This window comes from Schlesneria paludicola DSM 18645, from assembly GCF_000255655.1.
Classification (GTDB): Bacteria; Planctomycetota; Planctomycetia; order Planctomycetales; family Planctomycetaceae; genus Schlesneria; species Schlesneria paludicola.
This window is the reverse complement of record NZ_JH636435.1, coordinates 1,714,455-1,772,125: the sequence shown is the minus strand read 5'-3', so window position 1 is coordinate 1,772,125 and position 57,671 is coordinate 1,714,455. Positions and strand designations below refer to the sequence as shown.

Sequence of the window (57,671 nt, the reverse complement as noted above, 5' to 3'; positions counted from 1 at the left end):
CAATCCCTGTTTGAAGCCACCGAGGTAGTAACCACTGTACGTGCCGCGGACGACACGTTTGGCGAGCTCTTCCGTTTCACGATGCTCGGATTGTCGTTGTCGGGCATGAATGTCGGTGCTCAAGCTGCTGCGTGCGAATGCCTCGTTCAAGGCGCGCCGCCCCAGTGCATGGTATTGCTCGAATTGATCGCTCGACATGAACAGCGATGCGCCAACAGTATCGAAGCCGCCCACTCCGCGGTCGTCCGGCAAATCGCTCACGTCGAGTTCGATGCCCAGCAAATCGCGGATTGAGTTCTTGTACTCGCGGCGGTTGAGGCGGCGCATCGTGATGACGCCACCCACATCGCTTAACGACTTACGTGCCTTTGCCAGTGAATGTGCCAAATCATCAAGGAACTCAGTTTTTTCCCGGTTGTCAGGACGTTTGGCGTCTTTGGGCGGCATGCTGCCCGAATTCAGTTGGTTGAGAATCTTTTGCCAACGCTCGGCCTTCTCAACTGTGTCGAGTGAAAAGGCAATATCGTCCAATTGCAAATTGCCATCCTTCGTTTCCGAATTGTGACAATCGACACAATAGTTCTTGAAGAAGGCTCGATGCCGTTCGGGCATCGTCACGGTTGCCAATTCGGCCGCCTGAACGGCAGAGACAAGCGGAAGGAACAACGCGATCGATGTGAGCCAATGTGGACGATTCATGTTTGTTTGTGGCTGGCGCTGTGATTTCGATGCTGTCGCATGACTGCGGGCGGGATTGATGGTGGGCGTACTTCGCCCATGCTAGCCAATCAAACGGGGCGAGTGTCAATGCTTCGAGGCTGCGGAGGCGTCTGCTGGAGGGAAATTTGTTTCGGCGAACAGGTCGGCACGAACCCGTTCGCGTTGCCGATCGATTTGCTCTGGAAGTGCTCCCAGGTCCCGCAGGACCGATTCGGTGAGCGCGAGTGCGACCTCCCCTTCCCCTGAGAAGATGCCGTGAGCCCCGACTTTTCGCAGGGCCGCAATGTCTCGTAGGTAGGTGCAGCGCACCGAAATCCGAATCTTCGGATTCAGTTCACGGGCAAGGCGGATGATTTCTTCGGCGTTGCGCAGGCCTGATGCGCTCAGAAGAAGTCCCGCGGCGCGATCCACGCCCGCCGCTTTGAGTGTGTCGAGGTGGCCGGCGTCACCGTAGACCGCAGGGATCCCCTCTTGATTCAGGCGATGGACCGTTTGTTTGTTCATTTCGATGATCGTCGGTTCGACGTCGTTTTCTCGAAGGAGCCTCGAGAGGGTTTGACCGACCGGGCCATATCCCACGATGACGGCCCGGTGGCTGGCGGGACGCTCGGGATCGGCCGAAATTGGCGTCGAAGCCGCGTGTCGGCCCAGCCATCGCGACAACTTTGGTCGGCGTGCGATCCATGCTTCCACCGGATCAACAAGGCGGTAGAGCAACGGATTGATCGAGATCGACACGATCGCGGCAGCCACAAGCGCGTTCGTGGCTTCTTCAGGTAGCACATCCAGGCTCCTGCCGAGTGTCGCAAGCATGAACGAGAATTCACCGATCTGTGCCAAGGCCGTGGCGACTGCGAGGGCGATCCGGATTGGATATCGCAATACGAGAACGATCGCAAAAGCGGCCAAAGGCTTACCCAATATGACGATTCCCAAGGTTGCTGCGACGAGGCCGGGTCTCTCGAATAGAAAACGCGGATCGAAAAGCATTCCTGTCGCGACGAAGAATAAGACGGCAAACGCGTCACGCATCGGAAGGGCATCGGTCGCGGCACGTAAACTGAAGTCGGATCGCCCGACGAGCATACCAGCAAGGAATGCTCCCAGTGCCATCGAGACTCCGAAGAGTTTGGCAGAGACGACGGCGATGCCGAGCGCGACGACAAGTACGGTGAGAGTGAAAAGCTCGCGCGAACGTGTCTGAGCGACACGGCCAAGCAACCAGGGTATGACGCGCCCGCCAACGACAAACGTTGCAGCTACCAGCAGGCCGATCTTAAGAGCCGTTAGTAGGAGTGCCAGCGGCAGTCCGCCAGCGCCCGCACTTTCCCCGCCGAATAAGGCTGGTAATAAAACTAGAAGAACCACGGTGAATAAATCTTCAACGACAAGCCAGCCAACGGCAACGTGCCCACTCGGAGTATGCAGATCGTTGTGGTCGGCCAGCACTCGAATCAAGACGACCGTACTGGCAACGGAGATCGCCATTCCATAGACCAAGCCAGCGGACCAACCCCAGCCAAAGCCCCAACCCATGACCGCTCCGAGGATTGTCGCGGCAAAACTCTGAAAAATTGCACCAGGAATTGCAATCCGCCGGACAGCCAGCAGTTCCTTAATATGGAATTGCAGTCCGACTCCGAACATCAGCAGGATGACGCCGACCTCCCCAAGTTGCTCTGCCAGGTGACGGTCTGCTTCGTAGCCTCGCGTATTCGGCCCAACGACGACTCCCGCCAGAAGGTAGCCGACAATGGGTGAAAGCCCGAGGCGTTGTGTCACGTAGCCCAAGACGAGAGCTGCGGCCATGCAGCCTGTGAGTGTCATGATCAAATCGATATTCGTGTGCATTCCGCATTGTCCGCTTGCGTGAATTCAGGGTTGCCAAAAGGTCGTTCCATCGGAGTTTAGTCGATGGGCGGCTTCGGGTTCACCCCAGATCCGGTCACACATTCGTGTGCGTGGACGAAATTCAGGTCTCGATTCGCACGAAGACGGGACTGCAAGTTATGTACGTCAGTGCGCGTCAGGTTGTCGATTGTGCTGATAGCGCGTTTTGAATCTGATCAGAATCGATGCCGCACTTCGGCAATTGAAGAAAGCTCAGAGGGCATCACAGATTCTTCGATGTTCACGTGAACGTCGACTTGGGCTACCCGCTAACGGAAGGCGCACGGTACGATGCCGCGACATAGGATGAATTCGCAATTCGCAACACACGCTGATCATGAAAAGGATTTCGAATGGAATTTGGCGGACGAGTCGTGTTGGTCACGGGGGGCGCGAATGGCATTGGGCGTGCATTGTGTCAGCGAATTGCGCAAGAGCGGCCGCGAGGAATCATCATTGCGGATTGCGATTTGCCTGCGGCCATTTCCGTTGCCGAAGAGCTTGGCGCAAGGGCGATGCAGTGTGACGTTTCCTGTGAAGCAGATGTAAAGGCCGTTGTGGAGAAAGCACGACAGGAATTTGGACAGATCGAGATTGTTGTCTCGAATGCGGGCGTCACCGCCAAGGGGGGATTCGAAGCGCCGGACGAGGATTGGGATCGCCTGTGGCGAATCAATTCAATGGCTCACGTGTATCTGGCGCGAGCCACGGTCCCCGACATGGTCGAACGAGGGGGCGGTGCTTTCATCGTTACGGCCTCGGCGGCGGGATTGCTGACGGAAATTGGATCTGCGGCCTATTCGGTGACAAAGCATGGCGCCGTCGCGTTTGCCGAATGGCTGTCGGTCCACTACCGAAATCGCGGGTTGAAAGTGGCGTGCCTTTGCCCCGCTGGTGTTGCAACGGACTTTCTGGACATGAATGATCCGATTCATCAATTCCTTCATTACCGTTCCGTCACTCCTGCCCATGTGGCGGAATGTGTCATTGAGACCCTTCGCAGCGAACGATTTCTGGTGCTGCCTCATCCCGAGGTGGGCGAATTCTTCCAGTTCAAGACGCAGGACTACGATCGCTGGTTGCACAATTTCGCGCATATCAATTCACGGCTTCAAAAGCGGCTCGATCGCGTGACAAAGGCGACAAAGGATTCCTCGGAGATCTCCTGACACCCACCTCTCTGGCCGGTGAGTTGTTACCGAATCGCCTTGTCGCGGCCTGCGGAGAATCGGCTTCTCTTGCAGAACCAACCCATATTGAGTGCGATTTTGCAAATCGCGCCTGAGTTTCAATTGTCCACTATTAGCATATTTGGCAACATCTCTGTCAGTGGCTTCAGAGATGTAGTTGACATTTGTGGGGCTTGTTACGATGCTAGATTCTTCACGCATCAATTCTCGTTGATTACCAGTTGGTCTGTTTGGCCACACAATGGCAAATTGCAGGGTGCTGCGATGTCTGGATGCTTTCGCGTTCTGGAAGCGGACTGATCGACGCGAGAAACGAAAATCGGTGCGTGTACTTGGCTGATACGGGCATGCTTTAGGTTGGGTGCGGGCTCTATTTCTGACGGAAAGTCGATCTTTTCTGTTTCCTTTTTGATCCTGGAGGAGAGAATGATGAGACGAAGTCGCCGAGGTTTTACCCTGATTGAACTGTTGGTCGTGATTGCAATTATCGCGGTCCTGATCGCGCTCCTGTTGCCTGCCGTTCAGCAGGCTCGTGAAGCAGCCCGTCGTACCCAGTGCCGCAATAACTTGAAGCAGTTGGGCTTGGCACTTCACAATTATCATGATGCCTACAATCTGTTTCCGAACGGCATTGGTTACGCCCAAGGGCCAAACAATCCGTTCTTTGGAAATCCCCAGAACTCACCGATTGATGATCCCAATCTCCATGTCTGGACCGAAGGCCTGCTTCCTTATCTCGACCAGGGAAATGTCTACAACCAGATCAATTTCTCGCTGGCGATTATTGGCCCGATTAGCATTCCTGGTGTCCCTGCCCCTTACAACACCGTCGGGGGGACGAATCAGACTGCGACCAATGTCGCGATTCCGGCCTTTATCTGTCCCAGCACTCCTCGGGCGGCGTCGACCGTTGTCGTGGATTTTGGTGCCGCTCTGAACCCAGCGCTCGCGGGAGCAGGCGTGAATCTCAAAGGGGGCGCCAACGACTACTCCGCCAGTAGTTCAGTTTGGGACCCGATTGCGACATTGTGCGGAGAAACCGCCAATCGTGGTGTACTTTCTGATGAGCAAAGTGTCGGGCTGAAACACATCGTCGATGGCACTTCGAATACCTCGATGGTCATCGAACGGGCCGGAGCCCCGCAAGTCTGGCGAAAAGGGAAGTTGGTGAGTGGTCAACAGACAACTGGTGGCACTTGGAATGATCCCTACATCGGTGCCCACTACCTTCGTGGGTCTCTGTTTGATGGAACGGGATCGAATGGGCTCTGCGCGATCAACTGCACGAACGAGCAGACACGCGGATTCTATAGTTTCCACTCGGGCATGGTCACGGTCCTGATGGCGGATGGCTCGTGTCGCGGACTGAATGAAAACACCAGCAACGTGACAATCGGTCGTCTGATTTCCTTCGCTGGTGGTCTGGTCGTTGGAGAGCTGTAAAGCCTCGTGATGCTGCAGATCTGTATCGACATGTTGCTGAACTCGTTGCCAGCAGGTGAATGAGCCTGCTGGCGATGCGCACGAACCTATCACGACAGAGTGGTCATGCGACGAGCGTCTGGAATTCAATTGAGATCATCGCTGTCGAAGATGATCTGAGATTCCGCGAATTTCGAGAAATGACGAGGCCTCTGGTTGTCGCTTGGAGCGACAGTCAGCAGGCCTCTTTTTATCGAATGCTTGAATGGCTTCATTGCTGAAGATCGACATTGCGTCTGCGGCTTTGTGGTCCTTTGTTGTGTGCGATAAGGCCTGCCAGCAACGTCGCCTCGCTTGACAGCCAGCTGAAGTAAGGGGGGACAGGCACCTCGGCATTCACGATGTCATGCCGTTTTTTAATCTGGTCGGAACCAGTCCCCGTAACTTCAACAGTCTGTTAAGGCAGCGGCGTGAGGTCGCTCGAACGAGTTATGGAGTGGCAGAAATCACAGGAGAATGTCCGAAACTCGTTCAGGGTCTAGCGGGTAATTCTAAGTGCCTTCGCGAACTCCCAGACTGAAGAAATATGGAGGACTGGTACGTTGATGTTCACGATGTCGTGACGTTACTGTGCGGTGCAGGTCGATGATATTTCAACAGGTTTCTCACATCCGTTATCGCTTCCCAGTTGGACAATGAAATGCTTCATTCGAAAATCTCCCGGCTGTTGCTTTTGGTTCCGTTCCTGCTGGCTTCCTGTTCCGAGAAAGGCCCAAAAGCGCCGGTAACTCCTAAAACGACCAGCGTTGGAGGGACGGTCATGATCGATGGAGATCCCGCCCCTAAGGGACAAATCGAAATGAAGCTCTATGTGAAGGGAGCCGAGGTCAAGCCAGGGGAACTCGTTGCCAATTGCCTGATTGGTGAAGGTGGAAAATATCGATTCAGTTCCTACCGCGAAGGTGATGGGGCTGTGCCTGGAGACTATGTGATCTCAATGGAGTGGTTGCGGCCGGCGCCCGGGGTCATGTATGGCCCGGACAAATTCCTCAACAACTTTAACTCACCACTCAACACGGATTCCCGGTTTCAAGTCACGGTGGTCGATGGACAACCTGTAGAAGTTCCCACCATTGAAATCGATACGCGCGAACTTAAGCAGAAGCCAAGCCATCCCTACGCAACTCCGTCTGGAAAACAACAGAAGAAGAAGTAACAGGTCCGGTCGACGTCTCGAGTGGATGCTCGACCGCCCTCGTGCTTTGCCATGACGAAGATGTGGGTTGGGTGAAGGGGCTGGACGAGCGAAGTGATACCAAGCCCCATCCCGGAGAAGCGGCTAACAGCCTGTTGCGGTAACGGGGACTGGCTTGGGCTGGATTAAAAAATGCCATGACATCGTGAACGTCAAGGTGCCTGTCCCCCTTACTTCAACAGGCTGCTAAGCCTCCAATCCCGACCGCCCTCAGTTTTTGGGTATGAAAGTGCGCTCGAACGGGCTGAAATCAGCCGCCACCGAGCGAGGCAATGCTGACGGCAAAAGACTTGATCTCTGCTGCCAAAGCGTCGACGTCTCCGCGGGTCACCTTGGTATTGTGGGCCTTGACTAGTTTTAAGTTGGGTGTCGCTTTCAACTGCCGCAATTCTTCGGCGGAAATTGGGGTTGAATTAATCGACAGAGACACCAGCGAAGGCATGTCTTTGAGCTCGACGATGGCCTGTTCGGTAATCTTCGTATTGTCGAGGGACAACGTTTCCAAGCTGGCGATCGCGGCAATAGATGCAATACTGGCGTCTTCGACCGGGCAATTTTCCAGACTGAGCATCTTCAGGTTTTTCAGTGTTCCCACATCTTTAAACGTGGTTCCATCGCATTTGGAATTCGCAAGAGTGAGGTACTCAAGCGGAATCCCCTTCAATTCTTTCAGAAAACTTCCTGTAAGCGGAATTCCGTCGAGCGACAGGAACGTCAGCGATTGACAGTCCTTTAACGAGGCAAGTCCGACGTCGGTAAGGTTGCATCCGTCCAGAATAAGTGTGTTCAGATTGGGGATTTCAGAGATCACCTTGAGTGATGTATCTGTCACATTTGTTTTGGAGACATTCAGGACACGCAGATTCTTCAATCCTGCCAGCTTGGCGGTCCCTGCGTCGGTAACACTTGTCTCGGCGATAGTTAGCTCACACAGGTTCACGAGAGTTTGCAGATGTTCCAGGCCAGCATCTGAGATCTTTGTCCTGCTCAGGTCCAACTTTTGAAGACGAGGGACGCTGGACAAGTATTTGAGACCTGCGTCGGTGATCTTCGTGGCGCGAAGTGATAGTCCGACGAGCTGTGGGGTTTGTTTGAGCACAGCCAAATCGTCATCCCCAATTGGAGATTGATCGAGGGTGATCTGATCGACTTCGACCCCGCCATAGAATTGATCCCAACCGTCCCAATCTTTTCCGACAATCGATTGCAGAACTGCTGGTGCGGCCACGGCCATATGGGCTCGTCCTCCCAGTGAATTCACGCGGTCTTTCACCTCGATGACGGGGGAATAATCCGCGAGTCCCTTGAGTACCAGGGGAATCAATAGAATGACGAGTACCGTCGCCAAGGCGATTTTGAAAATCAAATTTCTTCGCCGCAGAGTCGGAGTTGCGGCGGTTGTGGAAGTGGAACTGGCGTTCATGAAATCACCATCTCTCTAAACAATGAAGGAGATCATTCTTGCACACCGCGATCGTCGAGAAAATGAGATAACAGTTGTAGTCCTCTCACTGGGCCAAATCCACCGATCAATCGGATCGAGGAACACAGCCAATCAGTCCTGACTGGTTGGTGACCAACACTTGGAGGCTGACTTGTCCCAAGTTCATCCAGATGTCATTCAGATTTGATGGCCACTACGACCGCGAAAGGCGCTCGATCGGCTTGCCGGAACAGAATTTCATGGGGCGGCCGATGGGAGTGACGATCTCTTTCGCATACTCGATGCCGAGCCGGTGGAGCACCGTTGCGTAAAGGTCGGCGACCTCGATGGGATCGTCCGGGCGCTGTGCGGTGCCTTCGGGATCGGTCGAACCGATGACCAATCCACTGACCAGTCCACCGCCGCCGAGCAAGCACGAAAATCCGTTTGGCCAATGGTCACGTCCTTCGAGTGGATTCATGTTTGGTGTGCGGCCGAATTCGCCCGTGACAAGGACCACGGTGGATTGCAGCAGATCTCGATCGGCAAGATCCTTGAGCAGTGTCGACAAGGCCGGGTCGAGGGTTCTCGCACGTGCGGCCTGTCCCTCGTGGTTTCTGGTATGCGTGTCGAACCCCTCGAGTGAGACTTCGATCGAACGAACGCCGGTTTCCAGCAGTCTTCGGGCCACAAGGCAACCTCTGCCAAACGCGTTGTCGCCGTAAGCATCGCGAAGGGGCTTTGGTTCGTGCTCGACGGAAAACGCCTTCAATTGGTCCGACGTCATCATGCGTCGCGCCGCATCGATTGTGTGTTGATGCAGTGTTTGCTCGGCTTTGATCTGTCTTCCGCGGGCAAACGTCCGAGAGAGGATGCTGAGGTTCTCCAGCCGACGCGTCTGTCGATCCTGGTCCACAAGCGACACAAGATTCTGGCCGCGTTCTCCGGGATTCAAGATTCGATAGGCGTCAAAGCGGTTTCCGAGGAAGCCGCCGCGAGGCGGGAATGTCGCATCGCCGAGCGACACAAATTGCGGAATTTCGACCGTCTCCTCAGGCCGCTCGTGCGTTGCGATCGCTCCAATGCTGGGATGGACCAGCGTTGGTTCCGGGCGATAACCGGTATGCAGCATGTACGAAGCCCGTTCGTGATCTCCTTCTTTCGAAACGAGCGACCGGATCACCGACAGATGGTGCAACTGTTCGGCAGTGTGCGGATAAAAATCTGAGATCTGACAGCCCGGGATCGTGGTGGAAATGGCTTTGACGTCGCCACCGATTCGTGTTCTGGGGTGCGGGTCCCAGGTTTCCAATTGGCTTGGACCGCCACCTAGCCAGATCGTGAGAAACGATTTTGCGCGTTCGTCCCCGCGGCGGTCGGCGGCACGCGGTTCGAGCCCTGGAATCGCGAACGAAAGTCCGACACCGGCGGCGGTGATCCGCAAAAAATCACGGCGTGATGAATGCATTCGAATCATAGGGCGCGACTCACGCGAATGGAGCTTCAATCCTGAACTGATACGGTGATGAACTTGCTTCGAGCAGACCCTAAAGTCCTCTGGCGATACTCGTGAACCGTTCTGTATGGCACGAATATGCCACTAATATTCCCAGCTGAATTCGGGGCTGTTGAAGAGCGACCAGAACAGATCTTCGACAATTTTCGTTCTTTGATCACCACGGGCACCTTCCAGTTGCTTCCGTAACAGTGAACGCTCTTCATCGGTTGGATGACGCGTCAGGCAAACAAGAAAGCAGAGATCCAGGCACGCGTCGTCATCAGTGGCTATTCCCGAGATCCGGCCAGCGGCACTGAACAGGGTCCCTTTCGTCCACTCGGACGAGAACTCACTGTTCATTCGCAGCAGCGCCTGCGCGATGGTTCCAGTGCGTTCGGTTAATTCGTCCTCGCCCAGATCACCGTACGCTTTCACAAAGTCGAGTTCCTTAAAGAATCGTACCGCGCGTTTGGTCCAGTGCGAGTTTTGGTCGAGCGTCTTAATCGACGACGCTTGCAACATCGATCCGATCACTTGCTCGGGACGCAGCCTGGTGACCGGAAATGCGGCCCATACGCGTTCGACATCGTCGACTCGGTGACCCTGTTCAAATGCGGGATGTTGTGACGACATACGGAACACGCGCATCGCCGCGATTTTCGTAATCAAACGCTTCAGACTGCGACCGTGCGTCTGAAAGTCGGTTGCCAAGACGTCGAGCAAATCATTGGTATCGACAGTCGATTCATGTGGGTTCGGGATGTCGTCAACCGGATCGATCCACGGCCGGCCAAACATCAGTCCCCAGACTCGATTGACGATCGCGCGGTCGAAGCGGCGATTGTCCGAATGCGTCACCCAGGCGGCAAGTCGCTGACGCGTGGTCCCCTGCTCTGGCATCCATTCAGGGTGATAGGGAACGGCTGGCGTTACAGTGACATCCCCCTGTGTCATACGATCCGCAGTCGTGTCGAGGTCTTTCTTGTTGTCTTCGATACCGACCAGAGAAATGCTGACACGGTCGAAGCAAGCCGCCAATCCTGAAAACTGAGTTTGCTTCCAATCAGCAAATGGGTGGTTGTGACACTGGGCACAATCGATTCGTTGACCGAGGAAGGCGCGGGCGGTCCGACCTGCCAACTTGTTATGATCAATCACATTGTCGGTCACGGCGGCGGCGACGAAATTGACCTGCGGCCTGTCCGTCCAAAGACCGCGTCCAGATATCATGTCTCGTACAAGGGTGTCGTATGGACGATCCGAATGAAGCTGGTCTCCAAGCCAGGTCCAGAAGCGATCTCGACGAAACACCACAAACTGCCCTTGGTCAGCGCCGACAAAGACTCGCGACAGACGGCGCGCGAAATAGTCGGCATATCGTCGGTCCGCCAGAATTCGCTCAGTCCACCGCTCGATACGGTCTGAATCTCGGTCCGATTCAAACAGACGAAGTTCTTCGAGCGACGGTGCAGTTCCATGCAAGACGAGCGTTAGCCGTCGCAGGATTGTCAGATCGTCGGCGCGTGAAGCAGGTTCAATTCCCGCTTCCCGCCACCGCGCTGCGATCAGACGGTCGACTCTGCAGACGATCGAATCGTCCGCGGCGTCGAATGCCGTCAAGCTTCTGGGGGACTTGTCCGCAATTGGGCTGCGAGCGGCCGACGCCACGAGAACCACGACGCCACCAACCACCAACAGTGGTGCGAGTGCGTTCAGCAGGTTTCGCAGGCGTGACATGAGAATCTTTCGCTTCGGGTGACACTGCCACTCTGTCCTGATCGGGGTGGAACGCATCGTCCGCAGGCTTGTTGGCTTGCTTGCGGTCACTTCAGGCATGCCTGAATTCAGGTTTGTCGTTCCACTCGCGGCAATCATCATTGCATCAGGATGTCAGATTACATTGAATATCCCGTGTAAACCAGCGCTGTTTTGGAATGGATGCGGTCACGAACCTCCGTCTTTCGGGGTAAACTTTGGCGATGGTCTGGTCCACAAAACAGCCAATCCTGGATAGATTTCAAGGTGTGTGCGACGACTTTCCTTGATCGCTGCTGACGGTGTCGTATTCACTGCGACTCGTTCGCTGGATCCATTTGAACCCAACGCCCGGTTTGGCCATGCCTTGGGTGGATGGAAGGCACAGAGATCGGGAATGGTCTTGAAGTGAGGTTAAGGGGCCTCGTGTTGATGTCGTTGATTGCTGCGAATCAAGTCGATAAGGGGCCCGTCCTGGCCAGTTCAACGGAACCGTCGTCGGTTCCGTTGGGTTTGGTGGCGTCGGAACGAGTTTCGGAGTTTTCGTTTCATCAGCTTCGGCCATTTCCACATCCGATCTGGCATCCCCTTCGCTCAGCATACTGGTTATTTGAGCTGGCCTTTGGTGTGTTGAGTCTGTTTGCGCTCCTGGCGTTTTTGGCCGCGATCCCACTGGTGAACTTCATCGCTCTGGGTTACCTGCTGGAGGCCCAGGGACAGGTCGCACGGACAGGCAAGTTCCGCTACGCGATGCCGCTGCTGGCGCTCGCTCCCAAGTTGGGAGGCATTGCGGCCGGGTGCTGGTTCTGGTGGTGGATGATCCGACAGGTGGCCGACGCGGCGAGTGACGCGCGTCTGATTGCACCGGATACCCACATGGCGGCAGCATGGCAGATTGGGCTTGGAGTCTTCTCGGCAGCGGTTGCCCTTCACCTATTGCTGGCGATTGCGCGAGGTGGCCGCCTGGGATTGTTTTTCTGGCCGCCTCCGTTGAATGCGTTGTGGCTGTGGAAACGATTGCAACAAGGCGGCTATGCCCGGCAGTCTGCTCAGGCCACGCGCGAATTCATTGCCGCGTTGAGAATTCGGCATCACTTCTCACTGGGACTGCGCGGCTTTTTCCTGGCGTTGGCATGGCTGTTTATTCCGACGGTGTTATTTGCGGCGCTTCGAGACACTTCCAAGCCAGGGCAGTTGTTGATGACATTGATTGGTGGGGGGATGCTGATCGTGGTGCTCGCATGGGTGCCCTTCCTGCAAGCACACTTCGCGGCACAAGGTCGCTGGCGGGCAATGTTCGAACTACGAACCGTCCGAGAGTGCTACCGTAAAGCACCTGTCGCAATGGTATTGGCGACGATCGTGCTCTATGCCCTGTCGTTGCCGTTGTACTTGTTCAAAGTGGCCGTGCTGCCTCGTGATGTTTACTGGTTGTTCACGCCGGTGTTTATTGCGTCGATCTATCCGGCGAAGATTTTGATCGGTTGGTGCTACGCCCAAGCCATGCGTGCCGAGAATCGTGCGTCGTGGTTGATCCGCGTGCCGATGTGGATGCTGCAAACTTCATTGCTTGGAGTCTATGTCCTTGCGTTGTTCTTGACACCAGCCATCGGTGCGGCAGGTCGAGCCGTTTTGTTTCAGCATCACGGAATCTTGTTACCGTGGCCGTTTTGAGTATTCTTGCGATTGGGATCGCATGTTGTTGATGGAGCGTTGCGATGCGGATGGAATTCATTATTCTCACTTCGTGAGGAACAATTGCCATCGGGGATCATGATGAATCTGACAGTCATGTTGTTAATCGCGGCGGTCACTGCGGGTGCGGACTCGACCGCGGATCGCGGTGTCGAAGCACGGCGATTTCAGGTTTTGCATGGGCATTGGCGGACACTGCATCAAGAGGCCGCGAGGGAGAATCGCAAGTCGAACGCCGTTCTCGTTGTTGATCCTCGTCAGGGACGACTATGGGTTCAGAATGATCCGAGTGGTCGCTCGGAAATGCTTCCCGCGGGGCTGAACTGGGTTGCCTATCACGTCACCGCGCGCGGCATCCGAGAGATTTCGTTCCCGGTTCGAATTCGTCATTTACGGTTGGAACTAAAAAACGCGGAAGACGATGAGCAGATTTTGATTTATGGTTCATCAAAGAAGGGCTCGTGGAACTGTTCCGTCAGTTCAGGAACGAAGGGCCATGCGTTTACCCAAGGTTCCAGTTCGGGAGCGATTTCTTCCGTCAATCTTTCGTTGCCGGCATTGAAGGCAGGCTCACCAGTTGGACTTCCAATGGATTCGTTTGCGATTTTCCAGGACGACGGTGAACGTCAGTGGGCCGAGACTTTGCGGAATAAGTGGTTCACTGTGACTGTGGCGCGAACGACACCGACGCCGTAGAGTCGAACAGCCTTGGCCAAACAGTTCCCTTGGGACAGTCGCTGCTTTCGTCCTGAGAACAATGCGAAATTCGGTCGAGTGATCGGAGTGATTGTGGTGGTAAAGGACTGTTTTTCGATCGAGAAATCGTGTCGCTGGTCGTTGGTCTTCGTATGGGGTTTGTTCGTTGCTCCCGGTGCGAGTTTGGCCCAACCTCAAGCTGCTTTCGATACCTTCATGGTGATTGATCGAGGGACGGCATTAATCGGGGCGGACGGTATTGAGATCGTGCGGCTTAGCAAGACAGCTCATGCGACAGGCGCGTTGTCTCCGGACGGCCAGTGGGTTGTCTTTGTTGATTCTTCAAGCATCGATACGGGAGAGACCCTCGCCAGTCGAGTGGTGATTCAGTCCCGACGCAATCCTGTTGATCAAATATCGGTTCCGATGATTTGGGGAAGGTCGGGATCAAGTTTTCAAGCGATGTGGGCGCCAAATAGTCAGCGCGTCCTGATCTGTGAACAAGGCCGGCGCAATCAAGGTCGTACGAGTGCTTTTCGTATCTATGATCTGACAACAAAAAGCCTGGTCGAGTTGGAGTGTTCATTGGACCAGATACCAACCGAGTGGTCTGCGGACGGTAAACGCTTGTTGACGTCTGTCGACGGGCGGATTGCGTGGGTTAACATGGACGGAACGGGCGAGCCAGAATTCATCACATCCCATTTTGAAGCGGCGTTTGGTGCCCAACTATCGCCTGATGGTAAGCGATTGCTTTGCATGGCCGGATTCAGACGCCCGAACGAAGATCGTCAACCGCTTCGATTGAGTGTTGTCGACATGGAAACGAAAAAACGAAGTTTTGTCGATGATCCGGGTGAAGTGCAGGGTTACTGCTGGTCACCAGACGGATCGCGGATCGCCTACACCTGGCAACCCACACCTGAGGACTCGGACGAAACGCCGTTTCGCGAGACATTCCTGATCACGTGCGATGTCGATGGGGGGCATCGAAAAACAGTAACGAGCCGGAAATATGACGTGTCGAAAGTTGGCTTGGGACGTGGTGAGACAACAATCTTTTTTCAGGTCATCGCATGGCGATAGCGTTCGATCAACTGAATCACGGGTGCCTGTCGCGCTCTCTTCTGGCTGTGATCGCTTACGGATCGCGGCGAGGCTTCCAATGATTGTTTGAGTGAATTGAAATGGCAATGTCGCGTTCGTGTCGGCTTTCAATTCGAATAGAGCAACTGCAAACGCGATTGTGCCGTGGCATTTTTCTGTCATTGTGCATTGCTGCCACGCTGTTGATACATGTGGGGGCATTGGCTGCGGCCGAAGACATCGCGAACTTGACCGAGAAGCTACTCGATGCTGATGAGAACGAGTTTCGTGATCTCTTTCCGAAGCTCAAAGAACGTCGCAATGCCGTGATCAACCGATTGCGTACTGAAGTGGATGTGACGTTCCCCAGTGTCGATTGGCCATCGAATCAAGTTCGAGAGCGGATCGTACAACGTCAGGCGAATGCCGCGGTGGCTCTTGTTAAGCTGGAGTCGCCGCTTCAGGTCTGGCCGCTGCTGAAGCACCGTTCTGACTCGAGCCTGCGGACGTTGCTCATTCATCGACTGGCGGTGCTGCAAGCAGACGTCGAGACGATCACCGTTCATCTGTATGAGGAAGACGATGTCTCGATCCAACAGGCTCTATTGCTGTGTCTGGGCGAGTTTGGTGAGGGACTGCCGCGACATGAACGGGCCAGCCTGATCCCAAAGCTCAAGCAGATGTATCGTGATGAGCTTGATGCGGGGCTTCATGCTGCCGTCGAATGGCTCCTTCGACGATGGAAAGAAGAAGAATGGCTGACGCGTACAAATGGCGAACTGGCGAGCGATCGAGTTGAGCGTCGGCGAAAAATCGGCGAGATCCAACAACGACTCGGGTTTCCGTCCGACAATGCTCCCGCTCAGTGGTACATCAATCTGCAGGGGCAGACGATGGTGGTGATTCCAGGACCGGTCGAGTTTCAGATGGGATCGCCCGAGAACGAAGACGGGCGTCAGCCCAACGAGATTCGGCATCGGGTGCGAATTGGGCACAGTTTCGCAATCGCTTCCACGGCAGTGACTGTGGAGCAGTTTCTACGGTTTCGCAGGGAGCATCACTATGACAAGAATCAAGCGGCCGTGCCGACCTGTCCAATCAATCTGGTGACCTGGTATCAGGCGGCGGAATTCTGCAATTGGCTCAGCAAGCGCGAGGGAATTTCGAAAGACCAGTGGTGTTACATCCCGGATGACTCGGACAACTACACCAAAGGAATGAAGGTCGCGGAAAATCTTGGCGATCGAACGGGCTACCGTCTTCCCACTGAAGCGGAACGCGAATACGCGTGTCGAGCGGGCACTGAGACGGCGTACTCCTTTGGACGCTGGGAAGGTCCCCTCGACCAATATGCCTGGAGCAAGAGAAATTCAGACAAGCGGTCGCACTCGGTTGGATTGCTCAAGCCGAATGATTGGGGCATTTTTGACATGCACGGCAATACGTACGATTGGTGTCAGGACCGATACTTGAATGATCCCACTGACTTCGATCATGCCACAAAAGATACCGCAGAATTGGTGGACGATGCCGACAATCGAGTCCTGCGCGGCGGCTCGTGGACCGATCCAGGGTGGAGTATTCGTTCCGCCTCCCGCTCCGATTTTGCGCCGAATGTTCCCTTGGGGAATGTCGGTTTTCGCGTGGCAAGGACGGTGAAAGTCGCGAAGTGAGCGTCCTGACGCGGCCTTTAGTTTTTCGGCCGCTTCGCAACCGAGAAGTTGTCGGAGTGAGCGAAATACTCCAAAATCGCAGCACTCAATTCAAAGAATACGCTAAGCCAATCTACCAGATGCGTGTTGGCGATTATTCATTATGAAAAATCGTCGGTATGATGCCGTGCCGTTTTTTGATGCCCGACCCTACCTGTTTGCGGACGACACTCTATGGCGCGTTTTTCCGGGAACGACGACGAGAATCCGTTTGCATCGCCAAAATTTGAGCCCGACGACGTTCGCTCCGATGTTGACGTTGGAACAGTGGAGAGCGTGCAGGGCAAAGTCATGGCGCCCGCGATTGCGATGATCATGGTGGCATCACTCGGATTGCTGATGTCATTCGTGAATATCGTGATCGCGGCGATTGGCCCGCAGGTGGTGATTGATCCCAACGCGCCAAAAATTCTGCAAGACTTTCAGCGAGGACAAGTCGGACCCGTGGCGATTGTGTTCCAGTCCGTGTTTGTTGTGGTGAATTCGGTGATTCTCTTCGGTGCGGTGCAGATGCTCCGGTTCCGCTCGCGCATCTTTGCGGTCGTGGTTTCGATTGTGTCGATCATAAATTTCGGGACATGCTGTTGTCTGCTGGGGGCACCGTTTGGGATCTGGAGTCTGGTGGTGCTCCTGAGCAGCGATGTGATTCAGGCATTTGAAACAGCAGAACGTTTGCGCCGGCACTAGCGCCGAAACCTGCTTTGGCGAGAGATCGGCGATGGTCTGGGCTGGATCAGATGTCGTACTTGCGCGTCGCGTGAGGATGACGGTTGCCATGCTGAAACGAGAACGGCCAGTTTTCTCATTAGGGAAAACTGGCCGCGCATGTGACCGCTGGAGCTTAAGGATTTGTCGCAGGTGCCGGTGCATTTGGCGACTTGCGATCACCTATGTTCGCACCTGTATTGCTCGTGTTGTTTGCGGGATTATTAATCGCGGCATCAATGTTTGAGTTTCCACTGGCAGCCGGTGCAGGAGCCGCCGGTGCGGGCGCGGGGGCCGCCGGCGCTGGTGCCGGCGCGACATCATTCTTGATGTTCGAATTAGGGCTATTGACCGGCGCGCTCTGATTCACATTGTCGTCGGTTGCTTGATTGACTCCGTTGGAGATCAAGTTACCGTTTGCGTCATAAGTCGCCGCCGGGCGATAGCCTGTGGCATAGGGTTGCGAGTTCATGACGCCAGTGGTGCTGGAATTGGGATACGTCGTTCCGTAGTCCACCATATTGTTGCCGCCGTAGTATCCGTTGGTCGCCACGCCATTGCAGCCGCAGCCATTTCCGTATCCATTTCCAGAAGCGTATCCGCCACCCCAGCCACCCGTGTTGGCGCGGCCGCTCCAACCGCGATTGCAGTTGTCATATCGCACGCCACAACGGCCGCGGCGAGCCCATGCACTGTCGGGAGTTCCGACAAGCATGACGGCTGCAGCCAAGAGACTAACGGTGCTGAGTACTACTTTTCGAATCATATTCATTCTCCTCTGTCACGTGATTTTGAACGCTGCGAAAGTCTCGCTGCGAACCTCTCGACTTCAACGAAGCCGACGAGCAGCAATTCGAACGGAAGGTCCGATGGGTGGCACGTCCGGCGCGACAGCGACCCGGGATGCCGACCGGAGATTCGATTTGAAACAAGCGGTCCGCAAAGGACGGACCAAACAGGCGAAGAATTCGAATTCACCGATTGATGCGCAGAATGGCGGCGAAAACCCCGTACTGTGAGCGGAGCGCGGGCCGCAGATTGCACGTCGCCGGCAGACACTTTGGATGGTGACCGCCCATGTCGGTCGGCAGGCATCCAAGACATGCGAAGGATTCGTCGGTGCGATTCATCCCGGCATGAGGATGTTGATCCAGCGACAGGTCGTACGCACAAGAGACTGAACAGGAGAGATGTCGGACGATTACGAGCGAGGCGTAAATGTCATGCATATTTCGCGTTCTGATGTTTGCGTGGCTAACGCATCGGGAACGCGGGAACATTCCTTTCGAGGGCCTGGGGGCTTTCGCGAAACAGGCTGGATTGGGGGCAGGTGGCGGTCAGGGCGCCTTCGTGTTCAAGAAGCCATTGCTTTCGTGCGAGGCCTCCTCCATAGCCCGTCAGTGATTTGTTGGCCCCGATGACTCGGTGGCAGGGGACGAAGATTCCGATCGGATTTGAACCATTAGCCAGTCCAACAGCGCGGCATGCGTTAGGGCGTCCAATTCGATTGGCGATCATGCCGTACGAGACGGTCGTCCCAGCCGGAATAGTTCGAAGGGCCGCCCAGACTTGTTGCTGAAACTCGGTTCCGTTCGTGGCCATCGCAAGCCGCTCACCCGCTTGAAGATCGCCATCGAAGTAATCTTTGAGCCTTGACATTGTGCCGATGGTGTCACGGGTGGAGTGAATGGTGTAACGGCCATAGTGGATGGCCAGCAGCCGGTGGAGCCGGGATTCGTGCCCTTCGAAATCGAGTGCGCGGAGCTTCGTCCCGTCGGAAACGATATAGATCATGCCGACGGGAGATTCGAATTCATCCTGATAGAGATTCATGGTTCGGGGTCGATTCTATGGGCTGGTGCGTTGAGTTTCGCCAAAATTTTCGAGTGATTGCCAGAGCAGCATTGCGGCGTAGGAACGCCATGGTCTCCAGCGTTCAGAACGGAGACGCAGTTCGGTTGGCGACAAGCCAGAGGCCTTGATCAGTCCCAGATCGCTGGCAGGAAAGGCGTCGGGCCAGCCCACGGCACGCATCAAGATGTACTCGATCGTCCAGTCTCCGATACCCGGAAGTGGCATTAACGCCGATCGGACTCGTTCGGGGTCGGCTCCAGGATCGAGCCGCACAGCGCCATCATCGACGGCCGTGGCAAAACATTGGATGGTTTCGGCGCGGCGAGTTGTCAGGCCCAACGCTTTCAGTTCCGCAATGTCCGCCGTGGCAAGTGCCGCTGGCGAAGGGAATGCCGCCGTTAGCGAGTCGTACGGAGTGACGAATGTTTGCCCGTAACGTCTGGCCAGTCGACCTGCGAGCGTTGTCGCCGCGCGAACACTGATCTGCTGGCCCAGGATGGCACGAATGCCACACTCGAAACCCTCGAAGGCACCAGGAACTCGCGGACCTGGCGACTGTTTGAGTTGCCGTGCCAGCATCGGATCTTCTGCAAGACGTTCGGCGACGCCGACAGGGTCCGCGCGGACATCGAGCATCGCCTTGAGTCGAGAGAGGACCAGCGTTAGAACGGGGCCGAGTTCGGTGGAAATGAAGACTTGCACGGTGTGCGGTTTTCGTCCGGGACCGATCGCGGCCCACCCTGCCCTTCCGCCAATGACGACCGTTCGCCGGTACCAACCCTCCGCGACATGTTCGACACCTGGTGTTGCGCGGGCCTGCCAGAAATCCAGCAATCGATCCCAATCGAAGGGTGGTCGGATTGCGAGGGCAAAGCCATAGGCATCGATCACGGTCGCTTTGTGGGATGTGATCGACCGGCGAAGGGATGTCGGCGTCAGACGGTAACGTTCTTTGAAGGCCGTGTTGAAGCGTCGCACGCTTTCAAAGCCCGCGGCAAATGCGGCGTCCGTGACGGACATCTTGGTATCGGTAAGAAGTTGCTTCGCAGCCAGCAACCGCTGCGTCTGCGCCAGCTCAATTGGGGACAATCCGGCTTCCAGTTGCACGGCCCTTCGCAAATGTCGCGCAGTAACGCCGAATTCGGCGGCCAGTTCGTCAAGGGTGAGTTGTGAGAGTGCGCCGTCTTCGATCCGACGGACGGCAAGTGCTGCGAGTCGGGATACGGCATCCACCGGTGCGGATGAACCGGGGGCCAGCTCGGGACGGCATCGCAGGCACGGGCGAAATCCTGCGGCTTCGGCGGTGGCAGCCGTGCGGTAGAACGAACAGTTTTCAAACTTCGGAGGCCGAACTGTACAAATCGGGCGACAATAGATACGCGTGGAACTGACGCCGATAAACATTCGGCCATCGAATCGCCTGTCGCGCGTCAGGATTGCCTCGTAAAGGTCCCGATCGCTCATGCCCAGAACGGTCCTGTCGATGTTTCTCACCTTGTTCGGCGGCAACGTCGCGGTCATCTCTTGTTCTCCGACTCAATCGCCTCACAAGCGTGTCTGACGGGTGGCATTTTTACCACTTGTCGACAGGATTGCTCGCCGTTTTCGGACGTCGAGATCGATGTTTCCTCGCAGATGTCGGAAAACAATGTCGGTCTGAACAACGGATGCCGCAGTCGATGGCTTAGAAGTTGTATTGGTCAATGTTATCCTTGGTGAAGACGAGAATGTCGCCGAGTAAGACGTGGCCATCGACGATCGGTTTCGAGCCGAGGCTACCGGCGTCACATTCGGAATCGCTTGGTTTGAGTTTCCCGGTCGCCAGTCCTTCGGCGACGCGGACGGTGAGATAGCCCAGGTCAAGCGTGTTCCAAAGCACGATCGACTTGACCGTTCCTGAATCGATAAATCGTTTCATCGGCGTGGGTGTTGACAGGCCGGTCACCATGATCTGCCCGCCCTTGCCGCTCTGTTCAACGGCTTCCGCCGCGCCGGGGAATGAGACAGAACTGATTCCAAAGATACCCTTCAGGTTGGGATACTTCTTGATGACATCCTGCGCGTCAGCGAGCGCATTGCTGGCATTCTCTCCAGGGTACTTGATGGTGACGAGTTTCAGTTTGGTGGCTTCCAGGGCTGGCTTCATGACATCGATCCAGGCGTTCTGATTGGCCGACGTGGGATCGGAGCTGACGATGACGACATCCCCTGTGACGTCGGGGCCTCCGACATTGTCGACCATGACGGCGACCATGCCCTTGCCGATGGAAGCGGGCGTAGCCTGGTTTATGAAAAGCTGGCGTGAGTCGACAGCGCCATCTGCATCCCAGGTAATGACATGAATGCCGGCGGCGCGGGCGTCTTTCATGGCGTTCGCGACAACATCGGGGGCACTAGGGGCGACGCAGATCACGTCCACTTTGTCGACGATCCAGCGTTCAATCATTTCCGCCTGTTTCTTTGGATCGCCATCAATCGGGCCATCATAAATGAGTTCGACGTTTGGAAGCTCGGCGGCCGCGCGTTTTGCTCCTTCGTAACACGACGAGAAATAGCTGATCCCTTTGATCTTTGGCAGCATGCAGATGCGAATCTTTTTTTCGCCGGTGGCAGTGGTCGGCGCGCTGGAGGATGAGGAATTGCCGCATCCGGCGGACCAGATCGAGCAAAGGCTTAAGAGGACGAAGCAAAATCGCGTGTGATGCATTGTGCGATCCAAATCTGAGTGTCTGTGATGAGGCGTCAGGGGTTGTTCGCTGCGTGCCGTTTCGGGGCTTCTGCTGACATGGTTCGCTTGGGTTATACCTTGCTCGCGAGTTTTTCCACGTCGGGCCATAGGCGAAGTATCGCAAGCCAAAATGCGTCGGCGTGCGGCTTCGTGTGAGCGAACTGATGTCGGTGGTATTTTGGGTTACGTTCGATCTTGGCGCGAAATGGTGCTCGACGCAAGGATCGACACGATGAGCAAAATCCCGATGACGATTGGCTTGAGCTCGTCCAGTCCCCAATAGCGGCCGACAAACATCCGTATCTCGTGGATCAGAAGCAGGCCCAGGACGGTTCCCAGCAGGTTGCCGCGTCCACCGAAGATACTCGTACCGCCCACTACCACGGCGGTAATCACATCCAGTTCGAATCCTTTGCCATCGTCGGCCTTCGCGGTATTAAACCGTGAGACATAGATCACGGTTGCCAATCCCGCCAGGAATCCCGAGAACATGTAGAGTCGACGGCGAATCCGATCGACGGAGATCCCAGAATACCTGGAGGCGCGTTCGTTGTAGCCGATCGCGTAGAGATACCGCCCCGTCGGCGTCAGGCTCAGCCAGACGCCGCAGAGAATCGTAAAGACGGCAAAGAGGTAGCCTGGCCAGGGAATGCCAAGGACGCTGCTACGGGCCAGCTGAGAAAAGGCGGAGCCAAACTGAGAATACGACTTCCCCTGGCTGAGCCCTTCGGCGATTCCGCGATAGGCGGCGAACGTGGCCAGTGTCACGATCAATGAATGCAATTGAAACCGGGCAATGAGAAAGCCATTCAGAGCGCCGGCCAATGTGCCGGTCAGTAGACATGCGAGTGCGGCCACGTCGGTTCGCTGACACCACTGGAACGTCATTCCGAAGATAACGGCACATAGGCCCATGATCGATCCGACCGACAGATCGATTCCACCGGTGAGAATGATCAGAGTCATTCCCAGCGTCAGAAGGGCCAATTCCCAAAGATGACGGGACAGGTAAAGCTGGTTGCTCCAGTTCGAGAACCCGGGCACCAGACGTTCGGCGACGGCAAGCAGAAGCGCCAACAGGATCAGCAAGACGACCTCATGCCACCAGCCAAACTCTCGAAATGTTCGTCCAGGGTGCATCAGGTGGGCTCCCGCCGTGAATGTGCGGCAAATGCGTGGTCGGCGACCACGGCGGCGAGGATCAACAGTCCCTGAATGGCTTTGGTCCATTTTTCACCCGATTCTCCGACTGCCATGAATGTCAGCATTGGACGAATCAGCGTCATCAGCACGATGGCGAGCACGACTCCTGTCAGCGAACCTCGTCCACCGGAAATCGAGACACCGCCGACGACGACGCAGGTGACAACAAGCAGTTCCAGTTCGTTGCCGATTCCCGCTTCGATCTGTGGCAGCCGTGGGACATCGACGATCGTCGCCAAGGCAGTTAAGAAACCGGTGTAGGCGAAGACGAAACGCTTGAGTCGTCCTTCCGACAGTCCCGCCATGGCGGCCGACTGTCGACTGCTGCCGACGGCGTAAATCCGCCGACCCAGCGCGGTGCGATGAATGATCCACGCGGTGACGGCCAGCACAACGCCGGCTGTCCAGATACTGAGCGGAAGTCCGAACAGCCCCTGCTTGGTCCAGCGTGTTAGTCCATCGGGAAGATTTTGAATATTCCCGCCGCGCATGATGATCGTGGTGAGGCCGCGGAGAGCCGTCAGCAGTCCGAGTGTCACCATGATGGAGGGCACTCGCCCCACGGTCACCAGCACACCGGTGGCCCATCCTGCCAGGGTTCCCAATCCCAGGATCAGAGGTAGTCCCAATCCGCTCGACCAAGCCGCATGATCGCGCGAGAGACTCAGTCCCATCACGGCGGCCAGCAGGGCCATGAGTGAACCGACCGAGATGTCGATTTCCCCCGAGACGACAACGAGCATCACTCCGCACGCCACGATCGCTATCGGGGCGCCGCGAACGAGAATGTCACGCAGGTTTGTTGTCGACAGGAATCCACGATCGATGCTCGTCACAAGAACGGCGGCAAGGATGATCAGGACAAAAAGGCTTCGTTCACGGCGGCCGAGCGTCTGCCACCAATTAAACATGGATCGTTCCTTTCGCAGGGGCTTCGGCATCGGGCAACGCCATTTCCAGCACGCGAGATTGAGTGGCCTCGGATCGTGAAAGTTCGCCGACGAGGTGACCTTGTCGCATCACCATCAGGCGATCGCTGAGTGATAGCAGCTCGGGAAGGTCGGACGAGATGACAAGTACGGACATGCCTCGGTCGGCAAAATCCCGAATCAACTGATGGAACTGGGCTTTGGCTCCGACATCGACCCCGCGAGTGGGTTCATCCAGAATCAAGACCCGTGGATTTGTCGCGAGCCATTTTCCTAGAACGAGCTTCTGTTGATTGCCACCTGACAGCGTCGCAGCCATCCGATGCATTCCATCGCATTTGACTTGCAGGTTGGTGAGAAGGTTGGCGACGACCTGCCATTCGCGGTGGAACGAAATTCCACCGAAGCGACACAGCATTGGCAAGACAGCCAACGAGACGTTGGAACGGATCGACATCGGCAGTACCAGACCTTCATGTTGCCGATCTTCGGGAACGAGCGCGAGTCCAGCGGCGAGGCTGCTTCGAACGGAGTGTCTGGCGAGGGGTGTTCCGTTCACGAGGATCTGTCCCCAGTCATACGTATCGATACCAAAGATGGCGCGGGCAACTTCTGAGCGGCCCGCGCCGATAAGTCCGCCCAGTCCGAGGATCTCGCCAGCATGAAGTCTCAGATTCACATCGTGGAAGACACCGCCTCGCGTGAGGTGTCGGACTTCAAGCAGCGGAGTTGCGGCGCGATTCGGTTTCGTCTCGACCGACGGTGCTGATACTTCAAGCAGCGGACGCCCGACCATTTGCTGAATGAGAGAATTACGCGTCATCTGGTGTGTGGGTTGCGTGTCGATCCAGCGTCCGTCCCGCAGGACGGTAATCGTGTCGGCAATCGAGAAAATTTCTTCGAGGCGATGACTGACATACAGCACGCTGATTCCTTCGCCTCGAAGGCGGCGAATCAGTTTGAGCAGAACGGTCGTTTCGCGAGCAGACAGCGACGCCGTCGGTTCGTCCATGATCAGCAGGCGACATTTTCCGACCAGGGCCCGCGCCATCGAAACCATTTGACGCTGAGCAAGGGGCAACTGCCCAACGGGGCAATTGAGATCGATCGACTCACCGAGATCATGAAGCAGCGTCGCCGCCTGATACCGCATCGCGCCGTAGTCCAGACGCCACCCTGCCCATCGGCTGATTTCGCGACCCACGAAAATATTGTCGATGGCATTCAGGTCGGGAAATGCGGTGGATTCCTGATGAATGACGGCAATACCCGCGCGCTCCGACGCTTGGACATCTCCGTGTTCCAGTGGATGTCCATTCAGAGTCACTGTTCCCGTATCGGGACGCACGACGCCCGACAGAATCTTGATGAGCGTCGATTTCCCTGCGCCGTTCTCGCCGCAGAGTGCGTGAACTTCTCCGACCTCAACCGAAAGCGAGACGTCACGGAGCGCGTGCACCCCTCCGTACGCCTTGGAAATGGCATCGAGTCGGAGCAGTGCGGAATTCTCCAAGGTCACCTCGTCTCACTTCTTTACCGGAACTCTGGAAACGTGTGAAAATCAGTGACTGCGATCCCGTGAATCATCTGTCAGGGTGAGTCGTGTGAATCTTGATCGGGATATGACAAGTCTCATTGGGAACAGTCCGCAAGGTGTTTTTCAATCTTCCGGCTGGGAAGCGGGTGTCGAGTTTGTCATATTAAGGCGAGTTATGGATTGAAGTGCAAAGGCAGATCGATCCGATCACTGTCAAGGCAGTTGTGAGCACCGAGGAGACAGACGAGTGGATTCGCTGACGAGCCGATCGCCCCTGCCCATTTCGCGACGAACATTCCTGGTGGCGTCGAGCTGTGGAGTGGCTTCGATGCCATTTGGCCGCTCGTTTGCATCGACGGTCCCTGGAAGTGAATCGGCTTCTCCAGGGCGAGCCAAGTCGACGATCTTGTTCTTCCTGAGTGGCGGCGCTTCGCACATTGACATGTGGGACATGAAGCCGAAGGCTGCTGCCGAGTATCGAGGGCCGTTTGAGCCGATTGCGACATCGGCTCCGGGGGTTACGTTGTGCGAGCATTTACCGATGCTCGCACAGCAGGCCCATCATCTGGCGCTGGTCAACAGTGTCGGTGCCACGGTCAACACCAATGATCACCATGCCGGATACTACTACAATCTGACCGGGCATGTTCCTGATCCGACATTTCTGTCGCTCGGCAACAACCGCACGCCGTATGCCGATGACTGGCCGTGCATGGGAGCCGTCGTGGCCGCCAAGCGGCCGGTTCATCCCCATTTGCCAAACTTCATTACACTTCCTCAGAAAGAGGGAGCGCCGGCGTACACGCGTCCTGGCCAGTTCGCCGCACGACTGGGGCTGAAATTCGATCCGTTGTATGTTGAAGGGAATTCGAACGACCCGCTGAAGTTTCAAGTTCCGTCGCTGATGCTTCAAGAGGGAACGACGACCGATCGCCTGACGCATCGGCATGCGCTGGTCCAGGAACTGGATGCGGTTCGTCGTGATTTCGATTCCTATTCCGCGTCGCGAACCTGGACTGATCAGCAGCAGCGTGCGTTGTCGCTTTTGATGTCGTCCAGTACCACCGAAGCGTTTGATGTCACGCAAGAATCGGCCGTGGTTCGAGCGCGTTATGGTGAAAATGTCAACGGAATGAGTTTGCTGGCCGCACGACGACTGGTCGAAGCCGGTGTCCCGTTTGTGACTGTGTTCTGGCGCGGCAATCCGGACCGTCTGGATAAGAAATGTGCCAGTGGAGGCGGATGGGATACCCATGGCAACAATTTCTCGTGCTTGAAAGACGACCTGCTGCCCGAATTTGATCGCGCGTTTTCGGCCCTTGTTGAAGATCTGGCGGTTCGGGGACGTCTCGACGAGACCTTGCTGCTGGTCACCAGTGAGATGGGCCGTCGGCCGAAGATTGGCGATCCACGTAGTGGCGGCGCGACTGGCGCAGGACGCGATCATTGGACCCACTGTCTGACCGATGTCCTGGCGGGTGGCGGTGTTCGCGGTGGTCAGACCTATGGATCAAGCGATCGATTTGCCGAATATCCCGCTCACAATCCCGTAACACCGGCCGATGTGACGAAGACGGTGTTTCATGCGATGGGCATTCACAATCTGGAATCGTTCGACAACCAAGGGCGCCCATTCGATCTGCTTGCCGAAGGTCGTGCCATCACCGAACTGTTCTGACGCGCGTCGATTCCCTGCACAGTCATGTTGCAGTATGGGATCAAAAGTCCTCGCGGCGCGGGACAATTGAAGAGCTGCGACACTCCTGAATGTATCTGGAACGCGTCAGTGACTTTTGAGTTTCGTCCGAAGTGACGCGCGACACGTTGCGATTCTTCCTGCGCGCCGCTGCAGTTCCGAGGCCGTTCAAGAGAAGGCTTCCTGGCGAACTGCGTTCCCCATATCGATCAAATCAAGTGTCTGGGCAACGCGATGAATCAAATCAATTCCCGGATGGGTTCGCGGCGGTCGACGAGGAACTGGGGGCGTCCACTGTTATCGGGGATTGTCGCCGTGTTCACATCGATACCGAGCTGCCGATAGAGGGTCGCGAAGACGTCCTGGTAGTGGACTGGGCGATCTTGCGGGACTTCACCCAGGCGATTCGTTGATCCGATAACCTGTCCCATGCGCATGCCTCCGCCAGCGAGCAACGCGCACGAGGCTTGCGGCCAGTGATCGCGACCACCACTTGCATTGATGCGCGGCGTGCGTCCAAACTCGCCCCATGCGACAACACTGACATCGTCATTGAGTCCGCGGGCGTGAAGGTCCTCAACCAGTGCGGTGATCCCTTGATCGAACTGAGCGAGCTGCGTTGGCAATCGTTCGAAATTCGCTCCGTGGCGGTCCCAACTGCCGAACGAGAGTGTGACGCACCGGACACCTGCTTCGACCAGTCGTCGTGCCATCAGGAACTGGTCCATCCAGTGTGGTCCCGCGTCTTCGCCGAATGCCGGCGCAGCGCTGCCCCGGCCGTAGCGATCACGCAGTGCAGAGTCCTCTTTGTCGAGATCGAGTGCCTCGACAAGTTTGCTGGACGTGAGCACGTCGAATGCCTTTTGGGTCAGGACGTCGACATTGCGGAATGGCTCAACGGTATCGACCTGGCGGCGGAACTGATCGAAACTCGTCAGCAGCGCTTGCCGATGTCGCAGTTGGTCGAGCGACACTCCGTTCAGCCGCATATTGGCCATTCCTTCCCCACTGGGCTGGAACGGGGCATGGGCCATTCCCAGAAAGCCTGGCAGACCAGGGTTCGAATAAGGCATGTGGCCTGTCTTGATCGTCAAACCAACGAACGGTGGCACGGCGGGATCGACTGGCCCCTGGATTCTGGAAAGAGCCGAACCCAAGGATGGGTGATCATCTTGTCGGCCCTTGGGACCGATCGGATAGCCACTCAGGCAAGTATCAGACGCATGCTGATCGGGCGAGCCATACAGCGATCGGATGATGGCGAACTTGTCCATCATCGTTGCCAGCCGGGGCATGTGTTCACAGATGTCGATTCCCGGCACGTTCGTGGAAATCGGTCTGAATGTTCCACGTATTTCGATCGGCGCGTCCATCTTCAGGTCGTACATGTCCTGATGCGACGGTCCACCTGACAAGTAGATCATGATGACCGCTTTGTGCGGCAGTTTCTTGCCGCGTGAGGTCAGCGTGTCCTGTTCCGCTTGAAGAATCTGAGGCAGCGAGAGCCCCCCCATTGCAAGGCCGCCGATCTTAAGGAATTGGCGCCGTGAATGACCATCGCAGAACTGCGCCGGTGGCTGTCCCAGAATATTCAGCATACAATTCAGCTTTCTTCAGTCGCGATGAGGTTGCGGTGGGATGAGTCGAGGTTTCGATCAACGTTCGGCCATGTGCCGGGGTCGTCGCGCGGGTTTGTGGCAGGGGGATTCGGAAAAAGGCCTGCAGGCCGTTTGAGACTTTTAGATCAGTTCCGCGATTGGCTCACCGGAATATATTTGATGCGGGCGATCCTGATCATCTTTCCATGAGGCAGTGGCCGGGATTCCAAGTGCATGATAAATCGTGGCGGCAAGGTCCTCTGGACGCTGGGGTGACTTCACTGGGTAGGCTCCGTCTTTATCCGAAGCTCCGACGACGATCCCACCGGGAGTACCTCCCCCGGCGATGAACACCGATTGCACCGCGCCCCAGTGGTCGCGACCTGGAATCTTGCTCTCACCACCGATCGGGTTGATCTTCGGGGTACGTCCCATTTCTCCGCACATCACGATCAAGGTGTCTTTGAGCAGTTCGCGTTCGTTGAGATCATCGAGCAATGCCGAAACACCGCGATCAGTTGGTGGCAGCAGGCAATCGCGAAGTAATGGAAAATGATTTTCGTGTGTGTCCCACGCCTCGTTGTTGCCCAGGTTGACCTGCACCAATCCGACGCCCTGCTCGACCAATTGTCGAGCCATTAACAGAGACCAGCCGAATGCGTTCCTGCCATACCGGTCGAGATCGCGAGGGTTGGCGTTGTGGACATCGAACGCCCGCTGCATCTGGGCGTCCGTCAGCAATGAAACGGCCGATTGTCGATGTCGATCGAAATTCGCCACCGAGGCGGTTTGTTCGAGGTCGGCCCGCTGTTGGTCGAGCATTGCGAGAAGTTCACTGCGCTGACCGAGCCGCGCAATGTCCAACCCGTGCGGCAGGCTGAGATTCGGCGCCTGAAATTTTAAATTCGGATTTCGCTCACGACCGCGGACAAAATGAAACTCGTAGTCCGGATAGGCACCATACGATTTGGGGTTGTACGGCGATGCTTCGACGAACCACGGATCGCGACGGCTTCCCATTTGCCCGCCAAATTGTCCCGGCAAAATACGGCCGGTGTTATGGATCAATCTCTCAGGTAGCACGATCGCGGGCGGAAGATTGTTGTTCCGGCGCGGCAACGTGTCTCCGACGACGGATGCAATAGAGGGCCAGTCGCCCGGCATCGGCTTTGTGGGATCGAACGTGGGTGGCATTGGCGTGCGGCCCGTCAGGATCGACATGTGACCCTGCGAATGCTCGTTGTGAGGCGTTGTGAGTGTCCGAATCACGCTCCAATTCTGACTGCGTGCCGCAAGCATTGGCAGATGTTCGCAGACTTCCAGACCCGGTGATCGCGTGGCGATCGGCGAAAACAGGCCGCGGATTCCCAACGGTGCTTCTGGTTTGGGATCAAAGCTGTCGTGCTGTGCCAATCCACCAGAGAGAAAGATGAAGATGACGGACTTCGCCTTCCCCTGCGTTGACTGATCGGAACTGGCATCGGCTTCTCGAAGCGCGGTGACATGATTCAGTCCTAGTCCCAGCAGACCGATCGAACCTGCTTGAAGCATTGTTCGTCGGGACAACTGTTCGTGGCGTGGAAAACCGGACGGCATTGGCGTTGGCTCCGTACTTGATCGCGTCCTGTGTTTCTGAAAAAGTCCGACGGAATTCTCTGATTGTCTGCCGCCGTCTCGAAGACGCTCGTATTTTGCCCTGTGTCGAAGGCCGTCTGGACGGAAAGCGACCGATCCCATAAAGCTTTTATTATACAACGGAATCCAGTCGTTGTCAGCGACAAGTGACCTGGTGATTCGGCTTTCGGAACCAGAGGAACTTTCTTCCGAATTCTGGAACTCTGGTCGTCTGAGCACTGGTTTGTCTGGTAACGTTCCCATCCTTGCCGCGATCATCGGTGATCCGCGAGACACGAATGAGAGAAGTCCTACCGGAATCATGATATGGCGCCGAATCTCGACGACAGACAACATCGTACGATCCTGCGGAGAATTGCTTACCGAATCATGGTGGAACGCGGGCTTGCACCGGATTTTCCGCCGGAAGTCATGGCGGAGTTGGATCAGATCCAGGGACCTGCAGAGCGAACGGACGGGACAACGCGCGATCTACGGAACCTTATCTGGTGTTCGATCGACAATGATGATTCGCGCGATCTTGACCAACTGAATGTGGCTGACGCATTGAGTGCGGGGGCGTTCAAGATTCTGGTGGCGATTGCGGATGTCGACGCAATCGTCAAGAAGCATTCGGCGATCGACGATCATGCGCAGTGGAACACGACCTCGGTGTATACCGCCGGTCAAATCTTTCCGATGCTGCCGGAAAAATTATCGACCGATTTGACATCGTTAAATTTTGAATCTGATCGACTGGCGATTGTCGTGGAAATGGTTTTCGACGCGGAAGGAACGCTTGAGCATTCCGATCTCTATCGAGCGCTTGTGCGAAATCACGCGAAGTTGGCATACAACAGCGTCGCCGCCTGGTTGGATGGTCAGGGGCCGATGCCACCTGTGATCGGGACGGTGAGCGGCCTTGAGGCGAACCTTCGATTGCAAGACCACGCGGCGCAAGTTCTGAAAGACGCCCGGCACGAATCGGGGGCTCTGGATCTTGAAACGATCCAAACACGTCCGGTTTTCGAGGGTGAGATCATTGCCGGACTCGTGACTGATGAGCAGAATCGGGCCAAAGAACTGATTGCCGAATTCATGATTGCGGCCAATGGAGTGTCTGCCCGATACCTTGAATTGCATCAGACCCCGTCTCTTCGGCGGGTTGTCCGCCGACCCAAACGCTGGGACCGAATCGTCGAGCTTGCAGGCGAACGCGGGTGCAAGCTACCCAAAGATCCTGACTCTAAGGCCCTGGAAGGATTTCTGGTGTCGTCAAAGACCACTGATCCAATCCGCTTTCCAGATCTGTCGCTCAGCATCATCAAACTTCTGGGACGCGGTGAGTACGTCGCGCAGCTTGCTGGTGACAATGCGAGTGGGCACTTCGGACTTGCCGTCGAGGACTATTCGCATTCCACGGCGCCGAATCGACGATTTCCTGACTTGATCACGCAGCGGCTGCTGAAAGCCGCGATGTCAGGCACGGTTCCTCCTTATGACGGTGACGAACTGGCTGCGTTGGCGACACAGTGTACAAAACAAGAAGATGCCGCGAAGAAGGTCGAACGGCACTTGCGCAAATCAGCGGCGGCCCTGCTCCTGCAGTCGAGAGTTGGCGATCAGTTCGACGCGTTTGTGACCGGTACCAATGCCGAAGGTGTCTGGGTGCGGATCTCAAATCCACCAATTGAAGGACGACTGCAGACCGGGTCGCTGGGGCTTGATGTCGGTCACAGACTTCGAGTGCAGTTGGTCCGGACTGATGTGGAACTTGGATTCATCGACTTCAAGCGGGTCAAGTAGACCGCGGCCGCAAGATGTTTGATTTCTTTAGCCGGTGTTCAGTTCTTCTCCAATTGCGGTTTCTGCTTTGGGGGAAGTTTCAATTCTTTGGGAAGGTCTGGCAGGACCTGTTTCAATGCCTCGTCTTCAATGTCACCGTTGACGAAAGTCCATGTTTTCGCCTGGTCACTCGATACGCCGATCACAAATGATTTCACGCGCATCGTCCCGTTCGGGACCGTCATTTTCAGTGTAAAGGGAACAACCGTGTACAGATCGTTCCCGCTTTTGAGCAGACCTGATGGCTCGTTGGTTACGACGCTGGAAATCGAAATCCCCATGGCATTCATGGATTTTGTTCCGCTTTCCATGCTCTCGATCAGGGACTTCGTGCCTCCCGCCATTTTGACGAGCTTTGGATACGTCAGGCTGACAGCTTTGGCGAAGTCTTCCTTGAGAAGTGCTGCGTTGAGCTCTTCGACGTTTGCTTTCACCAGTTTCTTGATCGACGCGTCATCGGCGGCCTGAACGATAGAGCAGGCGGACATTATCGCCAGAAAGCCAAGAATCGAAGTTCGCATGGTCATCTCCAGGATCAGATGCGTTGGCAATGAACCAACGCGAGCAGCATGTTGTTGCGGGGGCTCCGCATTCGGTCAAGCTGAGTTCGTTTCGATTTGTCCCCGCCTAAACTCTTGTTAATGTCCAGAGATTGTCCGCGATCAAACGATGCGTCATCGTTTGATGGATATCGCCAGGGATCTGATGTTGCAGGATTCACCATTGAGGTAGGTCGACGGCCTTGCATCAGGTGGATTACGGACAGCCGCTTGTGGTGGAAGGCGTTCACGTGTTTTCTAATACGTCGCGGCCTGTCGATCACGATCTGCAAGTGAAATCTTGTCCGCGGATTCAGGAAGACGGTAAGAGGGCTAGGATCGAGTAGACCGAGGAGCTATTTTAACGACGCTAGTTCTGGAGCATACCGTTCTGGTACTCCGAAAAATCCCATCCGAAGTCGTCCTTCGCTTGTTTTCGCTTCCGTAAAGAATACCGCTGCGTGGGGAGACTGTGACTGTGCCAGACGACTTGGCAATCGATCCTCTCGAGAACGAATCGCAGATGATGCGATTTTGTGTGGATCGCGCCAGTGATGCCATCTTCTGGATTGATCGCGATGGTCGCATTCAGTACGTCAATGAAATTGCTTGTTCTGAACGCGGTTATTCCCGTGATGAACTGCTGACGATGCGCGTGTTCGATCTGGACGTCGAGCCTGACTATCAACCGGGTGAATGGGAGAAGCACTTTTCCGACCTCAAATCTCGAGGTGCGATTACGCTTGAAACCCGGCATCGCACAAAGGACGGACACATATTTCCAGTTGAAGTCACCGCCAACTACGTTCACTTCGGCGATCGAGAATTCAATTTTGCACACGTTCGAAACATTACGGCTCGCAAGCGGACGGAACTGGAACTGGCAGCCAGTGAAGAGCGACTGCGCGCTTCGCACCGCCAACTGACGTCCATCTTTGAAACGGTCGGTGATGTCATTTTCATGGTCGACGTCATCAAGGATCGCGAGTTTCGTTTCGGCTCGGTCAATCCCGCGTTCACGACGTTGACCGGAATTCCGATGAATTCCGTCATCGGGAGACGCGTTGAGGAAATCCTGCCCGAACCCTCGGGAGCGACTTTCTTGAGGAATTGCCATCGTGCAATTGACGCGAAGCAGACCATCCGCTGGGAGGAAACCTCGAAATATCCAACGGGAATCAGGATCGGTGATGTCTCGATCGCTCCCCTGTTTTCCGATGACGGGATATGCACGCATCTGGTCGGCGCGATGCACGACGTCACCGAGAGAAAAGCAATTGAGAACGCATTGCGGGACAGTGAGGAACGCTATCGGCTTGCGATTCTCGCGACCAATGACGCGGTCTGGGATGCGGATCTCCACACGGGACGCGTGGTCTGGAATGACGTCTATTCCGCGGCGTTTGAACGGCCGATCGAGTCCGCAGATTCCTGGCAGTGGTGGGTGGAACGCGTTCATGTGGATGATCGGGAACGAACCCGCCAGTCACTTCGAGCGGCCATCGACGGAGGTGATCAATACTGGGCTTGCGATTACCGGTTCTTGCGGGCCGATGGAGCCTGGGCCGAGATTCAAGATCGCGCGTACATCTCGCGCGATGAAACGGGACGACCCCGTCGGGTTGCCGGTGCCATGCGCGATGTGACAGACCTCAAAGAGGCTGAACGCTGGCTTCGAGTCACGCAGTTCAGTATGGATCACGCGGTTGATTCCATGTTCTGGATCAACTCGTCAGGCGAAATTCTGTATGTCAACATCGCGGCGGCCAAAACGCTTGGTTACGCACGCGATGAGCTGATTGGCAAGCGGATGTTCGAGATTGATCCGAATGTCACCACGGAAACCTGGCATGAACACTGGGACGAGATCAAACGCCGCGGCTCGTTCACGTTTCAGTCGAGTCAAAAGACGCGTGACGGCCGGACTCTGGCAACAGAAGTTACCGTGAATTTCCTTTGCCACGATGGGCGGGAATTCAATTGTGCCGTCGTGCGCGATATCACGGAACGTCGAAGAACAGAGAATGAATTGCTCACCAATCGGCTACGGCTGGAAGCGGCGCTCGACATCGCCAATCTGGCGGATTGGGAATTTGATCTCATTAGCTTGAGCTTCACGCTCGATGACCGCTTCTATGCCCTCTGTGGCACGAACGCCACCCGCGAAGGCGGATATGAGATGTCGGCAGAGAAATATGTCCGTGATTTCTGCCATCCAGAGGACCGGCATCTGGTCGAAGGTGAGATCGCCAAGGCGCTCGCCACACCCATTTTTGAACGCGTTTTGAATTTGGAGTATCGCCTCATACGACGCAGCGACGGTGATGTACGCCACATCTTTGTGGCGTACCATCTTCGAGGTGACGAAACAGGCAAGGCCATTCGGGCCTTTGGGATTCACCAGGACATCACCGAAGTCCTTCGCACACAGGCAAAGCTGCATGAAAGTCACGAGCGTTTTCGAGTTGCCATCGAGTCTCTGCAAGAAGGATTTACGCTCCAGAATGCCGATTGCCAGATTGTCGTCTGTAATCCCAGTGCTGAGCGCATTCTCGGTTTGACCGCAGACGAAATCACCGGACGCACTTCGCTCGATCCTCGTTGGCGCTGTGTCCATGAAGATGGCTCTGATTTTCCCGGAGAGACGCACCCTTCACTTGTCTCATTGCGCGATGGAATTCCGCAAACGGGAGTCATCATGGGTGTCTATAGGCCATCAGGTGAACTCGTATGGATTTCCGTCAACTCAGTTCCAGTCGGGCCGAGATCGAAGCCGACGGCGGTATTGGTCACCTTTACGGATATCACCTACCGCAAAATGGCCGAAGCCGAACTGCTTGCCAGCCGACGGCGACTGGAACTTCTCTCGCGGCAATTGCTCAGGACACGGGAGGCGGAACTTCAACATATTTCGCGTGAACTGCATGATGAGTTTGGCCAGATGTTGACCGCGATGAAGATGAACCTGAGAAGCATGCAACGATCGGTCGACGCGATCATGTGCACTCGACTGGACGAAACGATTGGAATGGTGGATCAGGCGATCTCTCAGGTTCGAGATCTCGCCGTGAACTTGCGACCTCCTCAACTCAACGATCTCGGGCTCGTTGCGGCGCTGCATGGATATCTGCGTCAACAGGCACGAATCGCAGGCTTCCTTGGCAGTCTGGAGGTCGAACCTGTCGGGCTACAAGTTCCCATGGACTTGGGGATCGTCTGCTTCCGAATTACACAAGAGGCGATCACAAACGCGGTCCGCCATGCAGGAATGCAGCGGATCGAAATCTCGCTCAAGCATGACCATCTCGGACTGCACCTCAAGATATGTGACGATGGGCGCGGTTTTCTTGTCGACGACGTGCTTCGCCGATGTGCGTCTGGCGGCAGTTTGGGATTGATTGGCATGCAGGAACGAGCCAGCCTGGCGGGCGGCGAACTAAAAATTGAATCGAAGCCCAATCAGGGAACAACGATCTCTGGATTGTTTCCGATCTCCTGATTGATCGAGGAAGTGGACCGCTGTCGCTTGAAGTGGGCACTATGAACCAGGTTCCACGGGCGGGCGAACGGTGGAATTCGAATTCGCGGGCAATTGGCTCGCCAATTCGATCATCTCGTCCAGATGCCGTTGAATGCTCGGGCGATTTCCTTCGCTGGCACGAATCATGTCAACCGCTTCCCGGCAGACGCGACGTAATTCCGCGAAGATTTCTTTTCGCGGACCGACGGGGCGATCATTCCGTTCAAGCTCCTGCAGGACGGGGGCTAAATGAATCGCGGGATCGCCTTTGCGGGCGGCCTTGCAGTTGTTTTCCACAATGGCCCGCGCCGATTTTGCGTAAAGTTCGGGATCGCGAGAATGATCCGTAAATGGTAGCTCGTTCCGGCCGCAACCGACGGCCAATAAACAGAGCGTGAGGACGATGGCGGCAGAGCGATCGTGCATCGTAGAAGGTCCTTGTGTTAAAGAACGACGAGAGATGTTCAGTCGGCGACGCGACGTGGCGTTCGCGCCGCCGATCTGAACATCTCTTGGTCGCGGTGTTATATGCCGCTAATAATCACCAACCACGTTGCCATCACTGATGGCCAGGATATTGCCCCAGACAGTGGCATTGATTGAATCGCTAATGAATCGTCCGGAACCATCTCCCATGCAGACCAGAACGCCGCCAATATGCTTGCTGCGAGCGGTTTGCGATGCCTGATTTGGCCGATATGCGAGGCAGCGCAGGTCGCGATCCGAATTGCTGGCGCTGCAATAGGACGGCCGATCCTTTTTGGAATCGTCGAGCGCGTTGCCATTCGGGGTCAGCGGAAGGAATGGTTCGGGAGAAATATCGTCAGGGTAGTAGCTTTGTCCGCAGATGAACGACCCCGGTGCAAACGACCACGTCCCACGAACATCGCCTGCTTCTTTTCCCTGGATGATTTCGGCGACGAACAGCGTATTCGACAAACCGTCGGTGATCTCGCGGAAGCCGGCGCCGTAGTACATGTGGGCACGAAATGGTCCACGAACGGCCGAGTTGTTCCAGACGGTACCCGACCAGGGATTTCCCAGTCCAAAGTTGGCCGCATAGTTCCCCTTGGCCTTGGGCGGATAGTTACTGACCGGATGGACCCACGGTGCTCCGATCGTGTCGCTTGGGCACAGAAGTGCCGTCAGGGTTTTGGAACACAGTGCGGCATTGGGGGCGACGCGTCCTTCGACGTTCATGTCATATTGGTTATAAACATTGGCCTGGTCGACATACGGCAGGATTCGCGTGATCCAGTTCGTTCCCCAATTATTGTTCGATCCGTTCGTGATCGCAGCGCCGGTCGGACGCGTGCCCCCGGGTGGCAGGCGATCAAAGCCTTCCACATAGTTGTGAAGTGCCAGACCCAACTGCTTCAAATTGTTGTTGCATTGAGTGCGGCGCGCGGCTTCGCGGGCCTGCTGGACGGCAGGAAGAAGCAGCGATACCAAGACGCCAATGATCGCGATCACGACCAGCAGCTCGATGAGCGTAAAGCCCGACTTCCGATGAATACTGCGCATAACGCATCTCTCCTGAGGACGAGGACAGAAAACTGACGAGGACAGAAAATAAGACAAACGTGTCTTGCACCGAGCGGCTTACAAGTTCGTTGAAATCAGGGAAACAGGTGCCCTGGTCTGCACGGCGCCATCGCGCCTTTGAAGCAATGCGGAGCCCGTTCCCGTAACTTCAACAGGCGGTTCGGACGTTGATGATTACAAGCCCGCGGATTCCCACGGGCCGGTAATGGCCAGCGTGATTCCGGGTGTCTGAAGATTCGCGAACAACCAGCGTCCATCGGGGCTGAATGTCGCGCCGCACCATTCCATCTTGCGGAAGTCACCGTGAATGCGACGTCGCTCGCCCGGCTTTAAGACGACATTGTTGGCCGCCAATTCAAAGAGCGATCCGGTTGCCGTCAGCCCGTGTAACCGCTGTGGCTCGCGATCGCCGTCTTCGCATAACACAATTCCGCCACGGGGACTGACGGTCAAATTGTCAGGCGAATCGAGAATGTCCACCCCGGGCGATTCAAAAATGAGCGTGATCGTTTCCTGCCGTGGGTCGTAACGAAAGACCTGACCGCTTTTTGCATCGCCCCCGCTGGTCGATACGACGAAAATGGATTGGTTGCCGTACCAGCAACCTTCCAGTCTTGCGAAGGTTGTGCCTTGCTGAATTTTCCCCTGTTGGAAAACTCCGTGACCATCTTCGGTTCCCGGCGAATGGGCCCGCGTCGGATCATCAATGTCCACCCAGTTGACGTGAATGGGCTGGTTCAGGGGAACCTCGCGTCGCAGCTCGGGGAACTCGACCGCCTGCATCATTTGCAATTGGCCGCCTTCCGCAAGACGCCCAGGTTGATTCGGGATAAAGCGATAAAACCCTGCCGTTCCGTCGTCTTCCGTCTGATAGACATGTCCCGTGGCCGGATCGACAGCCACCGCTTCGTGGACAAACCGTCCCATCGCTTTAAGAGGGACCGGTTCCGCAACGCTTGTCGGCGGGACCTCGAAGACGAATCCATGATCCTGTTCGTACAGTTGCTTGCGGCCATCCTTGATGCTGCCCGGTCCCAACACGGTTTCTTCGCAACTTAACCAGGTCCCCCAAGGCGTTACGCCGCCGGCGCAATTGCGTGCCGTGCCCACCAGGCTGGTCCAATCTTTCAGCCACGTTCCGGTAGCGGTGTCAAACTGGAGATTCGTGCAGCCACCCCCTGCTTTGAGATCATAGGGCGTTCCCTGGTTGGAAAAGGGAGTCTGACGATCGTTGTTTTCGTGATTACGGACGAGAGTGACAATGTCTCCGTCCGCGTGGATGACTCCCATCCCGTCATGATTCGGCGGCGTCAATGTCCCATCGGACATCATGTCGCCCGTCCAGCCGAACGAAACGTAGCGAAATCCCTCGGGTAGCTTTAAAAGCTCCAGGCCCGTCGCTTCATCCCGCGTCGGATTCAAGGGGCCGAAACCCGCCCGAGGCGAAAATGCAAGTGCATTCCGAGTGAACGCGCTGAAGGTCATTGGTAGCGACCACGATCCCACTGCCGCCGCCGTCATCTCAAAAAAATCTCGGCGAGAATGCTTTTCGGAATGCGGCATAACAGACGCCTTTGCCTTGGTTGTGGTGTCGATCAAGGTCGATACCTCAGGCATTTTAAATACAAGAGTGAATGCGGTATTAAGAAAATGTAATGAAATGAGGAAATCAGAAATCGGTTGCGGAATTCCGTGATCCGCCTTCGATCTGCTGCCGTTTAGGTTTTTCAATCCAGGCGAATCGATCCCCAGCGAATCGATGGCGGGACAGGAAATCGTCATCCATGCGAAGCGGAAACTGCTGACGGAATTCTGATCGAAATCGGCAGACCCACAAACTCACAACATCTTATTCACGTTTACGCCAGCGAAGTTGCCTCCGCAGTTGAGGGCACCGCTGCGCGACTTTCTGCTTGACCGAGTGTGGCAAACGCTTGCGGAAGCACGCTGTCCCCGGTCAAAACATTACGAAGGATGTCGTATGTCGGTGTTCATGTCTTTGGGCGTCGGTGTTGGAGCTGCTGCGGTCGCTGCAATGTTCTTGCTCTGGCTCGTGGTTCGCTATATCCCCAACGACAAAGTGGGGATCGTGGAAAAACTCTGGTCAGCCAAAGGATCTTTGGGCGATGGGGACATCGTCGCACTCAGCGGAGAGGCCGGATTTCAGCCGAATGTCCTGCGTGGTGGCCTGCATTTCGGATATTGGCGATGGCAATTCGCCGTCCACAAACGGCCACTCATGACCGTGACACAGGGAAAACTGGCGTACGTGTTTGCCCGCGCGGGTGAAGCTCTCGGGCCGAGTCAGACACTGGGTCGCGTCGTTGCCTGCAATCACTATCAGGATGTGCGAACCTTCTTGCAGGGCGGACAGAAAGGTCGCCAGCGCGCCATTCTACGCGAGGGGGTGTACGCCATCAATCTGGCCGTGTTCAACATCATCCGAGAAGACGGCGTTTTCTCGATTGATAACGATCGAAATCTGTCGGAATGGCAGCAGCAGTTGTTGTCGGTCGACGGATTCAGTCCGGTTGTCATCGGCAGCTCCTCCGGTAGCAAGAGCGACGATATTGGAATTGTGACAACTCAAGATGGACCTTCGCTGCAGTCCGGAGAGATCATTGCGCCGCCGGTCGGAAATGAAGCGGGCGATGAGAACTACCATAATAATTACCAGGATATTGAAGCCTTCCTGAGGGCCGGAGGCCGACGTGGGAAGCAGTATGCCCCATTGCTGGACGGAACCTATTTCATCAATCGCTGGTTTGCGTCGATTGAGCATATTCCCAAGGAGGTCGTCAATATCGGCGAAGTGGGCGTTGTGGTCAGCTACTATGGAAAACAGGGAAGCGATACATCGGGTGTGCAGTTCCGGCATGGCGAGCGCGTTCACCAGGGTGAGCGTGGTGTGTGGGAAACGACTCTGGGACCGGGAAAATATCCATTCAATACATATGCCGGTCAGATTATCCGAGTTCCGACCACGAACTTTGTGTTGCACTGGATCACGGGCAAGAGTGAAGGGCACAAGTATGACGAGTCGTTGAAGTCGATCGATCTCATTACGAAAGACGCCTATGAACCGATCCTGCCGCTGTCTGTGGTGGTGCATATCGACTATCAGAAAGCCCCGAACGTCATTCAGCGGTTTGGCGATGTCAAGAAATTGATTACGCAGACGATCGATCCCATGCTGAGCGCCTATTTTCGGGACGTCGCTCATAAGAAGACCATGTTGGAACTGGTGCATAGCCGCGATGAGATCCAGCAGCAGGCACGAAGTGAATTGAAAGCGAAGTTCGAGCAGTTCGACATCGGGTGTGTCGACGTTCTGATCGGCAAGCCGGAATCAAAGCAAGACGATGGCAAGATCGAGAACCTGCTGGAGCAATTGCGACTACGTCAATTGTCGCTCGAACAGATCGAGACCTACGGTAAACAGGAGCAAGCCGCAGAAAAGAAGAAGAGCCTTAACGATGCCAACGCCAAGGCCGAAATGCAGGAGCAGTTGACTCAATCGTCGATCAAGATTGCGATCACGACCAACCAGGCCGAAGCGGATCTGGCGAAAGCGCGAAAGGACGCAGAACGACGTGTCGTCACGGCCAGGGCCGAAAGTGAAAGTATTTCACTCGAAGGTCAGGGCCAATCGCAAAAAGTAAACCTTGTCGGTTCCGCCGAAGCCGACGTGTTGCTCAAGAAAGTCGCGTCGTATGGAGACCCAAAACTATATGCCCTATCGGTGGTGGCGCAAGCGTTATCGAAAAGTGAGCAACCTCTGGTTCCCGCAACGATGCTGTCGTCCGGCGGAGACGGAACACAGATCGGCATGCTGGGGACTCTGATGTCGCTGCTGGTCGCGGAAAAGATCGGCGTCAACATCGGGCCTCAACCTCCATCCGCGGACTTCACGATTGTGGAAGAACGCAACGCGTGATTCCCCGTCAAATCGGTGTGAATTGATTTCAAATACAGGCCATGGGACTGAGTCTCGTGGCCTGTTTGCATGACGTTCTGCCGCACGGTGTGTAAGCATTTTGACAGGATTCGGGTTTTCATACCGGAAACACCTCTCAATATTTTCTGACGTTTCTTTTCCCCTCGGGGACCTCGCTTCCGCTTCTTCAATTGGAAGGATGTTTAACGACCTTTGAATGATGAAGGAATGAACGATGATTCAGGAACTGACCGTCGAATTGTTTGATGCCGAAGTTTTGCAGTCGGAAATCCCCGTCGTCGTGGACTTCTGGACGCCAGGCTGCGGTCCTTGCCGGCTTCAGGATTCTGTGTTGGACGAACTGGCTGTAGAGAATTCGGGACAATTTCACGTCAAGAAGATCAATGTTTGGGACGAACCAGATCTGGCGACTCGTTTCAATATTAGTGCTGTGCCGACCGTCTTGATTTTTGATCGCGGCGACGTTGTTCGTTCTCTGGTTGGATATCAGGACAAGCACAGGCTGCTGCGGGCTCTCGAATTGACTGCAAAAATCTGACGCAACCAACGACGTGGGGCAGCGAACGCCGTCAAATTCAGGGGGAACTGGCCGCGCGAAGATTCAAGAATGCCACGACTTGTGACAACCAAAGTGCGTGCCTCTCCCCACTGATTTCAACCGGCTGATAAGGCATGAACGCCATGGCGAGCACTTGGTTGCCATCGGCGTCGCGTTAGAATGTTTTGGAACGAATCCTGAGTTCCAGAGAGAAGCTCCCTTTGATGCATGACGCAGCGGACGAAAGCCATGCTCTTCAGGCTTGGCTTGAAAAACTTCAGGCAACCGATGGAGTGGCACTCGACGAGGTTCGTAGCGAGATCATTCGACACTCGTGCGATCGGTTGGAAAAGCTCACTCGAACGATGTTGCGAAACTATCCGCGATTGCGAAGGTGGGAGCAAACCGGGGACGTACTTCAGAACGCGCTGCTTCGTTTGCACCAGGCCTTGGTAACAATTCGCCCAAGTGGTGCTCAGCAGTTTTTTGGACTCGCCGCGATGCAGATCCGGCGTGAACTGATCGACATGACGCGGCATCATTTCGGTCCGGAAGGTGCGGCCGCGAAACATCAGACGGACTCAGTTCAGCTCATGAGTGGCGGCGATTCAATTTTGGACGGGCACCCGGACGTTCAAAGCGAACCGTCGTCACTGGAGGAATGGACGGCATTTCACGAAGCCGTTCAGCGTTTGCCGGATCCGGAACGAGAGGTCTTTGATCTTTATTGGTACGAAGGATTCGATCAAAAGACCATTGCCAGGCTTCTGAATGTCACCGATCGGACGGTCAAGAATCGTTGGCGTAGTGCGAAGCTTGCGATTCGAGATGGTCTGATGGAAATCGAGCGTTGAAAGAGATAGGGGCGTGTCCGTGCAAGATTCCGTGGCGTCACTCCTTGTGAAATGGGACGAACTGCGTGACGCAGGGAACGAGGTGTCGGCGGACGAATTGTGTCGTGAGTCACCGGATCTTTTGCTGGAACTCATGGCTCAGATTCGTCAGTTGAAAGCGATGGATTGGCTGGACTCGGTCCATATCGAGTCGACCTCGACTTCGTACAAGACCATGATCGAAAAACCGCTCGTGACGGGGCTGGAGCGAAGGAGCGTGCCAGTCACTCTCGGGGGACGCTATGAAATGGAAAGCCTGATGGCCGAGGGGGGCTTTGGGCAGGTGTGGCGTGCGCTGGATACCGCCCTACTGCGGCCTGTCGCCATCAAAGTCACAACAGTCAACTGCTTCGCGGAAGCACGCCGCGTTGCCCAGTTGAAGCACCAGGGAATTGTGACAGTCCATGACGTCGGGAATGCCGATGGCTTATGCTATATCGTGTTTGACCTGGTGGATGGCAGCACGCTGGCTCACAGACTCGCGCAAGGTTCACTGACCTGGCGCGAGTCAGCACGGATTGTGGCACAGGTCGCCGAGTGTGTGCAGTTTGCGCACGAAAAAGGGTTCATTCACCGGGATCTCAAACCGTCGAACATCTTGCTGGATGACAATGGAATGCCCGTCCTGGCCGACTTCGGCATTGCCGTCACCGAATGTGAACTTCGCCACGAAGCGATGACGTCGGTGGGCACGCTGGCGTACATGGCGCCAGAGCAATTACAGGTCGGGCGATCGATTGACGTTCGCACGGATGTGTATGGACTGGGAGTTGTCTTTTACGAACTACTGACGGGACGCCAGCCATTCTCAAGCCCAACCCTGAGCGGTCTGCGTGAGAAGATCTTGCAGGGCGGCCCCCCCGCACCGCGATCCTGTCATTTCGAACAGGGGCATCCCGAGATTCCCGAACCGTACGAACGAATCTGTCTCAAATGCCTGTCGACGGAGATGGACGACCGATTTGCCTCCGCAAAGTTGCTGGCGCACACTTTGAAGCAGCAGATCCTGTTGGATACGCAGCAATTCTGATGATTTCTGTCCCTTTCCGGGCGGCAATTGACAATCAACTCAAGCGTCGAAGACAATCCGTCCTGATCGAACGGCCGCGCGAATGATGGGGACCATATCTGGTCCGTCCCATCCGTTCAATTGTCAAGCCGCGGATCGGTCATCGCGACCGTTGGGCATGTCTCGTCGGAAAGAGATGGACTATGGTGACGTCTTACTTCAAATCGCCGATGCGATTGTGGTTTTGCCAGCTTGCGATGGCAGGCATGGTATTCGGAGCGGAGGTCCGCTCTGAACTCGAACCCCGATCTGTGCCGGGTTTCCAGCTGGTCGATGCCACGGGGCACGTGACGGAGATTGTGCCTGAGGCAAAACCGCGACTGACCGTGGTCTGTTTTCTTGGCACCGAGTGTCCGCTCGCCCGACAGTATGGTCCACGATTGAATCAGTTGGCGCGCGAATCGACATTGCAAGATGTTCGCTTCATTGGTGTGAACAGCAACTCGCAGGATTCGCCTGCGGAACTGGTGGCATACGCGAAGGAATACGGGATTTCGTTTCCTCTTTTTAAAGATCCCGCTAACAAGGTGGCAGATCTGTTTGGTGCGCGGCACATGGCAGAAGTCTTCGTGCTGGATCAGACGCTCGCGATTCGGTATCACGGTCGCGTCGACGATCAGTACCAGCCAGGCGTGATGCGTTCAATGCCGACACGCCACGATCTGCGGGTCGCTCTAGAGGAATTGCTGGCTGACAAGGCTGTGAGCGTGCCTCGAACGGAAACCACAGGTTGTACGATTGGCCGAGTCAAGCAGGCTGCGACCAATTCTGAGGTCACATTCTGTAAGCAGGTTTCGCGCGTATTGAATCAGCATTGCGTCGAATGCCATCGACCAGGAGAGATCGGTCCATTTTCATTGACCGACTACAATGAGGTTCTGGGCTGGGGCGACACAATCCTCGAGACCGTCGATTCCGGCAGGATGCCGCCTTGGAATGCCGATCCGAAGTTTGGTCACTTTCAGAATGCACGGACCATGCCGGATCAGGACAAGCAACTCCTGCGCGACTGGGTCAACGCCGGGATGCCTTATGGCGATGCAGTTGATTTGCCGCCGAAGGAAGAATCTCTGTCTGGCTGGCAGTTGAGTCGATCGCCCGATCTGGTGCTTAAGATGCGTGACCGACCGTTTCACGTTCCCGCCAGCGGAACGGTCGAATACCAGTACTTTGTCGTTGATCCTCAGTTTGAAGAAGATCGGTGGGTCTCGGCAGCGCAGGTGATTCCAGGCAATCGGTCGACGGTGCATCACTGCATCGTCTTCGTACGCCCGCCCGATGGATCAGACGTCCGCGGTGTTGGATATCTGACTGGGTATGTCCCTGGGCAACGCAGCTTTAACTTGCTGCCGGGGCATGCTCGACGCGTTCCCGCCGGATCGAAGTTTGTGTTTCAAATGCACTACACCCCGAACGGGATCGAGCAAGACGATTTGACACAAATCGGCATGACATTCATTCCCGAATCGCAGGTGACACACGAAGTTTTCACGCTTTTGGGGATCGATCAGGAGTTCGAGATTCCGCCCCACAATCCCGACTATCCTGTCCACGGACAGATTGGCTGGTTCCCGAAAAAGGCTGAACTACTGGCCATCATTCCGCACATGCATGTCCGTGGCAAAGCGTTTCAAGCGATCAGTCGTCAGGGTGAGACGACTGAGGTTCTGTTGGATGTGCCCCGGTATGATTTCAACTGGCAACATGTGTATGAGTTCGCGAAACCGCTTCCGCTTGCGTCGATTGATAAGCTGGAGTTCACCGCACGATTCGACAATTCAAAGACGAATCCCGCCAACCCCGACCCGTCGCAATCGGTGACCTGGGGCGACCAAACCTGGGAGGAAATGGCGGTTGCATTTTTTGAAGTTGCCGAACCGCGGACGGTGGACGCGGAACCAGAGCCGCAGCGCCACAAACAGAAATTGATCGTCAGAACAGGGGCCGAGAAAAGCGAATCCGAAACGGTCGAAAAGTTTGTCGTCGAGTTCTTCGAACGGTTTGATAAGAATCATGATGGCGTGGTCGAACGGCAGGAAACTCCGCTGGGTTTCCGCAATTTTGGATTTCATGATTTTGATTCCAACCGTGATGGAAAACTCAGTCGTGAGGAAATCGAAGCCGCGGCAAAGTGGCGTCGTAGGAAACCGTAAATAGGAGACGCGACGGGTGGATGAGGAGAGCAATCACCCCTAATGACCAATTCTCCGCGGTTGTGGATGGCTTGCCGATTGTCCCCGTGAATGGTGAGTGAGGGCCCGTTGTCGATTTCCCATAGATTTGGTCGTTCCACCGCCTGGATCGTCGATCGCCCCGGTTGGGCCTATCTTTTTCTGATCGTGATGAGTGCGATTGCCACCGTTGGCTATGTCGACCCAGAACGCGTCCGGAATCTGTTTCTACCTCACGCGAAAGATCCGCTCGAACCCGTGGCCTCAAGTGTCGCGAACACCGAAACGCCGAAAAAGCCGCGACCCAACGTGGAAGCGTTGGAAATGACTCGGTCGGATGCGATTTTGGTGATCGAGTCGGATGATGTTTTTACGCCGAGTGGTGCCAAAGCCTTGCGGGCGATGATCTCTTCTCTCGAAGCGATTCCCTATGTCCGCAATCTGCTTTGGATGGACCGCGTGCCGGTTCTGAATATCTTTGGGTTGCGCGAACCGCTCTTTCCAAAATCGGAAGCATCCCCTGCCCGATTCGTCGTGGCGCGTGAGCGTGCCCTAAAGCATCCGCTCGTGAAGGGACAACTGTTATCGCCCGATGGTCGTACTTTAATCGTGCTGGTGAACTTTGACTGGCTCTATGTGACGAGCGATGAAGATTGCAGCAGCAATCTAAGAAAGACGGCGGAGTCAGCGCTGGCGGAGTTCCCTGATGTGAAGTTCACCGTAGGTGTTACCGGACAGGTTCCGATCCGTCTAACGATGATGCAGACCCACGAACGAAATAATCTCAAATTTCGCGTCATTGGGTATGGCGTCGTGATCTTGATGGCGGCCGTGCTGTTCCGCGGTGTGGTCTCGGTTGTGATTCTGTCGTTGGGCCCGATTTTGGGAATCTTCTGGACGATCGGATTCCTGAATTTCTTTCACTTGCAGGACAACCCCTTCAATGACGTCGTGTTGCCGGTGATGCTGAGTTTGGTGGGTCTGGCCGATGGTGTGCATATGATGGTTCAGATCCGCCGATTTCATTCGGCCGGGATGGGCGAACGCGATGCGGCCCGGGCTGGTTTGCAGGAAGTTGGGCTTGCCTGTTTTCTGACGTCCATCACGACCAGTATCGGGTTTTGGTCGCTGACGCTCGCACAGCACGAAATTGTGAAGGAGTTTGGCTGGAGCTGCGTGTTGGGTGTGATCCTGACGGTGTTTGCCATCCTGATCGTGATCCCGCTGGCGTACCTTTCGCGTCCCGCCAAGTTTCTGAGAACGCTGCTCAGCCGCAAGATTCTGGGAATTCGGCTCGAGCCGATCGAGCAGCAAGAAGGGTTCATTGAACGACATCTGCATCGAGTCGTCGGCTTCGTCGATCTGATTCTGCGTTATCCTAAGCCTGTGGCGTGGGTCGGGATTGTGGTGACTGTTGTTTGCGCCATGATTGCGATGCAGCTGCGTCCAGACGAACGACGATCGAGTTTCCTGCCTGAGAGTGCCGAAGCCACGAAAGCCTTGCACCAGATGGACAAGGCACTCGGGGGATTGGAATTCTCAGAAGTGCGGATTCACTGGTCATCGAATGTGGCATCGGATTCGACCGAAGTTCTGAAGGTCGTCACTCAGGTGGACGAGTTACTGAAGTCTGAGCCGCTCATTGGAACTCCTCTTTCGATTCGCAGCCTATTAGATGCGCTTCCGGGTGATAGCCCGACGGAAGAACGCGCATCGATGATCGAATTGTTGCCACCACCACTGAAGCGGGCTTTCTATAAGCCCGAAGATCAGTATGCGACAGTCACGTTTCGAGTTCTGGATATTGGAATCGCAAAGTACAGCACCGTCTTTCAACGGATCGAAACAGGGTTGGCTCAAGTAGTCGGCGAACATCCAGAATTTCGTTTGGATCTTGCGGGCTCTGCCATTCATCGTTGGCGTAACCTGTATCGTATCGCGCTCGATATGGGATCGAGCCTGGGCAGCGAGACCATCATCATCATCTGTGTCTTGGGGATCGTGTTCCGCTCGGTGCGGATCGGATTGATCGCAATGGTCCCGAACATCTTTCCGCTCGTGATTTGTGCGACGTGGATGGTCTTCACCGGACAACCGCTCGAGATTGTAACCGTGTGCTGCTTCACAATTTGTCTGGGGATTGCCGTGGATGACACCATTCACTTCCTCACCCGATTCCAGGAGGAGTTGCCTCGGTCGACCAGCCGCAAGCAGGCCATTCGTCGTACGTTCGAAGCGGTGGGAACTTCGATGTTGATGACGACCATGGTCCTGGTCGCAGGCTTTTTTACGGTGACATTCAGCGATCTGCGCGATCAGCGAATCTTCGCATCGATGGGTGTGCTAACGATGATTACCGCCATGGTGGGTGATCTTGTCTTCTTACCCGCGATTCTTGCCGTGTACACAGTTCCGGCCCCCGGCGAGACTGCCGTCGAGAAAGACCGGCCTACTGCGTAGCCTGACGGAACGTGCGCCACCTCACCCGCCGGCGATGCGTTGGGTGAGTATTCGCCCGGTGATTGAATTGGGCGAGCCGATCACTCTCAAGTGGCATGCAAAACTGACTGACACTCACCGGTACCGAACAAATTGGCCGTTCAGGGTGTCGCATTCTTGGATGCGTCGGCGGGTTCGTCCATCGCCTTGTCGGTTGATTTGATGTCTTCGTCTTTTTCTTGATGCTCTGGCTTGGCGTCTTCCTTTGCCGCTGGTTTCGAACTTCCAAGGTACAACATGTTGAACACTCGGGCGGCTTCCGGATCGCAGCGCTTGGGGCCGACAACATAGGTACCGACGACGGATCCTCCCTTTGCGTAATGTCCAACGGCGACGCCACCCATCGCGAGGAGTCCGACGGCCACTCCACCAAGCACCATGCCGCCCAGTGCGACACCTCCGATCGAGATGGCGCCGAGCGAGACTCCGCCGACGGCAATTCCGCCGCCCGCGAGACCGCCAATCGCAATCAGCCCCGTTGCCATATCGCCGATGGCGATGATTCCGCGTGCCCATCCCTTTGCTTCACCCTTTGATGCATCGGGCCCACAGGCAATTGCGAGAAGTGGCAATCCCAGCAGTTTCATTGAGGTGGCATATCGGATTGTCTTTGGTTTGCGAGGCATCAGATGTTCCTTAAGAGGTGCGGCGATTCGGATCTGAACAGATTGCCGTGCTGGCAATCTGCCATTTCCACATGCATCCTGCGAGACGAGCTTCCACCTGCGGCGACGTGTTGAACTCGCGGAAAACCGGGTTCGGACGATGCGAGGCTTCGACGACGGAACGGTTGCCATGTTCGTGCAGTATCCCGGCAATCCGTCAGTGGGGCAACTCGGTTCACTCCGTTCGCATGCGTTCTGCGAAAGTTCACGATCCTCAAAAATCATGAGCCAACCGCATGCCAAACCCGTTGATCCAGCCTGAGCCCGCGATCCCGGCACCTGCAAATGCGGGGTTGGCATCGCGCCGATCCGTCAGCACATAGTTGGCCTGAATCTTCATATGGGGATTCAGAAACCAGTTGACGCCGAGGGTGTAGTCGCGGGTGTCTCCCCCCTGCAGCCCATCGTCATTCAGGTTCAGATCGGAGAAACGAGCGAGAACTTGCCAGGCACCCCAATAAGGTTCTGAGCAATCTTTCGGGTACAGTTTGGAGTTGTGATGCGGCACCACACGTCCGAATGCACCTGACTTCTTCTCGTACTCACGATGCTCGCCAGTCAGAAAATAGGACCCCATCACGTAGTAACCGTACGTGGTGTAGTTGCCGTAGTTTGTTCCACCCGACAGCGCGCTGCGAGCATCCTCGCACGCCGAAACAATGTATTCGGATTGAAGCTGGAACGATCCCTTGATCCACGAGAGTTCCGCTCCGGCCAGGTCTTGGGTGGCAGCAAAGAAATTGCCCGTGTCGGCGTAGATGGGATTCAATGATCCAGGCCCGTTTCGTAATGAGCCTCGCGTGCGAATGCGAATGGCATCATTCAGCGGATCGCGGCGGCTAAATGAACCGCCGACATGCAATAGATCGCGGCCGTCGTCCTCGTTCCACAACAAGTAGCTCAGGCGGGCATCGAAGTTGTAACCGGCATTCGTTGAACCGCCGTAGCTGAAGATCCCCGTCGGAATCGTATCCGTGTTTTTGAAGACCCCTGCGTGAAACAGGCCTTGCTGGTCGGAACCAAAATTCTTCAGGATCGCGACGCCTGGAGTGAACCCGTTATTGAACGGTCCCGTGTAGGCGTCTTGATTGTACGAGCGTTCCATGAAGTCGAGATAACGGCTGCTGGTCAGGTGCTCGAGTCCGATTGGCTCTTTCTGCAGACCGACCTTCACGTTTTCGACGATCGGTACTTCGCGAAATTGCCACCACAGGTCAGTCGGCGCGGGGACGTTAATGACGTTCAACGCCGTCGCGGGCTGACCCGCAAGCCCCGCGTTGTCATTGACCGAGTTTACGAAGTCATACTCCATCACGTAGTCGATTGTCTGGTAGATCGTCCCATCCATGCGTAGGCGCGCCCGTCGGAAGTTGGCGGCGTTCTGAACGCCATATCCATTTGTGGTGCCGATTGCTTCCGGCGTTGCATTCAGCCATACGGTATCGACCTGCGTGCGTCCGCCGAAGTGCGCGGTGAAGTTCTTATCGGGTGTCTCGAACAGGACACCGTTTTTCCAGAACACCTTGAATAGCTTCGGATCGGGTTTGCTTTCCTTTTTCGCGCTGAGCGAAGAAAGCTGGTCCGCGAACAAATCGTCCTGCATTTGCTGGCGATTGAGTTGTGCTTCCAGTTCGCGAATCCGTTCTTCCAAATCGTGTCGATCGTCGACGGGCGGCTCTGACGCGGGCGAGGGAAGCAACTCGGGAGTGTCTTCGAGAAACAGGTCCGATTCTCTCGACTCACCCGTGACGGACGCGTCGTCCTCAAGTTCTTCGTTAAAGACTTGCTGGACCGTCCGCAATCGAAGTCTCGTCGAAGTGCCGTCGCGAGTGGTGATCTCGCTTGCATGAACGCTGTAACCGAAAATCACGCAAAGAACGAGGACCTCGAATCGTGGCGGTCGAAGCCGTCTGATTTGTTGTCGCGAACGAATCGTCATCGAGGCGATTTGCAGACGGGGATCTGCCGGGTGAACTGCCTGTTCAAGGTTCGCATTTTGGCGGGCATGCGAATTCGCCAACGAGGGCGCATTCATCGAAACCATTCCTCCCTGAACGGTAGCTGAAGCAGAGATCGCGATGCTTCATCGCCCTTTCAGGTAAGGCATTTGAGCGTTGCGGGCGATCCCCCTTTCGAAATGGTAACTCTGTGTCGGGAATGCCGCCTGGGAAAGCTATGTGCGTGCGAACCGGGAATTTCACACGGCGCTCCGGCAGAATCGGCGTCCCGTCAGTGTGTGTTTTGGCCCATGTCAAGCCGTCTTCAAATCGGTCATTTCAAGAAAAGGGCTTGATCAGTCAGTTTGTTGTGTATACAAATAAGTCCGAGGGAAGGAGCTGAACGATGAACAAACCCGCCACGAATCTCGAATCGATCGCCACAATGTGCATTGCGGGGCGGTTGCGGCTACTTAATCGCGTCATCACCAAGCTTTATGATGATGCACTGCGACCACTCGGGGTGAAGCTAAGCCAGGGGAACATTCTGGCCGTCACGGCGAAGCTTGGTGTGGCTCGTCCGACAGAGGTTTGTGACATTCTGGAACTCGACGCATCGACGCTTAGCCGGACTGTGGAGCGGATGGTGGCGAACGGCTGGCTCGAAATTCTTCCCGGTGAAGATGGACGACACCATCCTTTTCGGCTCACCCAAGAGGGAACGCAACTGATGGAGAAGGCAATCCCCGCTTGGGAGAAGGCTCAGACCGAGGCCACAAAGCTGATCGGCGATGATGGCCTGACGCTACTCAACTCTGCGATCAAGCGGGTGAAGAGCAGCTCCATGGAGCGATAGTTTTTTTTGGTAAGATGGTTGTATATACAAGTTGTGAGGCGATCATGGCTATGGCACAGGCGCAGATTTCACCCGAGCGGCCGTCGATTCCGAAGCTGGATGCCGCATGGCTGCGTCAACTCGCACTCAATTGCGGGGCAGACGATGCGGGGCTGATCGAAATCACGCGACCCGCATTGGATGATCAGCGCGCGGATATTCTTCGCGCTTACCCTCGAGCGAAAACATTGCTCTCCTTCGTTTGTCGGATGAATCGTGAGCCGATTCGCAGTCCTGCGCGATCGGTTGCCAATCTCGAATTTCACCACACGGGTGATCAGGTCAATGACGTCGCGCGCACTGTCGTCGCAACCTTGGAACGTCAGGGCGTGCGTGCCATGAATCCCGCCATGGGTTTTCCGATGGAGATGGATCGGTTTCCCGGCGAGAAAATCTGGGTGGTGTCTCACAAGCCGGTCGCCGTTGCCGCAGGGATGGGGATGATGGGCATTCATCGCAATGTGATTCATCCGAAGTTTGGCAATTTCATCCTGCTGGGAACTGTCCTGATTGATGCCGAAGCCACGGCCTACGATCAACCAATTTCGTACAATCCGTGTCTGGAGTGCAAGCTTTGCGTGGCCGCATGTCCTGTCGGTGCGATCTCACCCAACGGAGATTTCAATTTCTCAAACTGCATGACTCACAACTACAAAGAGTTCATGGGCGGTTTCAGCGATTGGATCGAGAACGTGGTTGATGGAAAGGATCGTCGCGCGTACCGAAGCAAGGTCAGCGATACGGAGACGGCTTCGATGTGGCAATCGCTTGCATTCGGACCAAACTACAAAGCGGCCTACTGCCTGTCCGTCTGCCCCGCGGGCGAAGATGTCATCGGTCCCTATCTTTCCGACAAAGCCGAATTTCTGAAAGAGGTTGTTCGACCGCTGATGGAGAAAGAGGAAACGATCTACGTCGTTCCCGGTTCCGATGCGGAATCGCACGTCGCCCGGCGCTTTCCGAAGAAGAAGATCAAGCGGGTTGGAAATGGTGTGAGGGTGCGTACAATTTCCGCGTTCATGCGTGGGGTATCCCTCTCGTTTCAACCGGGACAGTCCAAGGGCCTAGCGGCTGTCTACCATTTTACGTTTCACGGCAAGGAACCGCGTCAAGCCACGATCGAAATTCGGGACGGCAAGCTGACTGTCCAAGAAGGGCATCTCGGCGAGGCGGATCTGCGTGTCTCTGCCGACAGCGAGACTTGGCTTGGCTTTCTCGCAAAAGAACGCAGCCTTCTATGGGCATTGCTGACGCGCAGGATTCGAATCAAGGGATCGCCCCGATTGCTCGCTGCCTTTGGAAAGTGTTTTCCATCGTAGGCATCAGCATAAACCGATAGTGATTCAGATCGATGATCATCAGAATGGAGTTCGATGTACGTACAAACCAACGAAACGGGAAAGCATGGACATCAGAGCCATTTGCAGCAAGCCGTGACACAGTTTCTGACGCCTCGATCGCTTCCGCCGACACCTCGGGATGAAGAGTTGTTGCGGCGCGGTATGGGACTCAACTTGAGCTGCGGCCTTGCCGCGACCGCGTGGGGAACTGGTCCCACCATCTTGCTTGCGCACGGTTGGGAAAGTCGAAGAACTCATTGGGGTGCATTCGTACCCTCCTTGATCGAAACAGGTTTTCGAGTGATTGCGGTCGATGCGCCCGCACATGCAGACTCGCCTGGAACCCAGGTCTCTGTTTTTGATTACGCGCAGGCTCTTGCCGGCGTCGGACGTGAAATCGGTCCTCTGTCCGGTGTGGTTGGGCATTCGTTTGGAGCGGCAGCCGCTGCGTTCGCGCTCCATCTTGGCTTAGACGCGGAACGTGCCGTACTGATCAGCGGTCCCGCGTCTCTGACGGCTGTCATTGAACGCTGGGGCCGGCACCATGGAATGTCCGAAGATGAAATCCCGACATTCGTGCGGTTGGTCGCTGAACGGACAGAAGTCCCTCTCAAAAGCTTGGATTTGGCTCACGTCGCTGTTGACCTAAAACAACCGGCGCTCATCATTCATGATCGTGGCGACGACGACATTCCGCTGGAAGATGCCCTTGCGCTCGTGGCCGCATGGCCGCGAGCGACGCTCGTCGTCACCGAACGTTTCGGACATCGCCGAATCCTGATCGCCAAAGAGGTCGTGAAACACGTCGTGCATTTTCTTAAAGATGGATACAACGTGTCGGATACCGTTTGAGAATGGGTCCGGCTGTTGGATGTTCGTTTGGCTTCATTGGTGTTTCTGGCCGGAGGTCGTGTTCTGCGGGCTAAAATCTGTCAGCTCTTTCGGGCGAAGTGCCGTTCTGAGCGCGTTGAAGACTGCCAGAACATCGATGATCTCTTGCGACAATGCGCCGGCGACAGGGGACAGCAGACCGACGCTGGCAAAGCCCATACCCACAATACTCAGCGCCATGCCTCCCAGAGCGCTCTGCAGCGCGATCCGTCGCATCCGCGCGCTAATGTGCATGAACTCATCAACTTTCTCCAGCGAACTGTCGAGGATGACAACACCTGCCGACTCGGTCGTGATATCGCTATTCTGCCCGATGGCCACGCCAACCGTCGCTGACATCAACGCGGGGGCATCATTGATCCCATCGCCCACATACAGAGTTCGTGCTTTGGCTGTCTCGGCGCGAACAATTGTCACTTTCTCTTCCGGTGTCTTCTGGGCGTAGATCTCACTGATCCCAATCTGTTCGGCCAAATAGCGCACTTCAGACTCGCGATCTCCCGAGACGATCATGATACGGTCAATATGGTGTCGAGGTCGAAGGTGTTTGATGAACGAGACGCCTTCGATGCGGGGTTCGTCACGGAACCGGTACAACGCGACGTAACGCTCATTAATGAGTACAACGCACTCGAGGCCCCCAGCATGCGGAGGAAGTTGATCCGTTCCCGCCGTCGGGGCTTTGGCGAGTGCACCACGGCTGGTGATTCGGACCGTATGGCCGTCGACCGTACCGCGCATCCCCTGCCCTGGCGGTTCACTGATCTCGGCCACGTCTTGAAGTGAAATGTTCTTGGCTTCGGCGGCGGCGACAATCGCCAGTGCGAGCGGGTGCTTCGAGTAGCGTTCCAGGCTGGCGACGAGTCCCAGAATCTCGGTCTGATCGAAGTCTGAAGTCACGATCTGATCGGTCAGGCGAGGTCGACCGTACGTCAGTGTTCCGGTCTTGTCGAAGATGGCCGTGCGACAAGTTGCGATGGTTTCGAGCACGACCGGATTCTTGATAATGATCCCGCGGCGGGCACAAAGTGAGATTGCGCCAATGATCGCAACCGGAATGCCGATGAGCAGCGGGCACGGCGTGGCAACGACAAGTACCGCCAAGAATCGTTGCGATTGACCGCTGATCGCCCAGGCGAAAAGCGCGATCAATACGGCGAACGGCGTGTAGAACGCACCGAGCGTGTCACCCAATCGACGCATTCGCGGCCGGTTTTGCTCTGCCGATCGCATCACTTGCATGATCTTCGCGTAGCGGGAATCCGTAGCGGGACGCGTCGCTCGAATGGTGAGTGCCGCTTCGCCGTTGATGGCCCCTGAAATGACTTCCGAACCCGGGGTCTTCGAGATCTGAAAGGGCTCACCGGTCAGAAACGCCTCATCCATGATCCCACGCCCTTCAGTGACGACACCGTCCACCGGACAGATGTCGTGGGGGAAGAGCACCAAAATATCGCCGACCACGACCTCGCTGAGTGCGACATCCTGCAACTGCCCGTCTTGCCGTCGGTGGCAGACGGACGGCATTCGTTTTGCCAGTGCCTGCAGCACGGATGACGCGCTGCGAATGGCGTAACTTTCGAGGGCTTCTCCACCGGAAAGCATCAGCACGACAATGGCCCCGGCCAGGTATTCTCCGAGCAGCACAGCGGTGGCGATCGAGAGTCCGGCCAGCAGATCAGATCCAAATTCCAGCTTGATAACTTTTTTCAGCAAGCCATAGATGAGCGGAATTCCTCCCAGGATGAGGACTGTCCACAGTGGAAGGTCATAGATGAACGTTTCGAGTCCCATTCCGTATCGAAACAGTAGATGAAGCAGAATTCCACTCAAGGCCATGATGGCGATGACCAGCATGCTGCGGGCCTTCCAGAACTGTTTCCACTCGGAAATCGAATCTTGCTTCAGTACGGAATCCATCAATCGCCCCAATAGTGTTTGCCAGCGGCGTCTTGTGCCCATGGCCTGCCGACCGAAGTCGACGGAGTTCGTTAAGTGTGTGAATGTCGCGAGTGAGCGGTTCGGCAGATGCGATTGGCAATCGGCTTGCAAACGACGTGATTCAATCAGGGATGTGCGGAACGAGCTACGAATCGCTGGATCGTTTTGACGAGTTCGACGACAGCGACCGGTAACAGCGAGCAGACGGCGATCAGTCCCAAATCCGCGAGGGACAAGTTGACAGTATGCAGCACTCGCTGAAGCGGCGGCAGGTAAATAGCAGAGAATTGCAGAATCAGGCAAATTGCCACGGCCAGCCAGAGCCAACCATTTGTGAACAGGCGGCCGGTGAATGCCGATCGATGTTGTGACCGCGCATTGAATACGTGAAAGACCTGTGACAGAGCAAGTGTCATGAAGGCAATCGTGGTCGCGGCACCCGATCCATCTTTGTCGATCCCATGCCACGACATTCCGATGCCGAAGGCCAGTAGAGTGACCCCTGTTAACAGCATTCCTTGCCAGACGAGAAGGCCAATAAACGGCACGGAAAGAAGTGACTCTTCCGGATCTCGCGGCCGACGTTTCATCACGTCTGGGGCTGACGGCTCCAATGCCAAGGCAAATGCCGGAAAGACGTCCGTGATCAAGTTCAGCCACAAGATCTGAAGGGCGGCGAGCGGAAGCGGCCAGCCAATCATCAGTGCGAAGAAGACCGTCATGATTTCTGAAAAGTTGCAGGAAAGCAGGTAGTGCAGGAATCGCTGGATGTTTCCATAAATGACTCGCCCCTGTTCAACCGCGCTGACGATGGAGGCGAAGTTATCATCGGTGATGACAAGATCGGCATTTTCTTTGGCGACGTCGGTTCCAGACTGTCCCATCGCAATTCCAATGTCGGCCTTCTTTAAAGCGGGCGCATCGTTCACGCCATCACCCGTCATCGCGACGACTTGCTTTTGTTGTTGAAGTGCCTCAACAATCAGCAGCTTGTGCTCGGGAGACACACGGGCAAATACCGCAGCTTCCGTCACCATCTTTTGCCAACCCGCGGCGTCAAGGCCCGTCAGTTCGCGTCCGTGCACGACGCGTAGCGGTCGTCCATCAAGATCATGGTCAATTCCGAGTTGTCGAGCGATCTCGGCGGCCGTGGCCTGTTGGTCACCCGTGATCATGACGGTCCGGATTCCTGCCTGACGACAGGTGGTGATGGCCGAAA

General features: G+C 55.8%; 42 protein-coding genes (2 of these 42 cut by a window edge). 20 read left to right on the top strand and 22 right to left on the bottom strand.

Features of this window, described 5'->3' with window-relative positions:
* Both OSO_RS0124965 and OSO_RS0124960 read right to left on the bottom strand, forming a co-directional pair.
* Positions 1–699, bottom strand: the 5' end (the start) of a protein-coding gene (locus tag OSO_RS0124965) for a DUF1592 domain-containing protein (protein ID WP_010585790.1). It extends 1,869 nt beyond the left edge of the window; the window shows 699 of its 2,568 coding nt (coding positions 1–699); it begins with the start codon at positions 697–699; its stop codon lies beyond the left edge, outside the window.
* Between the two features lie 105 nt (positions 700–804).
* Positions 805–2,571: a cation:proton antiporter gene (locus tag OSO_RS0124960; protein ID WP_010585789.1), complete on the bottom strand. Its 1,767-nt coding sequence runs from the start codon at positions 2,569–2,571 to the stop codon at positions 805–807.
* A gap of 392 nt (positions 2,572–2,963) precedes the next feature.
* Between OSO_RS0124960 and OSO_RS0124950 the strand changes: the two genes are divergently transcribed.
* The 3 genes from OSO_RS0124950 (at position 2,964) to OSO_RS0124935 (ending at position 6,438) form a co-directional block, all read left to right on the top strand.
* Entirely contained in the window at positions 2,964–3,779 is an 816-nt protein-coding gene (locus tag OSO_RS0124950) for an SDR family oxidoreductase (protein ID WP_010585788.1), read from the top strand.
* 447 nt (positions 3,780–4,226) lie between these two features.
* Positions 4,227–5,243: a DUF1559 domain-containing protein gene (locus OSO_RS0124945; RefSeq protein ID WP_040592625.1), complete on the top strand. Its 1,017-nt coding sequence runs from the start codon at positions 4,227–4,229 to the stop codon at positions 5,241–5,243.
* A 679-nt stretch (positions 5,244–5,922) separates the two neighbouring features.
* Entirely contained in the window at positions 5,923–6,438 is a 516-nt protein-coding gene (locus OSO_RS0124935; RefSeq protein ID WP_010585785.1) for a hypothetical protein, read from the top strand.
* Positions 6,439–6,727: 289 nt separating this feature from the next.
* Here OSO_RS0124935 and OSO_RS0124930 read toward each other — a convergent pair whose 3' ends face one another.
* From OSO_RS0124930 to OSO_RS0124920, 3 genes are all read right to left on the bottom strand, one after another.
* Positions 6,728–7,900, bottom strand: a complete 1,173-nt coding sequence (locus OSO_RS0124930) for a leucine-rich repeat domain-containing protein (protein ID WP_010585784.1) — start codon at positions 7,898–7,900, stop codon at positions 6,728–6,730.
* 214 nt (positions 7,901–8,114) lie between these two features.
* Positions 8,115–9,368, bottom strand: coding sequence for a DUF1501 domain-containing protein (locus OSO_RS0124925; protein WP_237729334.1), 1,254 nt, complete (start codon positions 9,366–9,368; stop codon positions 8,115–8,117).
* 132 nt (positions 9,369–9,500) lie between these two features.
* Positions 9,501–11,135 (bottom strand): DUF1549 domain-containing protein, encoded by a 1,635-nt coding sequence (locus OSO_RS0124920; protein WP_157605437.1) that lies wholly within the window; start codon positions 11,133–11,135, stop codon positions 9,501–9,503.
* Between the two features lie 450 nt (positions 11,136–11,585).
* Between OSO_RS0124920 and OSO_RS0124910 the strand changes: the two genes are divergently transcribed.
* The 5 genes from OSO_RS0124910 (at position 11,586) to OSO_RS0124890 (ending at position 17,029) form a co-directional block, all read left to right on the top strand.
* A complete protein-coding gene (locus OSO_RS0124910; RefSeq protein WP_010585781.1) occupies positions 11,586–12,827 on the top strand; it encodes a hypothetical protein in 1,242 nt (413 codons plus the stop codon).
* A gap of 117 nt (positions 12,828–12,944) precedes the next feature.
* Entirely contained in the window at positions 12,945–13,544 is a 600-nt protein-coding gene (locus OSO_RS0124905) for a hypothetical protein (RefSeq protein ID WP_237729333.1), read from the top strand.
* A 12-nt stretch (positions 13,545–13,556) separates the two neighbouring features.
* On the top strand, positions 13,557–14,630 hold the full coding sequence (locus OSO_RS0124900; protein ID WP_010585779.1) for a WD40 repeat domain-containing protein: 1,074 nt from the start codon (positions 13,557–13,559) through the stop codon (positions 14,628–14,630).
* Between the two features lie 107 nt (positions 14,631–14,737).
* Positions 14,738–16,303: a formylglycine-generating enzyme family protein gene (locus OSO_RS51755; protein ID WP_010585778.1), complete on the top strand. Its 1,566-nt coding sequence runs from the start codon at positions 14,738–14,740 to the stop codon at positions 16,301–16,303.
* Positions 16,304–16,516: 213 nt separating this feature from the next.
* Positions 16,517–17,029 carry a hypothetical protein gene (locus OSO_RS0124890; RefSeq protein WP_010585777.1) on the top strand — a complete coding sequence of 171 codons (513 nt, stop codon included), beginning with the start codon at positions 16,517–16,519 and terminating at the stop codon, positions 17,027–17,029.
* A gap of 154 nt (positions 17,030–17,183) precedes the next feature.
* Here OSO_RS0124890 and OSO_RS51625 read toward each other — a convergent pair whose 3' ends face one another.
* The 7 genes from OSO_RS51625 to OSO_RS0124845 form a co-directional block, all read right to left on the bottom strand.
* Positions 17,184–17,813, bottom strand: a complete 630-nt coding sequence (locus OSO_RS51625) for a hypothetical protein (protein WP_193378349.1) — start codon at positions 17,811–17,813, stop codon at positions 17,184–17,186.
* Between the two features lie 488 nt (positions 17,814–18,301).
* Positions 18,302–18,880 carry a methylated-DNA--[protein]-cysteine S-methyltransferase gene (locus OSO_RS52390; RefSeq protein WP_010585775.1) on the bottom strand — a complete coding sequence of 193 codons (579 nt, stop codon included), beginning with the start codon at positions 18,878–18,880 and terminating at the stop codon, positions 18,302–18,304.
* Positions 18,881–18,895: 15 nt separating this feature from the next.
* A complete protein-coding gene (locus OSO_RS0124870; RefSeq protein WP_010585774.1) occupies positions 18,896–20,422 on the bottom strand; it encodes a DNA-3-methyladenine glycosylase 2 family protein in 1,527 nt (508 codons plus the stop codon).
* 163 nt (positions 20,423–20,585) lie between these two features.
* A complete protein-coding gene (locus tag OSO_RS0124865; RefSeq protein WP_040592624.1) occupies positions 20,586–21,608 on the bottom strand; it encodes a substrate-binding domain-containing protein in 1,023 nt (340 codons plus the stop codon).
* 204 nt (positions 21,609–21,812) lie between these two features.
* Positions 21,813–22,769, bottom strand: coding sequence for an ABC transporter permease (locus OSO_RS0124855; protein WP_010585772.1), 957 nt, complete (start codon positions 22,767–22,769; stop codon positions 21,813–21,815).
* Positions 22,769–23,743 (bottom strand): ABC transporter permease, encoded by a 975-nt coding sequence (locus OSO_RS0124850; RefSeq protein ID WP_010585771.1) that lies wholly within the window; start codon positions 23,741–23,743, stop codon positions 22,769–22,771. Before OSO_RS0124850 ends, OSO_RS0124855 begins: the two co-directional genes overlap by 1 nt.
* The gene (locus OSO_RS0124845) at positions 23,736–25,280 is read right to left on the bottom strand and encodes a sugar ABC transporter ATP-binding protein (RefSeq protein WP_010585770.1); all 1,545 of its coding nucleotides are present in this window, start codon (positions 25,278–25,280) and stop codon (positions 23,736–23,738) included. The genes OSO_RS0124850 and OSO_RS0124845 overlap by 8 nt, the downstream gene beginning before the upstream one ends.
* A gap of 265 nt (positions 25,281–25,545) precedes the next feature.
* On the opposite strand from OSO_RS0124845, the gene OSO_RS0124840 reads away from it, so the two are divergent.
* Positions 25,546–26,976, top strand: a complete 1,431-nt coding sequence (locus OSO_RS0124840) for a DUF1501 domain-containing protein (RefSeq protein WP_010585769.1) — start codon at positions 25,546–25,548, stop codon at positions 26,974–26,976.
* A 257-nt stretch (positions 26,977–27,233) separates the two neighbouring features.
* Here OSO_RS0124840 and OSO_RS0124835 read toward each other — a convergent pair whose 3' ends face one another.
* Positions 27,234–28,592 (bottom strand): DUF1501 domain-containing protein, encoded by a 1,359-nt coding sequence (locus OSO_RS0124835; protein WP_010585768.1) that lies wholly within the window; start codon positions 28,590–28,592, stop codon positions 27,234–27,236.
* Positions 28,593–28,733: 141 nt separating this feature from the next.
* Positions 28,734–30,188: a DUF1501 domain-containing protein gene (locus OSO_RS0124830; protein ID WP_029247434.1), complete on the bottom strand. Its 1,455-nt coding sequence runs from the start codon at positions 30,186–30,188 to the stop codon at positions 28,734–28,736.
* Between the two features lie 345 nt (positions 30,189–30,533).
* On the opposite strand from OSO_RS0124830, the gene OSO_RS0124825 reads away from it, so the two are divergent.
* Entirely contained in the window at positions 30,534–32,012 is a 1,479-nt protein-coding gene (locus OSO_RS0124825; protein ID WP_010585765.1) for an RNB domain-containing ribonuclease, read from the top strand.
* Positions 32,013–32,050: 38 nt separating this feature from the next.
* On the opposite strand, the gene OSO_RS0124820 is transcribed toward OSO_RS0124825, so the two are convergent.
* A complete protein-coding gene (locus tag OSO_RS0124820) occupies positions 32,051–32,572 on the bottom strand; it encodes a hypothetical protein (RefSeq protein WP_010585764.1) in 522 nt (173 codons plus the stop codon).
* Positions 32,573–33,113: 541 nt separating this feature from the next.
* Here OSO_RS0124820 and OSO_RS0124810 point away from each other — a divergent pair.
* On the top strand, positions 33,114–36,089 hold the full coding sequence (locus OSO_RS0124810) for a PAS domain-containing sensor histidine kinase (protein WP_157605435.1): 2,976 nt from the start codon (positions 33,114–33,116) through the stop codon (positions 36,087–36,089).
* Between the two features lie 39 nt (positions 36,090–36,128).
* On the opposite strand, the gene OSO_RS0124805 is transcribed toward OSO_RS0124810, so the two are convergent.
* The 3 genes from OSO_RS0124805 to OSO_RS0124795 form a co-directional block, all read right to left on the bottom strand.
* Complete coding sequence (locus OSO_RS0124805; RefSeq protein ID WP_010585761.1) at positions 36,129–36,536, bottom strand: hypothetical protein; 408 nt, start codon at positions 36,534–36,536, stop codon at positions 36,129–36,131.
* A 108-nt stretch (positions 36,537–36,644) separates the two neighbouring features.
* Complete coding sequence (locus OSO_RS0124800; RefSeq protein ID WP_010585760.1) at positions 36,645–37,634, bottom strand: DUF1559 domain-containing protein; 990 nt, start codon at positions 37,632–37,634, stop codon at positions 36,645–36,647.
* Between the two features lie 195 nt (positions 37,635–37,829).
* Positions 37,830–39,218: an alkaline phosphatase PhoX gene (locus OSO_RS0124795; protein ID WP_010585759.1), complete on the bottom strand. Its 1,389-nt coding sequence runs from the start codon at positions 39,216–39,218 to the stop codon at positions 37,830–37,832.
* A 418-nt stretch (positions 39,219–39,636) separates the two neighbouring features.
* Here OSO_RS0124795 and OSO_RS0124790 point away from each other — a divergent pair, with 418 nt between their 5' ends.
* The 6 genes from OSO_RS0124790 (at position 39,637) to OSO_RS0124760 (ending at position 48,744) form a co-directional block, all read left to right on the top strand.
* Positions 39,637–41,592, top strand: a complete 1,956-nt coding sequence (locus tag OSO_RS0124790) for an SPFH domain-containing protein (RefSeq protein ID WP_010585758.1) — start codon at positions 39,637–39,639, stop codon at positions 41,590–41,592.
* 235 nt (positions 41,593–41,827) lie between these two features.
* Complete coding sequence (locus tag OSO_RS0124785; RefSeq protein WP_010585757.1) at positions 41,828–42,151, top strand: thioredoxin family protein; 324 nt, start codon at positions 41,828–41,830, stop codon at positions 42,149–42,151.
* A 224-nt stretch (positions 42,152–42,375) separates the two neighbouring features.
* Complete coding sequence (locus OSO_RS45005) at positions 42,376–43,005, top strand: RNA polymerase sigma factor (RefSeq protein ID WP_010585756.1); 630 nt, start codon at positions 42,376–42,378, stop codon at positions 43,003–43,005.
* Positions 43,006–43,018: 13 nt separating this feature from the next.
* Positions 43,019–44,074 (top strand): serine/threonine-protein kinase, encoded by a 1,056-nt coding sequence (locus OSO_RS0124775; RefSeq protein ID WP_010585755.1) that lies wholly within the window; start codon positions 43,019–43,021, stop codon positions 44,072–44,074.
* A gap of 182 nt (positions 44,075–44,256) precedes the next feature.
* On the top strand, positions 44,257–46,266 hold the full coding sequence (locus OSO_RS0124765) for a redoxin domain-containing protein (RefSeq protein ID WP_010585754.1): 2,010 nt from the start codon (positions 44,257–44,259) through the stop codon (positions 46,264–46,266).
* A gap of 108 nt (positions 46,267–46,374) precedes the next feature.
* A complete protein-coding gene (locus tag OSO_RS0124760) occupies positions 46,375–48,744 on the top strand; it encodes an efflux RND transporter permease subunit (protein ID WP_162130560.1) in 2,370 nt (789 codons plus the stop codon).
* A gap of 140 nt (positions 48,745–48,884) precedes the next feature.
* Here OSO_RS0124760 and OSO_RS50415 read toward each other — a convergent pair whose 3' ends face one another.
* A complete protein-coding gene (locus OSO_RS50415) occupies positions 48,885–49,409 on the bottom strand; it encodes a hypothetical protein (protein ID WP_157605434.1) in 525 nt (174 codons plus the stop codon).
* A 253-nt stretch (positions 49,410–49,662) separates the two neighbouring features.
* Positions 49,663–51,483 carry an OprO/OprP family phosphate-selective porin gene (locus OSO_RS0124750; protein WP_157605433.1) on the bottom strand — a complete coding sequence of 607 codons (1,821 nt, stop codon included), beginning with the start codon at positions 51,481–51,483 and terminating at the stop codon, positions 49,663–49,665.
* 308 nt (positions 51,484–51,791) lie between these two features.
* Here OSO_RS0124750 and OSO_RS44995 point away from each other — a divergent pair, with 308 nt between their 5' ends.
* From OSO_RS44995 to OSO_RS0124735, 3 genes are read left to right on the top strand one after another with little or no spacing between them, the layout of a single operon-like run.
* Positions 51,792–52,241 carry a MarR family winged helix-turn-helix transcriptional regulator gene (locus tag OSO_RS44995; protein WP_010585750.1) on the top strand — a complete coding sequence of 150 codons (450 nt, stop codon included), beginning with the start codon at positions 51,792–51,794 and terminating at the stop codon, positions 52,239–52,241.
* Between the two features lie 50 nt (positions 52,242–52,291).
* Positions 52,292–53,599 (top strand): SCP2 sterol-binding domain-containing protein, encoded by a 1,308-nt coding sequence (locus OSO_RS0124740; RefSeq protein ID WP_010585749.1) that lies wholly within the window; start codon positions 52,292–52,294, stop codon positions 53,597–53,599.
* A gap of 54 nt (positions 53,600–53,653) precedes the next feature.
* Positions 53,654–54,472, top strand: a complete 819-nt coding sequence (locus tag OSO_RS0124735; RefSeq protein WP_010585748.1) for an alpha/beta fold hydrolase — start codon at positions 53,654–53,656, stop codon at positions 54,470–54,472.
* 33 nt (positions 54,473–54,505) lie between these two features.
* Here the strand turns inward: OSO_RS0124735 and OSO_RS0124730 are convergent, their stop codons facing one another.
* Together OSO_RS0124730 and OSO_RS0124725 are read right to left on the bottom strand one after the other, a co-directional pair.
* The gene (locus tag OSO_RS0124730) at positions 54,506–56,431 is read right to left on the bottom strand and encodes a heavy metal translocating P-type ATPase (protein ID WP_157605431.1); all 1,926 of its coding nucleotides are present in this window, start codon (positions 56,429–56,431) and stop codon (positions 54,506–54,508) included.
* A 146-nt stretch (positions 56,432–56,577) separates the two neighbouring features.
* Positions 56,578–57,671: the final stretch of a cation-translocating P-type ATPase gene (locus tag OSO_RS0124725; protein ID WP_162130559.1), read on the bottom strand. It continues 1,693 nt past the right edge of the window; the window shows 1,094 of its 2,787 coding nt (coding positions 1,694–2,787); the start codon falls outside the window, past its right edge; it ends in the stop codon at positions 56,578–56,580.

Excerpts from the sequence above, each read along its gene's own strand:
- OSO_RS0124810 (WP_157605435.1), top strand. The coding sequence starts at position 33,114 with ATGATGCGATTTTGTGTGGATCGCGCCAGTGATGCCATCTTCTGGATT.
- OSO_RS0124865 (WP_040592624.1), bottom strand. The coding sequence starts at position 21,608 with ATGCATCACACGCGATTTTGCTTCGTCCTCTTAAGCCTTTGCTCGATC.
- OSO_RS0124945 (WP_040592625.1), top strand. The coding sequence starts at position 4,227 with ATGATGAGACGAAGTCGCCGAGGTTTTACCCTGATTGAACTGTTGGTC.
- OSO_RS0124910 (WP_010585781.1), top strand. The coding sequence starts at position 11,586 with ATGTCGTTGATTGCTGCGAATCAAGTCGATAAGGGGCCCGTCCTGGCC.
- OSO_RS0124925 (WP_237729334.1), bottom strand. The coding sequence starts at position 9,368 with ATGCATTCATCACGCCGTGATTTTTTGCGGATCACCGCCGCCGGTGTC.
- OSO_RS0124960 (WP_010585789.1), bottom strand. The coding sequence starts at position 2,571 with ATGCACACGAATATCGATTTGATCATGACACTCACAGGCTGCATGGCC.
- OSO_RS0124870 (WP_010585774.1), bottom strand. The coding sequence starts at position 20,422 with ATGACCGCGACGTTGCCGCCGAACAAGGTGAGAAACATCGACAGGACC.
- OSO_RS45005 (WP_010585756.1), top strand. The coding sequence starts at position 42,376 with ATGCATGACGCAGCGGACGAAAGCCATGCTCTTCAGGCTTGGCTTGAA.
- OSO_RS0124805 (WP_010585761.1), bottom strand. The coding sequence starts at position 36,536 with ATGCACGATCGCTCTGCCGCCATCGTCCTCACGCTCTGTTTATTGGCC.
- OSO_RS0124790 (WP_010585758.1), top strand. The coding sequence starts at position 39,637 with ATGTCGGTGTTCATGTCTTTGGGCGTCGGTGTTGGAGCTGCTGCGGTC.
- OSO_RS44995 (WP_010585750.1), top strand. The coding sequence starts at position 51,792 with ATGAACAAACCCGCCACGAATCTCGAATCGATCGCCACAATGTGCATT.
- OSO_RS0124935 (WP_010585785.1), top strand. The coding sequence starts at position 5,923 with ATGCTTCATTCGAAAATCTCCCGGCTGTTGCTTTTGGTTCCGTTCCTG.
- OSO_RS0124730 (WP_157605431.1), bottom strand. The coding sequence starts at position 56,431 with ATGGATTCCGTACTGAAGCAAGATTCGATTTCCGAGTGGAAACAGTTC.
- OSO_RS0124800 (WP_010585760.1), bottom strand. The coding sequence starts at position 37,634 with ATGCGCAGTATTCATCGGAAGTCGGGCTTTACGCTCATCGAGCTGCTG.
- OSO_RS0124830 (WP_029247434.1), bottom strand. The coding sequence starts at position 30,188 with ATGCCGTCCGGTTTTCCACGCCACGAACAGTTGTCCCGACGAACAATG.
- OSO_RS0124785 (WP_010585757.1), top strand. The coding sequence starts at position 41,828 with ATGATTCAGGAACTGACCGTCGAATTGTTTGATGCCGAAGTTTTGCAG.
- OSO_RS0124905 (WP_237729333.1), top strand. The coding sequence starts at position 12,945 with ATGTTGTTAATCGCGGCGGTCACTGCGGGTGCGGACTCGACCGCGGAT.
- OSO_RS50415 (WP_157605434.1), bottom strand. The coding sequence starts at position 49,409 with ATGCCTCGCAAACCAAAGACAATCCGATATGCCACCTCAATGAAACTG.
- OSO_RS0124890 (WP_010585777.1), top strand. The coding sequence starts at position 16,517 with ATGGCGCGTTTTTCCGGGAACGACGACGAGAATCCGTTTGCATCGCCA.
- OSO_RS0124740 (WP_010585749.1), top strand. The coding sequence starts at position 52,292 with ATGGCACAGGCGCAGATTTCACCCGAGCGGCCGTCGATTCCGAAGCTG.
- OSO_RS0124920 (WP_157605437.1), bottom strand. The coding sequence starts at position 11,135 with ATGTCACGCCTGCGAAACCTGCTGAACGCACTCGCACCACTGTTGGTG.
- OSO_RS0124950 (WP_010585788.1), top strand. The coding sequence starts at position 2,964 with ATGGAATTTGGCGGACGAGTCGTGTTGGTCACGGGGGGCGCGAATGGC.
- OSO_RS0124825 (WP_010585765.1), top strand. The coding sequence starts at position 30,534 with ATGGCGCCGAATCTCGACGACAGACAACATCGTACGATCCTGCGGAGA.
- OSO_RS0124835 (WP_010585768.1), bottom strand. The coding sequence starts at position 28,592 with ATGCTGAATATTCTGGGACAGCCACCGGCGCAGTTCTGCGATGGTCAT.
- OSO_RS0124850 (WP_010585771.1), bottom strand. The coding sequence starts at position 23,743 with ATGTTTAATTGGTGGCAGACGCTCGGCCGCCGTGAACGAAGCCTTTTT.
- OSO_RS52390 (WP_010585775.1), bottom strand. The coding sequence starts at position 18,880 with ATGAATCTCTATCAGGATGAATTCGAATCTCCCGTCGGCATGATCTAT.
- OSO_RS0124930 (WP_010585784.1), bottom strand. The coding sequence starts at position 7,900 with ATGAACGCCAGTTCCACTTCCACAACCGCCGCAACTCCGACTCTGCGG.
- OSO_RS51625 (WP_193378349.1), bottom strand. The coding sequence starts at position 17,813 with ATGATTCGAAAAGTAGTACTCAGCACCGTTAGTCTCTTGGCTGCAGCC.
- OSO_RS0124820 (WP_010585764.1), bottom strand. The coding sequence starts at position 32,572 with ATGCGAACTTCGATTCTTGGCTTTCTGGCGATAATGTCCGCCTGCTCT.
- OSO_RS0124765 (WP_010585754.1), top strand. The coding sequence starts at position 44,257 with ATGGTGACGTCTTACTTCAAATCGCCGATGCGATTGTGGTTTTGCCAG.
- OSO_RS0124855 (WP_010585772.1), bottom strand. The coding sequence starts at position 22,769 with ATGCACCCTGGACGAACATTTCGAGAGTTTGGCTGGTGGCATGAGGTC.
- OSO_RS0124795 (WP_010585759.1), bottom strand. The coding sequence starts at position 39,218 with ATGCCGCATTCCGAAAAGCATTCTCGCCGAGATTTTTTTGAGATGACG.
- OSO_RS51755 (WP_010585778.1), top strand. The coding sequence starts at position 14,738 with ATGTCGCGTTCGTGTCGGCTTTCAATTCGAATAGAGCAACTGCAAACG.
- OSO_RS0124735 (WP_010585748.1), top strand. The coding sequence starts at position 53,654 with ATGTACGTACAAACCAACGAAACGGGAAAGCATGGACATCAGAGCCAT.
- OSO_RS0124750 (WP_157605433.1), bottom strand. The coding sequence starts at position 51,483 with ATGAATGCGCCCTCGTTGGCGAATTCGCATGCCCGCCAAAATGCGAAC.